The 51960-nt window shown below is 61.0% G+C and carries 57 protein-coding genes (2 of these 57 cut by a window edge); 36 read left to right on the top strand and 21 right to left on the bottom strand.

Translation table 11 applies throughout. The features are described from left to right. Both V9L13_RS21400 and V9L13_RS21395 read right to left on the bottom strand, forming a co-directional pair. On the bottom strand, window positions 1-814 hold the 5' portion of the coding sequence (locus tag V9L13_RS21400) for a CaiB/BaiF CoA-transferase family protein (protein ID WP_338800472.1). The gene continues 407 nt to the left of window position 1, outside the view; only the first 814 of its 1221 coding nucleotides appear in the window; its start codon is at window positions 812-814; its stop codon lies off the left edge, out of view. A gap of 13 nt (window positions 815-827) precedes the next feature. Next, window positions 828-2009: an acyl-CoA dehydrogenase gene (locus V9L13_RS21395; protein ID WP_338800471.1), complete on the bottom strand. Its 1182-nt coding sequence runs from the start codon at window positions 2007-2009 to the stop codon at window positions 828-830. Between the two features lie 157 nt (window positions 2010-2166). Between V9L13_RS21395 and V9L13_RS21390 the strand changes: the two genes are divergently transcribed. The 11 genes from V9L13_RS21390 to V9L13_RS21340 all read left to right on the top strand — a co-directional run bounded on the left by V9L13_RS21390 (window position 2167) and on the right by V9L13_RS21340 (window position 12289). After that, window positions 2167-3066 (top strand): LysR family transcriptional regulator, encoded by a 900-nt coding sequence (locus tag V9L13_RS21390; protein WP_045122242.1) that lies wholly within the window; start codon window positions 2167-2169, stop codon window positions 3064-3066. A gap of 434 nt (window positions 3067-3500) precedes the next feature. Next, the gene (locus tag V9L13_RS21385; RefSeq protein ID WP_003220418.1) at window positions 3501-4622 is read left to right on the top strand and encodes a Re/Si-specific NAD(P)(+) transhydrogenase subunit alpha; all 1122 of its coding nucleotides are present in this window, start codon (window positions 3501-3503) and stop codon (window positions 4620-4622) included. Window positions 4623-4637: 15 nt separating this feature from the next. After that, window positions 4638-4958 carry an NAD(P) transhydrogenase subunit alpha gene (locus V9L13_RS21380; protein WP_003220416.1) on the top strand — a complete coding sequence of 107 codons (321 nt, stop codon included), beginning with the start codon at window positions 4638-4640 and terminating at the stop codon, window positions 4956-4958. Then, window positions 4958-6391, top strand: a complete 1434-nt coding sequence (locus V9L13_RS21375; RefSeq protein ID WP_338800470.1) for an NAD(P)(+) transhydrogenase (Re/Si-specific) subunit beta — start codon at window positions 4958-4960, stop codon at window positions 6389-6391. Before V9L13_RS21380 ends, V9L13_RS21375 begins: the two co-directional genes overlap by 1 nt. Window positions 6392-6605: 214 nt before the next feature. Further along, entirely contained in the window at window positions 6606-8099 is a 1494-nt protein-coding gene (locus V9L13_RS21370) for an acetyl-CoA hydrolase/transferase family protein (protein ID WP_003220411.1), read from the top strand. A gap of 321 nt (window positions 8100-8420) precedes the next feature. Next, complete coding sequence (locus V9L13_RS21365; RefSeq protein ID WP_003220409.1) at window positions 8421-8636, top strand: DUF1127 domain-containing protein; 216 nt, start codon at window positions 8421-8423, stop codon at window positions 8634-8636. A 255-nt stretch (window positions 8637-8891) separates the two neighbouring features. Next, window positions 8892-9101, top strand: coding sequence for a DUF1127 domain-containing protein (locus V9L13_RS21360; protein ID WP_103483936.1), 210 nt, complete (start codon window positions 8892-8894; stop codon window positions 9099-9101). Window positions 9102-9235: 134 nt separating this feature from the next. Further along, on the top strand, window positions 9236-9553 hold the full coding sequence (locus tag V9L13_RS21355; protein ID WP_003220405.1) for a DUF2388 domain-containing protein: 318 nt from the start codon (window positions 9236-9238) through the stop codon (window positions 9551-9553). A gap of 108 nt (window positions 9554-9661) precedes the next feature. Further along, window positions 9662-9967 carry a DUF2388 domain-containing protein gene (locus V9L13_RS21350; protein WP_003220403.1) on the top strand — a complete coding sequence of 102 codons (306 nt, stop codon included), beginning with the start codon at window positions 9662-9664 and terminating at the stop codon, window positions 9965-9967. 43 nt (window positions 9968-10010) lie between these two features. Then, window positions 10011-10331, top strand: coding sequence for a DUF2388 domain-containing protein (locus tag V9L13_RS21345; protein WP_003220401.1), 321 nt, complete (start codon window positions 10011-10013; stop codon window positions 10329-10331). Beyond that, window positions 10328-12289, top strand: a complete 1962-nt coding sequence (locus V9L13_RS21340; RefSeq protein WP_338800469.1) for a DUF4105 domain-containing protein — start codon at window positions 10328-10330, stop codon at window positions 12287-12289. Before V9L13_RS21345 ends, V9L13_RS21340 begins: the two co-directional genes overlap by 4 nt. A gap of 46 nt (window positions 12290-12335) precedes the next feature. On the opposite strand, the gene V9L13_RS21335 is transcribed toward V9L13_RS21340, so the two are convergent. From V9L13_RS21335 to trpB, 3 genes are all read right to left on the bottom strand, one after another. Continuing rightward, window positions 12336-12761, bottom strand: a complete 426-nt coding sequence (locus tag V9L13_RS21335) for an anti-virulence regulator CigR family protein (RefSeq protein WP_338800468.1) — start codon at window positions 12759-12761, stop codon at window positions 12336-12338. Window positions 12762-12883: 122 nt separating this feature from the next. Beyond that, entirely contained in the window at window positions 12884-13696 is an 813-nt protein-coding gene (gene trpA, locus V9L13_RS21330) for a tryptophan synthase subunit alpha (RefSeq protein ID WP_338800467.1), read from the bottom strand. Continuing rightward, window positions 13696-14928, bottom strand: coding sequence for a tryptophan synthase subunit beta (gene trpB, locus V9L13_RS21325; RefSeq protein ID WP_338800466.1), 1233 nt, complete (start codon window positions 14926-14928; stop codon window positions 13696-13698). The genes trpA and trpB overlap by 1 nt, the downstream gene beginning before the upstream one ends. A gap of 114 nt (window positions 14929-15042) precedes the next feature. On the opposite strand from trpB, the gene V9L13_RS21320 reads away from it, so the two are divergent. Next, window positions 15043-15960: a LysR family transcriptional regulator gene (locus V9L13_RS21320; protein WP_338800465.1), complete on the top strand. Its 918-nt coding sequence runs from the start codon at window positions 15043-15045 to the stop codon at window positions 15958-15960. On the opposite strand, the gene V9L13_RS21315 is transcribed toward V9L13_RS21320, so the two are convergent. After that, window positions 15933-16259, bottom strand: coding sequence for a DUF883 family protein (locus V9L13_RS21315; RefSeq protein ID WP_003220391.1), 327 nt, complete (start codon window positions 16257-16259; stop codon window positions 15933-15935). The genes V9L13_RS21320 and V9L13_RS21315 overlap by 28 nt on opposite strands. A 157-nt stretch (window positions 16260-16416) precedes the next feature. On the opposite strand from V9L13_RS21315, the gene V9L13_RS21310 reads away from it, so the two are divergent. Both V9L13_RS21310 and V9L13_RS21305 read left to right on the top strand, forming a co-directional pair. Continuing rightward, complete coding sequence (locus tag V9L13_RS21310) at window positions 16417-16632, top strand: dodecin (RefSeq protein WP_003220389.1); 216 nt, start codon at window positions 16417-16419, stop codon at window positions 16630-16632. 124 nt (window positions 16633-16756) lie between these two features. Next, window positions 16757-16987, top strand: a complete 231-nt coding sequence (locus V9L13_RS21305; protein ID WP_226500676.1) for a DUF1161 domain-containing protein — start codon at window positions 16757-16759, stop codon at window positions 16985-16987. Between the two features lie 171 nt (window positions 16988-17158). Here the strand turns inward: V9L13_RS21305 and V9L13_RS21300 are convergent, their stop codons facing one another. Beyond that, window positions 17159-18160 (bottom strand): LLM class flavin-dependent oxidoreductase, encoded by a 1002-nt coding sequence (locus V9L13_RS21300; RefSeq protein WP_103483943.1) that lies wholly within the window; start codon window positions 18158-18160, stop codon window positions 17159-17161. Window positions 18161-18400: 240 nt separating this feature from the next. Between V9L13_RS21300 and V9L13_RS21295 the strand changes: the two genes are divergently transcribed. Both V9L13_RS21295 and V9L13_RS21290 read left to right on the top strand, forming a co-directional pair. Continuing rightward, on the top strand, window positions 18401-18832 hold the full coding sequence (locus tag V9L13_RS21295; protein ID WP_007962818.1) for an OsmC family protein: 432 nt from the start codon (window positions 18401-18403) through the stop codon (window positions 18830-18832). Window positions 18833-19045: 213 nt separating this feature from the next. Further along, a complete protein-coding gene (locus V9L13_RS21290; protein WP_338800464.1) occupies window positions 19046-19285 on the top strand; it encodes a DUF1161 domain-containing protein in 240 nt (79 codons plus the stop codon). A gap of 6 nt (window positions 19286-19291) precedes the next feature. Here V9L13_RS21290 and V9L13_RS21285 read toward each other — a convergent pair whose 3' ends face one another. Both V9L13_RS21285 and V9L13_RS21280 read right to left on the bottom strand, forming a co-directional pair. Further along, window positions 19292-19711, bottom strand: coding sequence for a hypothetical protein (locus V9L13_RS21285; RefSeq protein WP_338800463.1), 420 nt, complete (start codon window positions 19709-19711; stop codon window positions 19292-19294). Between the two features lie 40 nt (window positions 19712-19751). Continuing rightward, window positions 19752-20174: a hypothetical protein gene (locus V9L13_RS21280; protein WP_003220379.1), complete on the bottom strand. Its 423-nt coding sequence runs from the start codon at window positions 20172-20174 to the stop codon at window positions 19752-19754. A gap of 58 nt (window positions 20175-20232) precedes the next feature. On the opposite strand from V9L13_RS21280, the gene V9L13_RS21275 reads away from it, so the two are divergent. Continuing rightward, window positions 20233-21309 (top strand): aminopeptidase, encoded by a 1077-nt coding sequence (locus V9L13_RS21275; RefSeq protein ID WP_338800462.1) that lies wholly within the window; start codon window positions 20233-20235, stop codon window positions 21307-21309. A gap of 100 nt (window positions 21310-21409) precedes the next feature. On the opposite strand, the gene V9L13_RS21270 is transcribed toward V9L13_RS21275, so the two are convergent. Together V9L13_RS21270 and V9L13_RS21265 are read right to left on the bottom strand one after the other, a co-directional pair. Then, a complete protein-coding gene (locus V9L13_RS21270) occupies window positions 21410-22060 on the bottom strand; it encodes an HAD family hydrolase (protein ID WP_226500679.1) in 651 nt (216 codons plus the stop codon). A gap of 28 nt (window positions 22061-22088) precedes the next feature. Beyond that, window positions 22089-22634, bottom strand: a complete 546-nt coding sequence (locus V9L13_RS21265; protein WP_103519928.1) for a gamma carbonic anhydrase family protein — start codon at window positions 22632-22634, stop codon at window positions 22089-22091. 88 nt (window positions 22635-22722) lie between these two features. Here V9L13_RS21265 and prlC point away from each other — a divergent pair, with 88 nt between their 5' ends. Beyond that, complete coding sequence (gene prlC / locus V9L13_RS21260; RefSeq protein ID WP_338800461.1) at window positions 22723-24774, top strand: oligopeptidase A; 2052 nt, start codon at window positions 22723-22725, stop codon at window positions 24772-24774. After that, the gene (locus V9L13_RS21255) at window positions 24771-25055 is read left to right on the top strand and encodes a YheV family putative zinc ribbon protein (protein ID WP_003220371.1); all 285 of its coding nucleotides are present in this window, start codon (window positions 24771-24773) and stop codon (window positions 25053-25055) included. Before prlC ends, V9L13_RS21255 begins: the two co-directional genes overlap by 4 nt. Before the next feature lie 45 nt (window positions 25056-25100). Here the strand turns inward: V9L13_RS21255 and V9L13_RS21250 are convergent, their stop codons facing one another. Further along, the gene (locus V9L13_RS21250; RefSeq protein WP_045122239.1) at window positions 25101-25745 is read right to left on the bottom strand and encodes a dual specificity protein phosphatase family protein; all 645 of its coding nucleotides are present in this window, start codon (window positions 25743-25745) and stop codon (window positions 25101-25103) included. A gap of 306 nt (window positions 25746-26051) precedes the next feature. Between V9L13_RS21250 and V9L13_RS21245 the strand changes: the two genes are divergently transcribed. From V9L13_RS21245 to V9L13_RS21220, 6 genes are all read left to right on the top strand, one after another. Beyond that, window positions 26052-26798 carry a gluconate 2-dehydrogenase subunit 3 family protein gene (locus V9L13_RS21245; protein ID WP_338800460.1) on the top strand — a complete coding sequence of 249 codons (747 nt, stop codon included), beginning with the start codon at window positions 26052-26054 and terminating at the stop codon, window positions 26796-26798. Between the two features lie 2 nt (window positions 26799-26800). Next, a complete protein-coding gene (locus V9L13_RS21240) occupies window positions 26801-28585 on the top strand; it encodes a GMC family oxidoreductase (protein ID WP_003220366.1) in 1785 nt (594 codons plus the stop codon). Window positions 28586-28597: 12 nt separating this feature from the next. Further along, window positions 28598-29902: a cytochrome c gene (locus tag V9L13_RS21235; RefSeq protein ID WP_338800459.1), complete on the top strand. Its 1305-nt coding sequence runs from the start codon at window positions 28598-28600 to the stop codon at window positions 29900-29902. A 74-nt stretch (window positions 29903-29976) separates the two neighbouring features. Continuing rightward, entirely contained in the window at window positions 29977-31035 is a 1059-nt protein-coding gene (locus V9L13_RS21230; RefSeq protein WP_338800458.1) for a PA0069 family radical SAM protein, read from the top strand. A 238-nt stretch (window positions 31036-31273) separates the two neighbouring features. Next, window positions 31274-32005, top strand: coding sequence for a carbonic anhydrase (locus V9L13_RS21225; RefSeq protein ID WP_098966495.1), 732 nt, complete (start codon window positions 31274-31276; stop codon window positions 32003-32005). Window positions 32006-32095: 90 nt separating this feature from the next. Then, a complete protein-coding gene (locus tag V9L13_RS21220) occupies window positions 32096-33622 on the top strand; it encodes a SulP family inorganic anion transporter (protein WP_338800457.1) in 1527 nt (508 codons plus the stop codon). 124 nt (window positions 33623-33746) lie between these two features. Here V9L13_RS21220 and V9L13_RS21215 read toward each other — a convergent pair whose 3' ends face one another. Continuing rightward, window positions 33747-34379 (bottom strand): hypothetical protein, encoded by a 633-nt coding sequence (locus tag V9L13_RS21215; RefSeq protein WP_338800456.1) that lies wholly within the window; start codon window positions 34377-34379, stop codon window positions 33747-33749. Between the two features lie 369 nt (window positions 34380-34748). On the opposite strand from V9L13_RS21215, the gene coxB reads away from it, so the two are divergent. The 4 genes from coxB (at window position 34749) to V9L13_RS21195 (ending at window position 39139) form a co-directional block, all read left to right on the top strand. Next, the gene (gene coxB / locus V9L13_RS21210; RefSeq protein WP_338800455.1) at window positions 34749-35876 is read left to right on the top strand and encodes a cytochrome c oxidase subunit II; all 1128 of its coding nucleotides are present in this window, start codon (window positions 34749-34751) and stop codon (window positions 35874-35876) included. 82 nt (window positions 35877-35958) lie between these two features. Beyond that, window positions 35959-37545, top strand: coding sequence for a cytochrome c oxidase subunit I (ctaD, locus tag V9L13_RS21205; RefSeq protein WP_103483955.1), 1587 nt, complete (start codon window positions 35959-35961; stop codon window positions 37543-37545). A 129-nt stretch (window positions 37546-37674) separates the two neighbouring features. Beyond that, the gene (locus tag V9L13_RS21200) at window positions 37675-38226 is read left to right on the top strand and encodes a cytochrome c oxidase assembly protein (protein ID WP_003220348.1); all 552 of its coding nucleotides are present in this window, start codon (window positions 37675-37677) and stop codon (window positions 38224-38226) included. A 25-nt stretch (window positions 38227-38251) separates the two neighbouring features. Continuing rightward, window positions 38252-39139 carry a cytochrome c oxidase subunit 3 gene (locus V9L13_RS21195; protein ID WP_103483956.1) on the top strand — a complete coding sequence of 296 codons (888 nt, stop codon included), beginning with the start codon at window positions 38252-38254 and terminating at the stop codon, window positions 39137-39139. Window positions 39140-39146: 7 nt separating this feature from the next. Here the strand turns inward: V9L13_RS21195 and V9L13_RS21190 are convergent, their stop codons facing one another. Then, window positions 39147-39350, bottom strand: coding sequence for a twin transmembrane helix small protein (locus tag V9L13_RS21190; RefSeq protein ID WP_003220344.1), 204 nt, complete (start codon window positions 39348-39350; stop codon window positions 39147-39149). A 70-nt stretch (window positions 39351-39420) separates the two neighbouring features. Between V9L13_RS21190 and V9L13_RS21185 the strand changes: the two genes are divergently transcribed. From V9L13_RS21185 to V9L13_RS21165, 5 genes are read left to right on the top strand one after another with little or no spacing between them, the layout of a single operon-like run. Beyond that, complete coding sequence (locus V9L13_RS21185; RefSeq protein ID WP_103519935.1) at window positions 39421-40161, top strand: SURF1 family protein; 741 nt, start codon at window positions 39421-39423, stop codon at window positions 40159-40161. Next, on the top strand, window positions 40127-40720 hold the full coding sequence (locus V9L13_RS21180) for a hypothetical protein (RefSeq protein WP_103484038.1): 594 nt from the start codon (window positions 40127-40129) through the stop codon (window positions 40718-40720). Before V9L13_RS21185 ends, V9L13_RS21180 begins: the two co-directional genes overlap by 35 nt. Window positions 40721-40730: 10 nt before the next feature. Further along, complete coding sequence (locus V9L13_RS21175) at window positions 40731-41810, top strand: COX15/CtaA family protein (RefSeq protein ID WP_338800454.1); 1080 nt, start codon at window positions 40731-40733, stop codon at window positions 41808-41810. Next, window positions 41798-42697 carry a heme o synthase gene (gene cyoE, locus V9L13_RS21170; protein WP_338800453.1) on the top strand — a complete coding sequence of 300 codons (900 nt, stop codon included), beginning with the start codon at window positions 41798-41800 and terminating at the stop codon, window positions 42695-42697. Before V9L13_RS21175 ends, cyoE begins: the two co-directional genes overlap by 13 nt. Continuing rightward, window positions 42694-43329: an SCO family protein gene (locus tag V9L13_RS21165; RefSeq protein WP_338800452.1), complete on the top strand. Its 636-nt coding sequence runs from the start codon at window positions 42694-42696 to the stop codon at window positions 43327-43329. Before cyoE ends, V9L13_RS21165 begins: the two co-directional genes overlap by 4 nt. A gap of 283 nt (window positions 43330-43612) precedes the next feature. Here V9L13_RS21165 and V9L13_RS21160 read toward each other — a convergent pair whose 3' ends face one another. From V9L13_RS21160 to V9L13_RS21150, 3 genes are all read right to left on the bottom strand, one after another. Continuing rightward, a complete protein-coding gene (locus V9L13_RS21160; protein WP_338800451.1) occupies window positions 43613-44383 on the bottom strand; it encodes a MetQ/NlpA family ABC transporter substrate-binding protein in 771 nt (256 codons plus the stop codon). A 77-nt stretch (window positions 44384-44460) separates the two neighbouring features. Beyond that, window positions 44461-45135: a methionine ABC transporter permease gene (locus V9L13_RS21155; RefSeq protein ID WP_003220331.1), complete on the bottom strand. Its 675-nt coding sequence runs from the start codon at window positions 45133-45135 to the stop codon at window positions 44461-44463. Further along, window positions 45135-46142: a methionine ABC transporter ATP-binding protein gene (locus tag V9L13_RS21150; RefSeq protein WP_027610230.1), complete on the bottom strand. Its 1008-nt coding sequence runs from the start codon at window positions 46140-46142 to the stop codon at window positions 45135-45137. The genes V9L13_RS21155 and V9L13_RS21150 overlap by 1 nt, the downstream gene beginning before the upstream one ends. Before the next feature lie 260 nt (window positions 46143-46402). Between V9L13_RS21150 and katE the strand changes: the two genes are divergently transcribed. Beyond that, entirely contained in the window at window positions 46403-48544 is a 2142-nt protein-coding gene (katE, locus tag V9L13_RS21145; RefSeq protein ID WP_338800450.1) for a catalase HPII, read from the top strand. Window positions 48545-48639: 95 nt separating this feature from the next. Here katE and V9L13_RS21140 read toward each other — a convergent pair whose 3' ends face one another. The 4 genes from V9L13_RS21140 to V9L13_RS21125 are packed head-to-tail and all read right to left on the bottom strand — an operon-like array spanning window position 48640 to window position 51439. Then, entirely contained in the window at window positions 48640-49353 is a 714-nt protein-coding gene (locus V9L13_RS21140) for a PA5502 family lipoprotein (protein ID WP_338800449.1), read from the bottom strand. 37 nt (window positions 49354-49390) lie between these two features. Then, window positions 49391-50179 carry a zinc ABC transporter permease subunit ZnuB gene (znuB, locus tag V9L13_RS21135; RefSeq protein WP_003220321.1) on the bottom strand — a complete coding sequence of 263 codons (789 nt, stop codon included), beginning with the start codon at window positions 50177-50179 and terminating at the stop codon, window positions 49391-49393. Continuing rightward, window positions 50172-50957: a zinc ABC transporter ATP-binding protein ZnuC gene (gene znuC / locus V9L13_RS21130; RefSeq protein WP_338800448.1), complete on the bottom strand. Its 786-nt coding sequence runs from the start codon at window positions 50955-50957 to the stop codon at window positions 50172-50174. The genes znuB and znuC overlap by 8 nt, the downstream gene beginning before the upstream one ends. Continuing rightward, window positions 50957-51439 (bottom strand): Fur family transcriptional regulator, encoded by a 483-nt coding sequence (locus V9L13_RS21125; protein ID WP_003220319.1) that lies wholly within the window; start codon window positions 51437-51439, stop codon window positions 50957-50959. Before V9L13_RS21125 ends, znuC begins: the two co-directional genes overlap by 1 nt. Window positions 51440-51505: 66 nt before the next feature. On the opposite strand from V9L13_RS21125, the gene V9L13_RS21120 reads away from it, so the two are divergent. Beyond that, on the top strand, window positions 51506-51960 hold the beginning of the coding sequence (locus V9L13_RS21120; protein WP_338800447.1) for a zinc ABC transporter substrate-binding protein. Its footprint extends 466 nt past the window's final position; 455 of the gene's 921 nt are visible here — the first part of the coding sequence; its start codon is at window positions 51506-51508; its stop codon lies beyond the right edge, outside the window.

Genomic DNA, 51960 nt, shown 5'->3' with positions numbered 1-51960 from the left:
CCACCTCGGCAAACTTGCGGAACTGGCCGTCATTGCCAACGGTAAGAATGAAATCACCGTCGGCCGTCGGGAAGTCCTGATAAGGCACGATGTTCGGGTGTGCATTGCCCAGACGTTTCGGCGCATTGCCGGTAGTCAGGTAGTTCATTGCCTGGTTCGCCAGGCATGCGACCTGTACATCCAGCAAAGCCATATCGATGTGTTGCCCGCCACCGTCGTGATCACGATGCGCCAGCGCCGCCAGTATCGCCACGGTCGAATACAGCCCCGTAAGAATGTCCGTCAGCGCCACTCCCACCTTCACCGGCCCGGCGCCTTCATCACCTTCAGGGCGACCGGTCAGGCTCATCAGCCCGCCCAGCCCCTGAATCATGAAGTCATAACCCGCACGCTTGGCATACGGCCCGGTTTGACCGAAGCCAGTGATCGAGCAATAGATCAGATCCGGATTGATCGCCTTCAGCGACTCATAGTCCAGCCCATAGGCAGCCAGCCCACCGACCTTGAAGTTCTCGATCAGAATGTCCGACTTCGCCGCCAGCTCCCGTACCAGGTTCTGCCCTTCAGGCCGAGTGAAGTCGATCGTCACCGATTGCTTGTTGCGGTTGGCCGACAAGTAATAGGCCGCCTCGCTGGTGTTCTCCCCATAAGCGTCTTTAAGGAAGGGCGGCCCCCAGGCACGCGTGTCATCGCCATTGCCCGGGCGCTCGACCTTGATCACCTCGGCGCCAAGGTCGGCGAGAATCTGCCCGGCCCACGGCCCGGCCAGCACACGCGATAAATCCAGTACCCGCAGATGCGACAGCGCGCCCATGGTCGCTCTCCTGTTAATAGAACGCCTGCAGACCGGTTTGTGCGCGACCGAGGATCAGCGCGTGAACGTCGTGGGTCCCTTCATAGGTATTCACCACTTCCAGGTTGACCAGGTGACGGGCCACGCCGAACTCATCGGAGATGCCGTTGCCGCCCAACATGTCACGGGCCATGCGGGCGATATCCAGCGACTTGCCACAGGAGTTGCGCTTCATGATCGAGGTGATCTCGACCGCTGCGGTTCCTTCGTCCTTCATGCGCCCCAGACGCAGACAGCCTTGCAGGGCCAGAGTGATTTCGGTCTGCATGTCGGCCAGCTTCCTCTGGATCAGTTGAGTGGCAGCCAGTGGACGCCCGAACTGCTGACGATCGAGGGTGTACTGACGAGCGGTGTGCCAGCAGAACTCGGCAGCGCCCAAGGCACCCCAGGAAATACCATAGCGTGCGGAATTGAGGCAGGTGAACGGGCCTTTCAGACCGCGCACGTCCGGGAAGATGTTCTCTTCCGGCACAAATACGTTGTCCATGACGATTTCGCCGGTGATCGATGCGCGCAGACCGACCTTGCCGTGAATCGCTGGAGCGCTCAGGCCTTTCCAGCCTTTCTCCAGTACGAAGCCGCGGATGTCGCCGGCATCGTCCTTGGCCCAGACCACGAACACATCGGCGATCGGGCTGTTGGTGATCCACATCTTGGCGCCGGTCAGGCTGTAGCCGCCGTCGACCTTGCGCGCACGGGTGATCATCGCGCCCGGGTCGGAACCGTGGTTTGGCTCAGTCAGACCGAAGCAGCCGATCCATTCGCCAGACGCCAGTTTCGGCAGGTATTTCTGTTTCTGCGCTTCAGTGCCAAATTCGTTGATCGGCACCATCACCAGCGAGGACTGCACGCTCATCATCGAACGGTAGCCGGAATCGACGCGCTCCACTTCACGAGCGATCAGACCGTAGCTGACGTAGTTCAAGCCGCTACCACCGTACTGCTCAGGAATGGTCGCCCCCAACAGGCCGACTTCGCCCATTTCGCGGAAGATTGCCGGGTCGGTTTTCTCATGGCGGAAAGCTTCAAGCACGCGTGGCGCCAGGCTCTGCTGGGCGAATTGGGCGGCGGTGTCGCGGATCATGCGCTCCTCTTCGGTGAGCTGTTGATCCAGCAGCAGGGGATCGATCCAGTTGAAGCTAGCTTTACCGCCCATGAGTGCGTCCTCGCAAATCGGTGAATTAACGTGGCATTGATCCTAGGCCCGGTTCGCCAGCGCGGCAAACGAGGATTTCGCATCCTGTTGTGCTAATTTCTCACTCCGAAACGTCGCTGAATGCCTTTTATGCGGCGCATTAGTGAGGTTGCAGTACATGCGCAGGAAGATTCCCAGTACCACGGCCCTGATCAGTTTCGAAGCCGCCGCCCGGCACGAAAGCTTTACCAAGGCTGCCGAAGAACTTTCCCTCACCCAAGGCGCGATTTGCCGACAGATCGCCAGCCTTGAGGAGTTCCTCAGTGTGGAACTGTTCCGACGCTCGCGACGCGGAGTGAAGCTGACGGAAGCAGGCCTTTCCTACAGTCGTCGGGTGGCCATGCAACTCGACGCCGTCGAGCGCGACACACTTTCGGTGATGGGCCAGCAGGGCACAAATGTGATCGAACTGGCGGTGGTGCCCACCTTCGGCACGCAATGGCTGCTGCCACGGCTCAAGGACTTCCAGCTCAAACACCCGGAAGTAACGGTCAACCTGACCAACCGCACCCGCCCGTTCCTGTTTGCCGACACTGATTTCGATGCGGCGATCTATTTTGGCGACGCCGATTGGTCGGGTACCGAATCCCACAGGCTGATGGGCGAAAATCCGATGCCGGTGTGCAGCCCCGCTCTCCTCGGCAGCAAGAAACATCTGACACCCAACGAGATTGCCGAGCTGCCTCTGTTGCAGCAAACCACCCGTCCCTACGCCTGGCGGCAGTGGTTCAACTCCCTGAACCTGAACATCCCACGCGACATGACAGGCCCGCGCTACGAGCTATTCTCCATGCTGGCCCAAGCGGCCATGCACGACATGGGCATCGCGCTGATTCCACCGTTCCTGATTCAGCGCGAGCTGGCCGAGAAACGCTTGGTGATCGCCAACCCGAGTGCGCTCTCCAGCATCAAGGCGTATTACCTGATGATTCCGGAGCGAAAGGTCGAATCGGCGTCACTCAAGGCTTTTCGCGATTGGCTGGTCAACCAGGCAAACAGCTACAGCCTAGAAGGATAAGGCCTTACAGCGATTACTAACCCGGTAGTCAGGAAAATCAAAGCCCTACAGATATAAGTATTTGTCGCAAAATCGCAGACTGTATCCGAAAGTCGTACAGACGTCCCACAAGCGCCTGCGGACGTGGCTTTGAGCCTCTATTCACGACTCATTACGGCCTATTCACGCCGCCGATGAGAAATTTTTTCAAATTCAGCCAGAATCCTTACAAGGCACGGCCTGCAAGGGATTCAGCTGGCCATCTGCGACATTCGGTCACGGGATGACTTGTAGTTAATTTTCCGTCACCCGTCATAATCCCTTGAAGGGCATAAAGTTCGCCTGCAAAATGCCGCGCCCCGCCCTGATTTGGCGGGATCGTGCTGATCGGCCGCCCCAGTCGCACCATCCGCAGTGCCTGGGTTTACTCAATAAGATCACGCAGGAGATTTGACGTGCACATTGGTGTTCCTCTCGAAACCCAGACCGGTGAAACACGGGTTGCTGCAACCCCGGAAACCATTAAAAAGCTGATCAGCCAAGGTCATAAGGTCACTGTGCAAACCGGCGCTGGCGTCAAAGCCAGCGTTGTCGACAGTGCCTATGAAGCGGCGGGCGCAACCATTGGCAGTGCCAACGATGCGTTCGCTGCCGAGCTGATTCTCAAAGTGGTCGCCCCCAGCGACGCCGAACTGGCGCTGATCAAGCGCGGCACGGTGCTGGTGGGCATGCTCAACCCCTTCAATAACGACACCATCGCCAAAATGGCCGAGTGCGGGATTACTGCGTTCGCCCTGGAGGCGGCGCCGCGTACCTCTCGGGCGCAGAGTCTCGATGTGCTGTCGTCGCAGGCGAACATTGCCGGCTACAAGGCTGTGTTGTTGGCCGCGCACTACTATCCGCGCTTCATGCCGATGCTGATGACCGCTGCGGGCACCGTGAAAGCGGCGCGCGTGCTGATTCTCGGCGCGGGCGTGGCCGGGTTGCAGGCGATTGCCACGGCGAAACGTCTGGGTGCGGTGATCGAAGCGTCTGACGTGCGTCCGGCAGTGAAGGAACAGATCGAATCCCTCGGCGCGAAGTTCGTCGATGTGCCTTACGAGACTGACGAAGAGCGTGAATGCGCGGTCGGTGTCGGCGGTTACGCTCGCCCGATGCCAGCGAGCTGGATGCAACGTCAGGCCCAGGCTGTGCACGAACGCGCCAAGCAGGCCGACATCGTCATCACCACCGCACTGATCCCGGGCCGCAAGGCACCCGTATTGCTGAGCGCGGAAACCGTGGCGCAGATGAAGCCAGGCTCGGTGGTCATCGACCTCGCAGCAGCTCAGGGCGGCAACTGCCCGCTGACCGTGGCTGATCAGGTCGTGGTGGAGAACGGCGTGACCATCGTCGGCCCGACCAACCTGGCGGGTGAAGTCGCTGCAGACGCCTCGGCGCTGTACGCACGCAATCTGCTGGACTTCCTCAAGCTGGTGTTCACCAAAGAAGGCCAGTTCGACGTCAACCTCGAAGACGACATCGTCGCCGCGTGCCTGATGTGCCGCGACGGCCAAGTCATCCGCAAAAACGCCTAAGCAGGGATTCAGACGATGGAAGAGCTTATCTCCCCCGGTATCTACAACCTGATCATCTTCGTGCTGGCGATTTATGTCGGTTACCACGTGGTCTGGAACGTTACACCTGCGCTGCACACGCCGTTGATGGCAGTGACCAACGCCATTTCGGCGATCGTGATCGTCGGCGCCATGCTGGCCGCCGCGCTCACCGTTACGCCGCTGGGCAAGACCATGGGCACCCTCGCCGTAGCGCTGGCTGCGGTCAATGTGTTCGGTGGCTTCCTGGTCACCCGCCGCATGCTTGAGATGTTCAAGAAGAAAGCCCCGAAAGCAAAAGAAGAGGCGCCGAAGTAATGAGCATGAATCTCGTCACGACGCTCTACCTGATCGCGTCGATCTGTTTCATCCAGGCCCTCAAAGGCCTGTCGCACCCGACCACCTCGCGGCGCGGCAATCTGTTCGGCATGCTCGGCATGGCGCTGGCCATCCTCACCACCATCGGCCTCATCTATAAGCTCGGTGCTGAGCTTGCAACTGCCGGCATCGGTTACGTGATCGTCGGCCTGCTGACCGGCGGCACTGCCGGTTCGATCATGGCCAAGCGCGTTGAAATGACCAAGATGCCGGAACTGGTCGCGTTCATGCACAGCATGATCGGTCTGGCGGCGGTGTTCATCGCCATTGCCGCCGTCGTCGAGCCGCAATCGCTGGGCATCGTCAAGCAACTGGGCGACTCGATTCCGGCGGGCAACCGCCTGGAGCTGTTCCTCGGCGCGGCGATTGGTGCAATCACCTTCTCCGGTTCGGTGATCGCCTTCGGCAAGCTCTCGGGCAAGTACAAGTTCCGCCTGTTCCAAGGTGCGCCGGTACAGTTTGCCGGTCAGCACAAGCTGAACGCGGTACTCGGTCTGGCGACACTGGTGCTCGGCGTGACCTTCATGCTCACCGGCAACCTCGCAGCGTTCGCACTGATGCTGGCCCTGGCGTTCGTGATGGGCGTGCTGATCATCATCCCGATCGGTGGCGCCGACATGCCGGTGGTGGTGTCGATGCTCAACAGCTATTCGGGCTGGGCGGCGGCGGGTATCGGCTTTTCGCTGAACAACTCGATGCTGATCATTGCCGGTTCGCTGGTGGGTTCGAGCGGCGCGATCCTCTCGTACATCATGTGCAAGGCGATGAACCGTTCTTTCTTTAATGTACTGCTCGGCGGTTTCGGCAACACGGCTGACGCTGGCCCGGCCGGTGCGAAAGAAGCCCGTCCGGTGAAATCCGGCTCGGCCGACGACGCAACGTTCCTGCTGACCAACGCCGACACCGTGATCATCGTCCCGGGTTACGGCCTGGCGGTGGCCCGCGCGCAGCATGCCTTGAAAGAGCTGACCGAGAAGCTGACCCATCGCGGCGTGACCGTGAAGTATGCAATCCACCCGGTGGCCGGTCGTATGCCGGGGCACATGAACGTGCTGCTCGCCGAGGCCGAAGTGCCTTACGACCAGGTGTTCGAGATGGAAGACATCAACTCCGAGTTCGGCCAGGCCGACGTGGTGCTGGTGCTCGGTGCCAACGACGTGGTCAACCCGGCCGCGAAGAACGATCCGAAATCGCCGATTGCCGGCATGCCGATTCTCGAAGCGTTCAAGGCCAAGACCATCATCGTCAACAAGCGCTCGATGGCCAGCGGCTATGCCGGTCTGGACAACGAACTGTTCTACCTGGACAAGACCATGATGGTCTTCGGCGACGCGAAGAAAGTCATCGAAGACATGGTCAAAGCGGTCGAGTAATCCTCCGTGGCGGCACCCAACGCCCCGACTTGTCGGGGCGTTTTTGTTTGCGCAAAACGTCGGACAATTTGCCACGTTGTTGCAGATCCAGTAACGGTGTTTTACTTGAAACCCGCTAAATAGACGCCTCGTTTGCGACCTTGGTAGCGGGACAGGCGCCCGTGAAATTCACTAGACTGCGCATCCTGCTACTCGCTTCCCGAGAAAATAATCCATGTACCGTGACCGTATTCGCCTGCCTTCGTTGTTGGATAAAGTGATGAGCGCCGCCGACGCCGCCGCGCTGATTGAAGACGGCATGACCGTCGGCATGAGCGGCTTCACCCGCGCTGGCGAAGCCAAAGCCGTCCCTCACGCACTGGCCGAGCGAGCCAAGGTCACGCCGCTGAAGATCAGCCTGATGACTGGCGCCAGCCTGGGCAACGACCTCGACAAGCAACTGACCGAGGCTGGCGTACTGTCGCGCCGCATGCCGTTCCAGGTCGACAGCACCTTGCGCAAGGCGATCAACGCCGGCGAAGTGATGTTCATCGACCAGCACCTGTCGGAAACCGTCGAGCAACTGCGCAACCAGCAACTGAAGCTGCCGGACATCGCGGTGATCGAAGCCGTGGCCATCACCGAGCAAGGCCACATCGTGCCGACCACCTCGGTGGGCAACTCGGCGAGCTTCGCGATTTTCGCCAAGCAGGTGATTGTCGAGATCAACCTGGCGCACAACGCCAACCTCGAAGGCCTGCATGACATCTATATCCCCACCTATCGCCCGACGCGCACGCCGATTCCGCTGGTGAAAGTCGACGATCGCATCGGCAGCACCGCGATCCCAATCCCGCCGGAGAAAATTGTCGCCATCGTCATCACCCAACAGGCGGACTCGCCGTCCACGGTGTCGACACCGGATGTCGACACCAACGCCATCGCCGAGCACCTGATCACCTTCTTCAAGCAGGAAGTCGACGCCGGGCGCATGACCAACAAGCTCGGCCCGTTGCAGGCCGGGATCGGCAACATCGCCAACGCGGTGATGTGCGGCCTGATCGACTCGCCGTTCGAAGACCTGACCATGTACTCCGAAGTGCTGCAGGACTCGACCTTCGACCTGATCGACGCCGGCAAGCTAAGCTTTGCGTCGGGCAGCTCGATCACATTGTCGGAGCGGCGCAACAGCGACGTGTTCGGCAACCTGGAGAAGTACAAGGACAAACTGGTGCTGCGTCCGCAGGAGATCTCCAACCACCCGGAAGTGGTGCGCCGCCTGGGTATCATCGGCATCAACACCGCGCTGGAGTTCGACATCTACGGCAACGTCAACTCCACCCACGTCTGCGGCACGCGGATGATGAACGGTATCGGCGGTTCGGGGGACTTTGCGCGCAACGCGCACCTGGCGGTGTTCGTGACCAAATCGATCGCCAAGGGCGGCGCGATTTCCAGCGTGGTGCCGATGGTCAGCCACGTTGACCACACGGAGCATGACGTCGACATTCTGGTGACCGAAGTCGGTCTGGCTGACCTGCGCGGCCTGGCCCCACGCGAACGCGCCCGAGTGATCATCGACAACTGTGTGCACCCGGACTATCGCCAGGCGCTGAACGACTACTTCACTGCAGCGTGCGCCATCGGTGGCCACACCCCGCACATTCTGCGTGACGCCTTGAGCTGGCACATAAACCTGGAAGAAACCGGGCACATGCTGGCGGTGTAATTCATACAGTCAAAACCGCCGATGCAAACACAGTTTGTTTCGGCGGTTTTTTCATCAGCCTCTTCTGGAAAAAACTGTACTACTGTACCGGTGTTTTCCTACAGCTTTTTCCTACCAACTCCCCCGAATCGAGCAAAAATGCACCAGTTAAGTGCAGACAGGTACAGTTTGCTCAATTTTGACCCGTACACCCCCTATAAACAGTTAACTGGTCACTCACAATACAGTTGAACTGTATCTAGAGAGACTAGGCAAACGAGAGGATCATGGGCACCAGTCAAACCACTACCTGATCCCGCCACAAGCGGAAGGATGTCAACCATGGAACGTACACTCAGTTCCGAACTGTTCTTCGAAGACAAAGCTGCAAAAACCCAGGCTTCCCTGCCTCTGCGCGTTATCGCCAACCTGATGTTGTGGCAGCGCCGCATCTCCAGCCGCCACCAACTGGCTCGTCTGGATTCGCGTCTGCTGGCTGACGCCGGTATCAGCGAAGCACAACGCTACGAAGAGCTGAGCAAGCCGTTCTGGCGCTAAGTAGCGTCGCTGGCTCTGGTCGTTAGACCCACCGCCAGCAACCCGAATCGAACAAACAAGACCCGTCGCGGGAAACCGCGACGGGTCTTGTCGTTTCAGGGTTCGAAAACGCCCGTACAGCTTGGTTTTGGAAGTACAAGTACAGTTTCTAGCAATCAATATCTGAACCAGTACAATTTTCCATTGGTGTATCTGCCGACCAAACTGCATCGGGCGCAGCATGTCCTTAACCCATCTCGGCTTAAGGGAAACGCCATGAAAGACTTACAGGATGTTTCGGAAATTTCGGCTCAACCTCTCATTCACTCACACCCGCTGCGGCGCCTTTTTCGAAGCCTGTGGCAAGGGCTGGAGCGCGCCAGAACGCGGCGCTTGCTGGCTCAACTGGATAACCGCGATCTGGCGGATCTGGGCTTAAGCCACGCCGATCGACTGAATGAACTGGAGAAACCCTTCTGGCGCTAGCATTTTGCCCACTGTGCGAACCCGGCGCGCAGGCCTAATATCGCCGCCAGAACGTGGCGAATCTTCTGTAACCCGCGTCTGACTCATCAGACACAAGCCACCTCTCTATACGGTTTACTTTCAGGAGATCCACCATGTCCCGTCTTCGCCTGCTCAGCGCTGCCGCCTTGCTGGCCGTGGCTGCCAATGCCAGCGCATCCAGCTTCATCGTGACCACCGACGCAGTGGTTGGCGCATTGAAGTCCTCTTCCGACGCCACCTCCGATGCCACCTCGTCCCTGCGCGACAACAAGGTTGTAATCGCCGCTCGGGACGACGCTGCCAGCTTCGTCGCCAGCGAAGGCCAGATCCGCGGCGTGAAATTGGAAAGCGCTCTGGACCTTATTCGCCACCAGGCACCGCAATTGAACGCGACTGACGCTCAACTGGCGCAAGCCATCCTGGCGATCTGATCCTGCATTGCTTGAAGGGACACGCAAGACGTGTCCCGATGTTTCGCCGCTGGCTCTGGCCCGGGCGTTTGCGCTAGCCTTGGGGCTCGTTAACAGCTATCGAGCCCCATGCGTTTACTCAAACTGCTTTTCCCTTCTGTCCTGATCAGCGCCTGCTGGGCGACGTCGGTCGATGCCTTTGATGTCTCCACGCAAAACACCGTGGTCAGCCTTTGGGCGACCGGCATGGTGTCTTCCGCACCGTTCGACCGTAAACTGATCATCGCTGCTCACGATGATGCGGCTGCGTTTGTTGCCAGTGACGGTGAATTGCGAGGCGCGCAGCTCGAATCCGCACTGCATTACCTACGCAAGAGCCGACCAAAACTTCATGCTGGCGACCTTGAACTGGCGCAGGCAATTCTCGTCCAATAGCTATCCTGATCCCTCGTTAACATTGCCCCTCCGGAGTCGTTCCATGCGTAGCCCGCTGATTGCTGCCGCCCTTGGCCTGTTGTTGTTGGCCGATGTGGCCCAGGCGCACACCCTGGTAGCCACCAGTAACATCATCGTTCGCGCCTCCCAGCGCACCGTTGATTTCACCTCAGACACCACCACCTCGATTCGCGACTCGAAAATCATCCGTGAAGCCCACGACGATGCCGCCAGCTTCGTCGCCAGCAATGGCGACATTCGTGGCGCCAACCTCGAAGCGGCCTTCAATACCTTGCGCAGCCGCGTGCCGGAAGCCCGCGACGCTAGCGACCAGGTATTGGCCGAAGCCATTCTCGCCCTGTGAAGTCACTCAGCGCCTGGCTGCTGGCCAGCGCGTTGTTGCTCCTGGGCAACAGCGCCCACGCCAGCCTGCAATTGCGGCTCAAGACCGACGGTCTGAGCCCTGCCGAACAACAGGCCAGCCAGGCGCTGCTCGATGAAGCGATGCAGAAATTGCCGCCGCGCTTCATCGAGCAACTGGACCGGCGCATTGATGTCGGCTGGACCGACGAAATGCCCGACAACGCCTATGGCGAAGCGGCGCTGGTCTCCGAACTCGATCTGAACCGCAAACTGCTCGCCGGCCTCACCGACGGTAGCGCGGCCAAAGAGAAAACCAACCGCCCCCACGGCACCGTGCGCCAGGAACTGCTGGCAACCGTGCTGCACGAACTCACCCACATTTATGACCGCGCCCGCCTGTGGCCCGCCGCCGAACGCACGCTGATCCAGCGCTGCACTCGGCGCAGCAACAGCGCGGGCCTGATCGGCATTCCCGATGAATGTCGCGGCCAGAACGGTCGCCGCTTCACCCTCAGCGATGACCCACGCCTGCTCGACCTCGCCGGCTGGCAGCAATACGTCGGGCGCCGCGGCGAGCGCGAACAGCACAACCGGCAGATCGCCCGCAGCCCGGACCTTTACGAGATCTCCAGCCCCAAGGAGTTCGTCGCGGTCAACATGGAGTATTTCCTCCTCGACCCGAGCTACGCCTGTCGGCGTCCGGCGCTCTATCGCTACTACCAGGAACGCTTTGGCTGGACCCCGCCCGCCAAGGACACCTGCAGCAAGACCTTTGCGTTTCTCAACGCCGGTAACGACTTTGCCAAACAGCCGCTGGGCCAGGTCGATCCGGAACGGGTTTACGCCGTCGACTACCTGCTGGCGGAGGCCAACCAGAACTGGGTCAGCCGCTGGGGCCACAGCATGTTGCGCCTGGTGATCTGTGCACCCGGCCGACCACGGGGTCCGGATTGCCGGCTCGATCTGGATCAACATCTGGTGCTGTCCTACCGCGCTTTCGTCGGTGATGTGCAGCTGTCTAGCTGGGATGGACTGGTCGGCAAGTACCCGTCGCGGCTGTTCGTACTGCCACTGGCGCAAGTGATCGACGAGTACACCAAAACCGAAATGCGCAGCCTCGCTTCGGTACCCCTGAACCTGTCGCGTACCGAGATTGAAGAGGTGGTCGAACACGCCGCCGAGATGCATTGGAGCTACGACGGCAACTACTTCTTCCTGTCCAACAACTGCGCCGTGGAAAGCCTGAAACTGCTGCGCAGCGGCAGCAACAACAAGCAACTCGTCGGTCTGGACAGCATCATGCCCAACGGTTTGCTCGAAGTGCTCAAAGGCCGTGGCCTGGCCGACACCAGCGTGCTGGAAGATCCGAAAGAGGCCTTGCGGCTGGGCTACCGATTCGACTCGTTCCGTGATCGCTATCAGGCGATGTTCGATGTGTTGAAGAAGCAGTTGCCGATCAAACAGACCAGTGTCGAAGAGTGGCTCTCACTTTCCGCCGAAGAACGTCGTCAGTGGTTCGAGCGTGCAGACCTGCGCACCAGTGCCGCGTTGTTGCTGCTGGAACAGGCGAGCTACCGTCGCCAGTTATTGCTGGCCCAGGATGAGGTCAAGCAGCGCTACCTCGGCGCTCGGGAGCTGGAAAACGGTGGCATGGACAAAGCCAACGCGACCTTGCAGGAGATTCTTGCCAACAGCGGCTTCCTCAGCCGTCCGGCGGAGTTGCTCGACTCCCATGGCTACGGCCTGCCGCAGCCAAGCGAATTCGGTCGTCTGGAAGCTGAAAGCAGCCAGCGCCAGAAACAACTGCTGGCGCTGAGCGGCGACCTGGACAAAGAAGTACGGGCACTGCTGGAGCCCAAGCGCGCTGCGGAAATTGCTGCCTGCGAGGCCAACGTGAAGCAGGTTGGCGAGCATTTGCGCAAATTGCACAAGGCATCCGGCGGACTTGAGCTGCCCTGAAAAAAAATCGCAGCCGTAGGGCTGCGATCTTTTTAGGGTCTGTCGATCAGTTCAAAACACCGTCCAGAATTTCGTAGACGATCCCGGTACCTACCGCGATCAGCACAATGTCACCGCCGGCACGGCGCCATTCATACCCCGGGTACACCGGCAAGCGACTCAAAGCCCGACCGTCCAGCCGTTCCCCATAGTAGCCATGAGGAAGCGGCCGGCCTCGTTCCAGGCGGATGCCTGGAGGTGGTGGGGCACCGCGAACGAAGTAGCCGTGATTGTCGCGAATGGTCTGACGGATCGGCCCGAAGTCGCGCGGTGGGCCGCCGCGGTGGTCGTTCTGCGGGCCGCGATTATCGTAATGGCCCTGTGGCGGGCCGCCGTGGCCATAATCGTCACGCTGATCGGCGCTGGCGAGCAGCGGTGTCGCGCTGATCATCAGCACGCCCAGACTGGCAATCAGACGTTTCGGCATTTTCATGGGGGTTTTTCCTCACTGCACTAACAGCAAAAAGGGATTCAGAACGTGGTTCTGAATCCCTCGGTCTTGCTCATTAGGTTGCGCAGCGAGACGCTAATTCCTCTGTATCAGGAACTTTACTTTCAGCTGACGCGGGCCTGACGCACGCCTTCGGACAGCGCTTTGCACAGACCCAGCACACCATCGACAGCCTGGGCCGGCGTGGTCGCATTGGCGATATGATCGATCAGTGCCGAACCCACCACCACACCGTCGGCCAAACGAGCGATGGACGCCGCCTGCTCCGGAGTCCGGATACCGAAACCGATGCTGATCGGCAGGTCAGTGTGTCGACGCAGACGAGTCACCGCTTCCTCGACGTGTTCCAGGGTTGCCGCACCGGCACCGGTCACACCGGCCACCGACACGTAGTAAACAAACCCGGAACTGCCGTTGAGCACCTTCGGCAGACGCGCATCGTCGGTGGTCGGGGTGGTCAGGCGGATGAAGTCCAGGCCCGCAGCCTGCGCCGGATCGCACAGTTCATTGTTGTGCTCCGGCGGCATGTCGACCACGATCAGACCGTCGACGCCCGCTTCCTTGGCGTCAGCGATGAAACGTTCAACGCCATACATGTGGATCGGGTTGAAGTAGCCCATCAGCACCAGCGGCGTGTCGCTGTTGCCTTCGCGAAACTCGCGAACCATTTGCAGGGTTTTCGCCAGATTCTGCTTGGCGCCCAATGCACGGATGTTCGCCAGTTGAATCGCCGGGCCGTCGGCCATCGGGTCAGTGAACGGCATGCCCAGCTCGATCACGTCGGCGCCAGCACCCGGCAAACCTTTGAGGATCGCCAGCGAGGTGTCGTAGTCCGGATCACCGGCGGTGACGAAGGTCACCAGCGCGGCGCGATTCTGTTCTTTGAGGTCGGCAAAACGGGTTTGCAGGCGGCTCATCAGTGTTTCTCCTGCTTCGACTGTTCCATATGGTGCATGACGGTCTGCATATCTTTGTCGCCACGGCCGGACAGGTTGACCACCATCAGGTGATCCTTCGGCAGTTTTGGCGCGCGTTTGAATACTTCAGCCAACGCATGAGCGCTTTCCAGCGCCGGGATGATGCCTTCGAGGCGGCAGCACTGGTGGAACGCGGCGAGGGCTTCGTCGTCGGTCACCGAGGTGTACTGGACGCGGCCGATATCATGCAACCAGGCGTGCTCGGGGCCGATGCCTGGGTAGTCGAGGCCGGCGGAAATCGAGTGGGCGTCGATGATCTGGCCATCGTCGTCTTGCAGCAGGAACGTGCGGTTGCCGTGCAGCACACCCGGTACGCCGCCGTTGAGGCTGGCCGCATGTTTGCCGGTTTCGATGCCGTAACCGGCCGCTTCGACGCCGATGATTTCGACGCTCTGGTCGTCAAGGAACGGGTGGAACAGGCCCATGGCGTTGGAACCGCCGCCGATGCACGCCACCAGGCTGTCCGGCAGACGACCTTCCTGAGCTTGCAGCTGCTCGCGGGTTTCCTTGCCGATCACCGCCTGGAAGTCGCGCACCATGGCTGGATACGGGTGCGGGCCGGCCACGGTGCCAATCAGGTAGAAGGTGCTGTCGACGTTGGTCACCCAGTCACGCAGCGCTTCGTTCATCGCGTCTTTCAGGGTGCCGGTGCCGGCCACTACCGGGATCACTTCGGCGCCCAGCAGCTTCATGCGGAACACGTTGGCCTGCTGACGCTCGATGTCAGTGGTGCCCATGTAGATCACGCAGTCCAGACCGAAACGTGCGGCCACGGTGGCCGTCGCCACGCCGTGCATGCCAGCGCCGGTCTCGGCGATGATGCGTTTCTTGCCCATGCGCCGCGCCAGCAGGATCTGGCCGATGCAGTTGTTGATCTTGTGCGCGCCGGTGTGGTTCAGCTCTTCGCGCTTGAGGTAGATCTTCGAGCCGCCGCAGAACTCGGTCAGACGCTCGGCGAAGTACAGCGGGCTCGGACGTCCGACGTAATCACGCTGGAAATAGGCCAGTTCTTCTTTGAATGCCGGATCTTCCTTGGCCGTTTCGTATTCACGGGCCAGATCGAGGATCAACGGCATCAGGGTTTCCGCCACGTAGCGGCCGCCGAACGCGCCAAACAGGCCGTTATCGTCCGGGCCGCTACGCAGGTTGGAGGTGTTCGAAGTCTGGGTCATGATGTGCTCCAGGTGAATTCGGGTAAGAAGACAATGGCGTCCACTCTACCCCTGACCTTCCAGGCTGAAAACCGATAAGATCGCCGCAACCTGTCAGGAAAACTCACAGATACCATGAGCCACGACCTTCCACCGTTGAATGCCTTGCGCGCGTTCGAAGCCACCGCCCGACTGAACAGCGTCAGTCAGGCGGCCGAACAGCTGCACGTCACCCACGGCGCGGTTAGCCGTCAGCTCAAGGTGCTGGAAGAGCACCTCGGCGTCAGCTTGTTCGTCAAGGACGGCCGCGGCTTGAAACTCACAGATGCCGGAGTGCGTCTGCGGGACGCCAGCGGTGAGGCCTTTGATCGCTTGCGCAGCGTCTGCGCCGAGCTGACGCAGAGCACCGCTGATGCGCCGTTTGTACTCGGCTGCTCCGGCAGTCTGTTGGCGCGCTGGTTTATTCCACGCCTGGGACGACTCAACGCGGACTTGCCGGACTTGCGTCTGCATCTGTCGGCTGGTGAAGGCGATCTCGACCCGCGGCGCCCCGGACTCGATGCCTTGCTGCTGTTCGCCGAGCCGCCATGGCCGGCCGACATGCAGGTGTACGAGTTGGCGGCGGAACGCATCGGGCCGGTGATGAGCCCGCTGTTCAGCGGTTATCAGCGCCTGCAAACCGCGCCGGCGTCCGCCTTGCTCAGCGAACCGCTGCTGCACACCACATCGCGCCCGCAAGCCTGGCCGAGCTGGGCACAGCAAAATCACCTCGACGCCAAGGCGTTGAAGTCGGGGCAAGGTTTTGAGCATTTGTATTATCTGCTGGAAGCCGCAGTGGCCGGACTCGGCGTGGCGATCGCGCCAGAGCCGCTGGTGGCCGAGGACTTGAAGGCCGGTCGCCTGGTTGCGCCGTGGGGCTTTTGCGAAACCCCGGCGCAACTGGCGTTGTGGCTACCCAAGCGCGCCGCAGACGGGCGCGCCCGGCAACTGGCGCAGTGGCTCAAGAATGAGCTGCGCCAGTCGGATCACTCGCCGCGCTTGAACAGCAAGTAAGCGGCCAGCAGACCGATTGCACCGACTGCCACACCGGCGGTGGTCCAAGGATGTTCCTGAGCGTAATCGCGGGTGGCGATGCCGGTCTCGCGGGTTTTCACTTTGACTTCTTCATAGGCATCGCTGAGCAGGCTGCGCGAATGTTTCAGCGCGCTTTCAGCGTTGCTCTTGAGCGCCTTGAGGGTCTTGCGCGACTCGTCCGAAGCGTCGTCTTTCAAGCTTTCCAACGATTTGAGCAGACTCTCGATCTCGGCTTCCATGCTTTGCAACGAGGCTTTACGTAAAGAGGTGTTGGCCATGGTGGCTCTCCTGCATTGGTGATGAGTGGCGTGTGTTGTTTGGGACTTCAGCGGTTTGAGAAAGTGCAGAAAATCTGAACTTCACTTGCATCGAGCCGCCGAAATCATCAGTGCAGATTCACTGCTAGTCTCAAATCCACACATCCAGGAGATCGCCATGAGTGACCATCACACGTACAAGAAAGTCGAGCTGGTCGGCTCGTCCACCAGCAGCATCGAAGACGCCATCAACAACGCGCTGGCCGAAGCCAACAAGAGCATCAAGCATCTGGAATGGTTTGAAGTGGTCGATACCCGTGGCCACATCAAGGACGGCAAGGCGGCGCATTTCCAGGTAACACTCAAAGTCGGCTTCCGCATTGCCAGCAGCTGAGTTTGGGCTACGCTTCTGAACTTGCGCGCTGGCCGAGTGCCATAGGAATGGCAAAGCGCTACAAGGTGAGCGCATCGGCACCGCCGGTGCCCGCCTCTTTTAATCCGACCAGGGAGTGCGACCGATGAAGAAGTTCATATTGGCAGTAGGTTTGTTGAGCCTTGCGGGTGGCGCGTTTGCTGCTGGCAAGCCGTGTGATCAGTTGGAGAAGGAAATCAAGGACAAGCTGGAAGCCAAAGGCGTACATGGTTACGCGCTGCAGATTGTCGACAAGGCCGGCAATACCGGTGCCAATGGCCAAACCGTCGGCACCTGCGAAGGTGGCAGTAAATTAATCGTCTACAAACGCGGTTGATCGCACTTGAAATGCAAAAGCCGACGCGAAGGCGTCGGCTTTTTTGTGGGCAACACATTCCCAATGTGGGAGCGGGCTTGCTCGCGAAAGCGTTATGTCAGCCGACATCCAAGGTGTCTGACACTCCGTCTTCGCGAGCAAGCCCGCTCCCACAAGGGCCGTATTCCAGAGTCAACCCTTCATGACTTGAGCCAGCAGTTCGTAGGAGTGCAAGCGATCGGCATGCTCATACAGGTCGCACGTGAAGATCAGCTCATCAGCCTGCGTCTGCTCGACCAGTACCTCCAGCTTCGCGCGGATTTTCTGCGGGCTGCCGACCATCGCCAGGCCAAGGAAATCACCCACCGCTTCTCGCTCATGGGGCAGCCATAGGCCATCCATGCTCTTCACCGGCGGGCGCTGCACCAGACTTTGCCCACGCATCAACGCGAGAATGCGCTGGTACACCGAGGTCGCCAGGTAGTCGGCCTGCTCATCGGTATCGGCCGCCACCAGCGGCACACCGAGCATCACATAAGGCTTGTCGAGTACGGCCGACGGCTTGAAGTGGTTGCGATAGACGCGAATCGCCTCGTGCATGAAACGCGGGGCGAAATGCGAGGCGAAGGCGTAAGGCAAACCGCGCTCACCGGCCAGTTGCGCGCTGAACAGGCTGGAACCGAGCAACCAGATCGGCACGTTGGTGCCGGTGCCGGGCATGGCGATCACCCGTTGATCCGGGGTGCGCGGGCCGAGGAAGCGCGCCAGCTCGGCGACGTCTTCCGGGAAATCATCGGCACTGCCGGAGCGTTCGCGGCGCAGGGCGCGGGCAGTCATCTGGTCGGAGCCGGGCGCGCGGCCCAGACCCAGATCGATGCGTCCCGGATACAGGCTTTCGAGAGTGCCGAACTGCTCGGCGATCACCAGCGGCGCGTGGTTGGGCAGCATCACCCCGCCGGAGCCGACACGAATTGTCGAGGTGCCGCCGGCCAGATACCCCAGCAGCACCGAGGTGGCGGAGCTGGCGATGCCATCCATGTTGTGGTGTTCGGCGACCCAGAAGCGCGTATAGCCGAATTTCTCGACATGCTGCGCCAGATCCAGCGAATTGCGCAGCGATTGCGCCGGGCTGCCGTTCTCGCGCACGGGCACCAGATCGAGGGTGGAAAACTTTACATCGGACAGTTGCTTCATAAACCTGCGTCTCCGAGTGGTCTGCAGGTTTTTTCTTGCGAACGAAAACCTGCCGAATTCATAAGCGTGTTCTGTGCAATGAGGGCATATACCCGAGTTTCAATACCTGAGGGAAAAATCCTACTAAAAAAGTCAACGATTCACTCGGGCTGAACTTTGTCCCGGCGTCTATCCTCAGAAGCCTTGCAAGCAAAAACCACGACGGCGCGGCGTTCCGCGCCAGATCTTGAGGAGGCAGACATGGCTATCGTGAAGAAAGCATCCGCGCATTGGGCAGGCGATCTGAAAACCGGCATCGGCTCGATCTCTACCGAGACTGGCGTGCTCAGAGAAGCGCCGTACGGCTTCAAGGCCCGCTTCGAAGGCGGCAAGGGCACCAACCCGGAAGAACTGATCGGCGCGGCGCATGCCGGCTGTTTTTCCATGGCGTTCTCGATGATTCTCGGTGATGCGGGCCTGAAGGCCGAGAGCATCGACACCCAGGCTGAAGTCACCTTGGATCAGGTCGAAGGTGGCTTTGCCATCACCGCGATCAAGTTGATCCTCAAGGCGAAAATCCCGGGCGCTACTCAGGCGCAGTTTGAAGAGCTGAGCAACAAGGCCAAGGAAGGATGCCCGGTGTCCAAGGTGTTGAATGCGAAGATTACCCTTGAGGCTTCGCTGGTCAGCTGAGTCAGCGCTGACTGACCTATTCGCGAGCAAGCCCGCTCCCACCTTTGAAATGCATTCCAATGTGGGAGCGGGCTTGCTCGCGAAGGCGATCTGAATAGCACCACCGTCTCTGAAGATGTGAGCGAAGTCAGAACCCGCGCTGCAAAAATATGGTCGAATAAGTGACAGCAGGTTCAGTGCACGCCCGTGCGCGCTGCCCCACGGAGCTTCAAAATGAAACGTATTGGCTTGGCGATCCTCTGCAGTGCACTGGCCACCTCGGTTCTCGCCGCACCCAAAGACTGCGAAGAACTCAAGAAAGAAATCGAAATCAAGATCCAGGCGAATGCCGTGCCCTCCTACACACTGGAAATCGTCAGCAAGGAAGAGGCCGACAAACACGACGCGGCGATGGTCGTCGGTACCTGCGAGTACGGCACCAAAGCGGTCATCTATCAGAAAAACGGCATCTGATCCGTCTCAGCTGAGGCAGTCGATGTCGCGATCCTCGGCGACGATTTCGTGCCTGGCGTTGTATAACCGGGCGCTTGGTGTGAAGCCGAGTGAACGGCCCTCCAGCATGTAACGTTGCCCGGCCTCGAAATGGTCGTAGCGGATGTACAGATAGCACAGTCGCTCGACAGGACCGGTCATCAGACTGCCGCCGCCGCCAAACACTTCGAAGTCGTAACGCACCCGCAGCTCATGGCTGCCGGGGGTGACCTGGAAGAAACGCCCGTCGCTCAGGCGTTGATTGTCCAGGCGCTCGGCCATGAGCAATTTGCCGCCCGGGGTCGGCGTCGAGAAATCGACCCAGGCCATTTGTGGATCGACCGGTGGCAATGGGGTCTGGCAGCCGGCGATGACGCCAAACGCGAGCAACAGCATCAACTTGCGCATGATGGATGTCTCAGGATTCAGACCTTAAGCATAACCCCGATCAAGTGCGCTGACAGCCTGCCGGTGTGCCCTGGCCGACCACATTGTGTTGCTCGTCATAGAGCTTGGCCCATGGCCGGAAACCGATGCTGCCAGCTTGCAGCTGATAACGCTGACCGGCGTTGAAGTCCTTGAATTTCACATTCAACTGGCAGTCGCGCCACAGCGGTTCGGCATCGGGGCCGATGTTGGTGGCTTCGACCGGGAATTGATAGCGCACCTGCAATTGGTGGCTGCCGGGCTCAACTTCAAAATAACGTTTGTCGACGGTCACCTTGTCATCGACTTTCAGCGCTTGCAGCGCGGTGTCCTGTTGCCGGGCATCGAGATCGATCCAGGCTTGCGAGGGGTCAGGATCGGGCATTCCGAATCCGGCACAACCGGCCAGCGTCAGCAGGCCTCCTGTCAGCATCAACATGCGCATAGCGAAGCTCCAAATGGCGGGATAGTCTTGCGGGCAGACTTTCCAAAGGATTTTTATTTTGAGCAGGCCGCTTCCAAGCCATGGGTTACTTGATCGCGTTTTTCGGATTTTGTTTCCGGGTGTGATGCTTTTGTTGCTCAACGGTTGTTCCAGCGTCAGCTATTACAGCCAGTTGGCTGGCGGCCAGTTGCAGTTGCTGCGGGCGCGTGAGCCGGTGGCGGAGGTGATTGCCGACCCGAGCCGCGACGCAACATTGCGCGCGCACCTGGTCCAGTCGCAAAAGGCCCGAGTCTTCGCCAGCGAGCACTTGCACCTGCCGGACAACCAGAGCTATCGGCTGTACGCTGACATCGGCCGGCCCTATGTGGTGTGGAACGTGTTCGCCACTCCGGAGTTTTCCCTGACGCCCCAGAGCCATTGCTTCCCGATTGCCGGGTGCGTGGCCTACCGCGGCTATTACAGTCAGAGCGCGGCCCGTGGCGAGGCGGCGCTCCAGCGCCTGCAGGGCATGGACGTGTCGATTGGCGGCGTCGAGGCCTACTCGACGCTCGGCTGGTTCAATGACCCGATTCTCAATTCGATGATGGGCTGGGGCGACGAACGCGTGGCCACGCTGATCTTTCACGAACTGGCGCACCAGCGCTTCTACGTGAAAGACGACACCGAGTTCAACGAGTCTTACGCCACCTTCGTCGAACAGGAAGGCACCCGCCAGTGGCGCGCGTTTCGCGGCTTGCCGCCGGAGAACAGCTCGTTGATCACCCAGCGCGACCAGTTCACCGTACTGGTGCTCGAGACCCGTTCACGTCTGGAGAAGCTCTATACGCAGCCGCTGCCAGCCGAACAGATGCGCGCGCGCAAAGCGGCGGAGTTCGAGCGGTTTCGCCAGAATTACCGGGTGATGCGCGACAGCCAGTGGGGCGGCGACAAGCGTTATGACACTTGGGTCAATGCGCCGTTGAATAATGCGCGGTTGTTGCCGTTCGGGCTGTATGACCAGTGGGTGCCGGCGTTTGCAGCGTTGTTCAGGCAGGTCGGGGGGGATTGGCCGCGGTTTTATGCTGAGGTCGAGAGGCTGGGTGAGCTGCCGGTGGCTGAGCGTAAGGCGGCACTTAGAGCGCTGGCCGAATCCTGATTGCGCATTGGCTGAACCGGCCCCTTCGCGAGCAAGCCCGCTCCCACAGTTGAAATGCATTCACTCTGTGGGAGCGGGCTTGCTCGCGAAGACTGACTGATCAGCGCCGCAAAAACGCCTGGTGCAACTCCGCCAGCGTTTCAAAGTGATAAGCCGGCGCCTCGGCACTCAACTCTTCAAAACTGCCAAACCCATACCCCACCGCCGCCGCATCCACGCCGTTGCTGCGCGCACCGATCAGGTCATGCTTGCGGTCACCGATCATCAGCGTATTGGCCGGATCCAGCCCTTCTTCGGCGATCAGGTGCGCAATCAGCTCGACCTTGTTGGTCCGCGTGCCATCCAGCTCACTGCCGTAGATCACCTTGAAGTGTTTAGCGAAGTCGAAGTGCCGGGCGATTTCCCGGGCGAACTCCCAAGGTTTGGAGGTCGCGATATACAGCTGTCGCCCTTGCCCGCTCAGGGTTTCCAGCAGCGGCGTGACGCCCTCGAACACACGGTTTTCGTACAGGCCGGTGACCTTGAAGCGCTCGCGGTAGAAATTCACCGCTTGCCAGGCCTTGGCCTCGTCGAAGCCATAGAACTGCATGAACGCCTGCAACAGCGGCGGGCCGATGAAGTGTTCGAGCCTGGTCAGGTCCGGCTCGTCGATGCCGAGTTTGCTTAAGGCAAACTGGATGGAACGGGTGATGCCTTCACGCGGGTCGGTCAGGGTGCCATCGAGGTCGAACAGTACGGTCTGGTAATGCATGAGAAATCCTGAGCAGGTGTAAGTCGTTTCAGAGCTGGTCGTAGCCTTCGGCCAGATGCAGGTCCTTGAGCTTCACGTAGTTCGCCGCGCTGTAGGTGAAGAAGGCTTGCTCCTTGTCGGTCAGCGGGCGGATCTGCTTCACCGGGCTGCCCACGTAGAGAAAGCCACTTTGCAGGCGCTTGCCCGGCGGCACCAGGCTGCCGGCGCCGATGATCACATCATCCTCGACCACCGCGCCGTCCATGACGATGCTGCCCATGCCGATCAACACGCGACTGCCGACGCTGCAGCCATGCAGCATGACCTTGTGGGCGATGGTCACGTCATCGCCGATCAGCAGCGGGAAGCCGTCCGGGTTGAACGGTCCGGCGTGGGTGATGTGCAGCACGCAGCCGTCCTGCACGCTGGTGCGCGCACCGATGCGGATGCGGTGCATGTCGCCACGGATCACGGTCAGCGGCCAGACGGAGCTGTCTTCGCCGATTTCGACGTCGCCGATCACCACCGCCGAGGCGTCGACAAACGCGCCTTTGCCGAGTTGCGGGGTGTGATTCTGGTACTTGCGAACGGGCACGATAAGTTCTCTCTCTGTCGCCGATAGCTGCGGTGAGTGTCGATTGTAATTAAGATGGGGCAATGTTTCCCCAGCCAAGGTGCCAACCGTGAGCGTGAACAACCCTCTTCTGCAGTCCTACGACCTGCCGCCGTTCTCCACGATCCGTGCCGAACACGTGCTGCCAGCCATCGAAACGATCCTGGCCGACAACCGCGCCGCCATCGCCGAAATTCTCAAGACCCAGGGCCAGAATCCGACGTGGGCCGGCCTGGTGCTGGCGATGGACGAACTCAACGATCGCCTCGGCGCTGCCTGGAGTCCGGTCAGCCACCTCAACGCCGTGTGCAACAGCGCAGAACTGCGCGAAGCCTACGAGTCGTGCCTGCCGGCCCTGAGCGCCTATTCCACCGAGATGGGCCAGAACCGCGAATTGTTCCAGGCTTATGAAGCGTTGGCCAACAGCCCGGAAGCCGCCGGTTTCGATGTGGCGCAAAAAACCATTCTGGAACACGCCCTGCGCGATTTCCGTCTGTCGGGTATCGACCTGCCGGAAGCCGAACAGAAGCGTTACGCCGAAGTGCAGAGCAAACTGTCCGAGCTGGGCAGCCGCTTCTCCAACCAGTTGCTCGACGCCACGCAAGCCTGGACCAAGCACGTCACCGACGAAGCCGCCCTCGCCGGCCTGACCGATTCGGCCAAGGCGCAAATGGCCGCCGCCGCGCAGGCCAAAGGCCTCGACGGCTGGCTGATCACACTGGAATTCCCGAGCTACTACGCGGTGATGACCTACGCGCAGGACCGTGCGCTGCGTGAAGAAGTCTACGCCGCCTACTGCACCCGTGCGTCGGATCAAGGCCCGAACGCCGGTCAGAACGACAACGGCCCGGTGATGGAAGAGATCCTCGACCTGCGTCAGGAGCTGGCCAAGCTGCTGGGCTTCGCCAGTTTCGCCGAGCTGAGCCTGGCGACCAAAATGGCCGAGTCCAGCGATCAGGTGCTGAGCTTCCTGCGCGACCTGGCCAAGCGCAGCAAGCCGTTCGCCGCGCAGGATCTGCAGCAGCTGCGCGCCTACGCCGCCGAGCAGGGCTGCGCTGATCTGCAAAGCTGGGACAGCGGTTTCTACGGGGAAAAACTCCGCGAGCAACGCTACAGCGTCGCTCAGGAAACGCTGCGCGCCTACTTCCCGATCGATAAAGTCCTCGGCGGTCTGTTCGCCATCGTCCAGCGCCTGTACGGCATCGAAATCGCTGAACTGAAAGGCTTCGATACCTGGCACCCGGACGTGCGCCTGTTCGAAATCAAGGAAAACGGCCAGCATGTCGGCCGCTTCTTCTTCGACCTGTATGCACGCGCCAACAAGCGCGGCGGTGCGTGGATGGACGGCGCCCGCGACCGTCGCCGCACCGTCGACGGCGTGCTGCAAAGCCCGGTGGCGAACCTGGTGTGTAACTTCACCCCGGCCGACAGCGGCAAGCCTGCGCTGCTGACCCACGATGAAGTGACCACCCTGTTCCATGAATTCGGCCATGGCCTGCATCACCTGCTGACCCGCGTTGATCACGCCGGTGTCTCCGGGATCAACGGCGTGGCGTGGGATGCGGTCGAGCTGCCAAGCCAGTTCATGGAAAACTGGTGCTGGGAGCCGGAAGGCCTGGCGCTGATCTCCGGTCACTACGAAACCGGCGAACCACTGCCGCAAGACCTGCTGGAAAAAATGCTCGCAGCGAAGAACTTCCAGTCTGGGCTGATGATGGTGCGGCAGCTGGAATTCTCGCTGTTCGACTTCGAACTGCACGCCACCCACGGTGACGGTCGCAGCGTGGCCCAGGTGCTGGAGGGCGTGCGCGATGAGGTGTCGGTGATGCGTCCACCGGCGTACAACCGCTTCCCCAACAGCTTCGCGCACATCTTCGCCGGCGGTTACGCGGCGGGTTACTACAGCTACAAGTGGGCGGAAGTGCTGTCAGCCGATGCCTTCTCCAAGTTCGAAGAAGACGGCGTGCTCAACGCCGAGACCGGGCGCGCCTTCCGCGAAGCGATTCTGGCGCGTGGCGGTTCGCAGGCGCCGATGGTGCTGTTCGTCGACTTCCGTGGCCGTGAGCCATCGATTGACGCACTCTTGCGCCATAGCGGCCTGAGTGAGGACGCAGCAGCATGAGTGAGGCACCTGTGATTACCAAGAAGCGCTTTATCGCCGGGGCTGTCTGCCCGGCGTGCAGCGAGCCGGACAAACTGATGATGTGGAACGAGGACAGCGTGCCGCACCGCGAGTGCGTGGCCTGCGGTTACTCGGATACGCTGAACGAGCAGGGGTTGTCGGTTCCCAAGGAACTGGGCACGCGGGTCAATACCAGCGCGCTCAAGCCGGCGGCGGACAAGACGGTCCAGGCCGTGCAGTTTTTCCCGAATCCGAAACTGAAGAAAAAGTCCGAAGACTGAGCCGGCGACTGACCCTCCACGGTGCAATGCCGTGGAGGGTGCGGCTTACTTGAGGTTGACCGACTGGAACCAGCTCTTCATCGAGCAGGTGGCAAAGGCACTGGTGCTGCAATCGCCGTTGGCCAGCGCGGTGCGCAGTTTGTCGACATCAGCCTGCATCACGTAGCGCACGCTATCTTTGAAGTGACCGCTTTCGCCAAAACCACCTTCGGTCATTTCACGCAACGCGTCTTCCTTGCTCCAGCCCTGCACCACAATCCGGTACATCGCCGCCATCAGGCCGGTGCGGTCGGAACCATGCTTGCAATGCATCAGCACCGGGCCATTGGTTTCGGCAGCCTGAATCGCGCGCAGGGTCTTGAGCACATCGCTGTCATCAACGTGGTTGGTGCGATATGGCAACTGCACCTGATTGATACCCGGCTCGGACAACCAATTGCTGTCAGCTTCCGGCAGGAAGTTGATCACCGTCACCACTTTCAGATTTTTCAACAACGGCACCACGCCGCCATCCGGCAAGGCACTGCGGTAGAGCGTGGGCGACATCTGGAACAGGTTGTATTGCACTTCCACCGGCTGCGCCCACTCCGGCGGGCGCGACGGCGCAGAGGCGTCAGCCTGGGCCGGCATCAAATGCAGCAGGGCAACAAGCGACAAACACAAAGCAGGAAAAAGGCGCACTCGAGACATGCTGGGCTGACCGTATCGGGATTCATCAATGAAAGGTCCCGTAGTTTCCAGGGGAGAGGGTCAAAGCCCTGTGAGGCACTTGTCAAAGAATCGTGAATCCATGCGATTTCATTGAGCGCCAGATAAAAAATGGCGGGTTTTTCCGCTGAATCGGTTCATCCCGATGTGTAGCCTGCTACCATTTGTCACACGATGTTGCAGGCGTCCCCCTTTTCCCGGTCAAGCACCGGGCCACGCCGCGACGAAAAAATGCTCAAGCCGTTCGCAGAAACGGACAACCATCAATGCCTGATGAGGTGCACCCCCATGTCTGATGCAGATCGAGACAACCCCCGGCGTGAGTTCCTGCGCAAATCCCTGACCCTGATTCCCGTGGTCACCCTCGCCGGTACCGGTCTGGGCAGCAGCGTGTTGCAAGCTGCGCCTGAGGCTACCCCGGCGGCGCCAGCAGCCACACCGGCCAAGGCGGACGCCAGTGCTTATCAGCCGAGCTATTTCACCGCCGAGGAATGGGCCTTCATCAACGCCGCCGTGGCGCAATTGATCCCCAACGACGAGCAAGGCCCGGGCGCCCTGGAAGCCGGCGTGCCGGAATACATCGACCGCCAGATGAACACCCCGTACGCCGCCGGTGCCCTGTGGTACATGCAAGGCCCGTTCAACGCCGACGCCGCGCCGGAGATGGGCTGGCAGAGCAAACTGGTGCCCAAAGAGATCTATCGCCTGGGCATCGCCGCGACGGATCAGTGGGCAAAGTCGCTCAACGGTAAAACATTTGCCGAGCAAGACAGCGCTACCCGAGACGATCTGCTCAAGAAACTTGAAGCCGGAAAACCGCAGTTCGATGCGGTTCCCGCGAAGATTTTCTTCAGCCTGCTGCTGCAAAACACCAAGGAAGGGTTCTTCTGCGACCCGATCCACGGTGGCAATAAAGGCATGGTCGGCTGGACCATGATCGGCTTCCCCGGCGCCCGCGCCGATTTCATGGATTGGGTGGAACGCAACGAGCAATACCCCTTCCCGGCAGTTTCGATTCGCGGCGAGAGGGCGTGAGCATGGCAACGGTAATGAAGAAGGTCGACGCGGTGATCGTCGGTTTTGGCTGGACTGGCGCGATCATGGCCAAGGAGCTGACCGAAGCCGGGCTCAACGTGCTGGCGCTGGAGCGCGGGCCGATGCAGGACACTTACCCCGACGGCAACTATCCGCAGGTGATCGACGAACTCACCTACAGCGTGCGCAAAAAACTCTTTCAGGACATCTCGAAAGAAACCGTCACCATCCGCCACAGCGTCAACGACATCGCCCTGCCGAACCGCCAGTTGGGTGCGTTCCTGCCGGGCAATGGCGTCGGCGGCGCCGGTCTGCACTGGTCGGGCGTGCACTTTCGAGTCGATCCGATCGAGCTGCGCATGCGCAGCCATTACGAAGAACGCTACGGCAAGAGTTTCATCCCCAAGGACATGACCATCCAGGACTTCGGCGTCAGCTATGAAGAGCTGGAACCGTTTTTCGATTTCGCCGAAAAAGTCTTCGGCACCTCCGGCCAGGCCTGGACCGTAAAAGGCCAACTGGTCGGTCAGGGCAAGGGCGGTAACCCTTACGCACCGGATCGCTCCAATCCGTTCCCGCTGGAAGCGCAGAAGAATACCGTTTCCGCACAGCTGTTCGGCAAAGCGGCGACAGAGGTCGGTTACAAACCCTACAACCTGCCTTCGGCGAATACTTCAGGCCCTTACACCAATCCCTACGGCGCGCAGATGGGCCCGTGCAACTTCTGCGGATTCTGCAGCGGTTACGTTTGCTACATGTATTCCAAGGCTTCGCCGAACGTGAACATTCTGCCGGCGCTGCGTCCGCTGCCGAATTTCGAGCTGCGCGCCAACGCCCATGTGCTGCGGGTCAATCTTGACAGCACCAAGTCCAAAGCCACCGGCGTGACCTACATCGACGGCCAGGGCCGCGAGATCGAGCAACCGGCGGATCTGGTGATCCTCGGCGCTTTCCAGCTGCACAACGTGCGCCTGATGCTGCTCTCGGGCATTGGCAAACCGTACGACCCGATCAGCGGCGAAGGCGTGGTCGGGCGTAACTTCGCCTACCAGAACATGGCGACCATCAAGGCGTTCTTCGACAAGGATACCCACACCAACAACTTCATCGGCGCCGGCGGCAACGGCGTGGCGCTGGACGATTTCAACGCCGACAACTTCGACCACGGCCCGCACGGCTTCGTCGGCGGCTCGCCAATGTGGGTCAACCAGGCGGGCAGCCGTCCGATTGCCGGCACCTCGAACCCGCCCGGCACCCCGGCCTGGGGCAGCCAGTGGAAGCGCGCGACCGCCGATTACTACACCCACCAGGTGTCGATGGACGCCCACGGCGCGCATCAGTCCTACCGTGGCAACTACCTCGATCTGGATCCGGTGTACCGCGATGCCTACGGCTTGCCGCTGCTGCGCATGACCTTCGACTGGCAGGAAAACGACATCAAGATGAACCGCTTCATGGTCGAGAAAATGGGCAAGGTCGCCCAAGCCATGGGCCCGAAAGCCATTGCGGTGATCGGCAAGCAGGTCGGTGATCACTTCAACACCGCGGCCTACCAGACCACCCACCTCAACGGTGGCGCGATCATGGGCACCGATCCGAAGAAGAGTGCTCTGAACCGTTACTTGCAGAGCTGGGACGTGCACAACGTGTTCGTGCCGGGTGCTTCGGCATTCCCGCAGGGCCTGGGTTACAACCCGACCGGGCTGGTGGCGGCGTTGACCTACTGGTCGGCCAAGGCGATTCGCGAGCAATACCTGAAAAACCCCGGCCCGCTGGTTCAGGCTTAAGGAGCGATGACCATGAAAAATCTCGTTATCGCCACCCTGGCCCTGCTCGGCAGTGCTGCCGTGCACGCCGCCGACGTCGATCAAGCGCTGATCAAACAAGGCGAATACCTCGCCCGCGCGGGTGACTGCGTGGCCTGCCACACCGCCAAGGGCGGCAAACCGTTCGCCGGCGGCCTGCCGATGGAAACGCCGATCGGCACGATCTATTCGACCAACATCACCCCGGACAAAACCGGTCTGGGTGACTACAGCTTCGAGGACTTCGACAAAGCGGTGCGTCACGGCGTCGCCAAAAACGGCAGCACGTTGTACCCGGCAATGCCCTATCCGTCCTACGCCCGGGTCAGCGAGGGCGACATGAAAGCGCTGTACGCCTACTTCATGCACGGCGTCGAACCGGTGGCCCAGGAGAACAAGGCCAGCGACATTCCATGGCCGCTGAGCATGCGCTGGCCGCTGATGGGCTGGCGCTGGCTGTTCGCGCCGAAGGTCGAGGACTACAAGGCCACCTCGGATGATCCGGTGATCGATCGCGGCGCCTATCTGGTCGAAGGCCTCGGCCATTGCGGCGCCTGCCATACGCCACGGGCGCTGACCATGCAGGAAAAATCCCTGAGCGCCACCGACGGCAAAAACTTCCTCGCCGGCAGTGCGCCTCTGGAAGGCTGGATCGCCAAGAGTTTGCGCGGTGATCACAAGGATGGCCTGGGCAGCTGGAGCGAAGCGCAACTGGTGCAGTTCCTCAAGACCGGGCGCAGCGACCGCAGCGCAGTGTTCGGCGGCATGAGCGATGTGGTCACCCACAGCATGCAGTACATGACCGATGCCGACCTCACTGCGATCGCCCGCTACCTTAAGTCGCTGCCGGCCAATGATCCGGCGGACCAGCCGCACCAGTACGACGAGAAAGCGGCCAAAGCCCTGTGGAACGGCGACGACAGCCAGCGTGGCGCGGCGGTGTACATCGACAACTGCGCGGCCTGCCATCGTACCGACGGCCATGGCTATACCCGGGTGTTCCCGGCGCTCGCGGGCAATCCGGTGCTGCAATCGGAGGATCCGACTTCGCTGATCCACATTGTGCTCAAGGGCGGCACCCTGCCAGCCACACACACCGCGCCATCGACCTTCACCATGCCGGCGTACGCCTGGCGGTTGTCGGATCAGGAAGTGGCGGATGTGGTGAGTTTCATTCGTGGCAGCTGGGGCAACAAAGGGGCACCGGTCAAGGCCAGTGATGTGGCCGCGCTGCGCAAGGATGATATGCAGACCACGTCCGGTGATGACCTCGGTCAGGTGACGCAACACAACAACTGAGCAATCGCCCGACGGCACTAGTCAGATGTGCTACGCCCCGATACTGTGTGCATATACAGTATCGGGGCGTTTTCATGTCTACTCCATTGCCACCTCGCGGTCGCGGCACCGCGACCAACCCGCACAACCGCTTTGCGCCGAATCGCTCGGTGGTCGAGGACGACGGCTGGTACCAGGAAGTGCCCGAGACGCAGAACACCGAGGTGATGATCGAGACCGCGAAAACCATCATCACCCGCAACACCTCGCCTGACCTGCCGTTCGACCGCTCGATCAATCCCTACCGCGGCTGCGAGCACGGTTGCATCTATTGCTATGCGCGACCGAGCCACGCCTATTGGGACATGTCGCCGGGGCTGGATTTCGAAACCCGGCTGATCGCCAAGACCAACGCCGCCCAGGTGCTTGAGGAACAGTTGAGCAAACGCGGTTACCAATGCGCGCCGATCAATCTTGGCTCCAACACCGATCCGTATCAGCCCATCGAACGCGAGCACAAGATCACCCGCCAGACCCTCGAAGTGCTGCTGCGCTACCGGCATCCGGTGACCATTGTCACCAAGGGTTCGCTGATCCTGCGCGACCTCGACCTGCTCACCGAACTGGCGCAGCAACGACTGGTGGCGGTGATGATCAGCCTGACCACGCTGGACGACGAACTCAAACGCATCCTCGAACCCCGTGCCGCCGCGCCCAAAGCCCGGTTACGAGCGATCCGGGTGATGCGCGAAGCAGGCATTCCCGTGGGGGTGCTGTGTTCGCCAATGATTCCGATGATCAACGACAGCGAAATCGAAAGCCTGCTGGCCGAAGCCCACGCCGCTGGCGCGCAAAGCGCCGCCTACATGATGTTGCGCCTGCCGCTGGAGGTGGCGCCGCTGTTCGAGGAATGGCTGCAGGCGCACTATCCGCAGCGCGCCGCCCATGTGCTGAGCCTGATCCGCCAGAGCCGTGGCGGCGAGCTCTACGACAGCCGTTTCGGCGCGAGGATGCGCGGCGAGGGGCCGTTTGCCGACCTGCTTGCGCAGCGTTTTGCCAAAGCCATTAAACGTCTCGGTTTGAACCACCGTGAAGGCTACAACCTCGATTGCACTGCCTTCTGTCCGCCGGGTCGCCAGATGTCATTGATTTAGCGACAATTAGCCTACGGTTGATGGGTTGGAATCCTTCCGTCGAAACACGCCAGTCACGTTTTTTGTGATCTGGAACACACGTTCTAGAGCGCTTGATTCAGTTTGAGTTAAGTTTCGGCGGCTACCTTGTTCATCGAGTGACTGACGGGTCGGGATGGCCCGGATGTTTTAAACAGCCACTGGCTTCATACCGGAATACACGGGAACGACTCCCCGAATCCGCCAAAGAGGATGAATCATGAGTGATAAGGATAAACAGCCGTTGGCTGCGTCGGCGCAAGCCGTCCCTGGGGCGGAATCCGCCGATGCAGCGCTGCGAACGATCGTTGACGGCTTTTTGCATTTTCATCATGAGGTCTTCCCCCAACAGGAAGAACTCTTCAAGAAACTCGCCACGGCGCAATCGCCACGGGCAATGTTCATCACCTGTGCCGACTCGCGCATCGTGCCCGAGCTGATCACCCAGAGCTCCCCCGGGGATCTGTTCGTGACCCGTAACGTCGGCAACGTCGTGCCGCCTTACGGCCAGATGAACGGTGGCGTTTCCACCGCCATCGAATACGCGGTGCTGGCACTGGGCGTGCAGCACATCATCATCTGCGGCCATTCCGATTGCGGCGCCATGCGTGCGGTACTCAACCCGGACAGCCTGGAAAAAATGCCGACGGTCAAAGCCTGGTTGCGCCACGCCGAAGTGGCAAAAACCATGGTGCACGAAAACTGTAACTGCACCGACGAAAAAGAAAGCATGCCGATCCTCACCGAGGAGAACGTCATCGCCCAACTGCAGCACTTGCGTACCCATCCTTCGGTAGCCTCACGCATGGCGAACGGTCAACTGTTCATCCATGGCTGGGTCTACAACATCGAAACCAGCGAAATCAAAGCTTACGACGCGGATCAGGGACGCTTCCTGCCGCTCGACGGCAGCCATCCGATTCCGGTGGCGACGCCCAAAGCGCGCTTCTAAATCTTCCTAAAAATCTGTGTGGTTTGACGCCGGCCGCTGTTTCAGCGGCCCGGCCTCGCCATGCCTGAAGAAAACTTCGGGAGAGTCACCATGCGTGCTGCTCAATTGAAAGCGGTTCTGCCACGGGAGCTGCTGGCTTCGGTGGTGGTGTTTCTGGTCGCGCTGCCGCTGTGCATGGGCATTGCGATTGCGTCAGGGTTGCCGCCAGCCAAAGGCCTGATCACCGGGATCATCGGTGGCCTGGTGGTAGGTTGGCTGGCGGGTTCGCCGTTACAGGTCAGCGGGCCGGCGGCGGGTCTGGCGGTGTTGGTATTCGAGCTGGTGCGCCAGCACGGCATCGAGATGCTCGGGCCGATTCTGTTGCTCGCCGGTTTCCTGCAACTGGTGGCCGGGCGTTTGAAGCTCGGGTGCTGGTTTCGGGTGACGGCGCCAGCGGTGGTCTACGGCATGCTCGCCGGGATCGGCGTGCTGATCGTTCTGTCGCAAGTGCATGTGATGCTTGATGCCAAGCCACAACCCTCCGGCCTGGATAACCTCACGGCCTTCCCCGGCGCGGTGGCGCAGGCCTTGCCGTCGTTCGGCTGGCAGGCCGGGTTGCTCGGGCTGGCGACCATTGCGGTGATGTGGCTGTGGGAGAAGTTTCGCCCGCATTCGCTGCGCTTCATTCCCGGCGCGCTGCTCGGTGTCGGTCTGGCCACGGGTGCCAGCCTGTTGCTGGCGCTGCAGGTCAAACGCGTCGAGGTGCCGGAGAATCTGGCCGAAGCCATCGACTGGCTGAAACCCGCCGACCTGCTCAGCCTTGCCGACCCGACCCTGCTGATCGCTGCGTTTGCCGTGGCGTTTATCGCCAGCGCCGAAACGCTGTTGTCCGCCGCCGCGGTGGATCGCATGCACAACGGCGTGCGCTCGGACTTCGACCGTGAACTATCAGCGCAAGGTGTCGGCAACATGCTCTGCGGTCTGGTCGGTGCGCTGCCGATGACCGGGGTGATCGTGCGCAGTTCGGCCAACGTCCAGGCCGGCGCGACCACCCGTTACTCGACGATCTTCCATGGCCTGTGGCTGCTGGCGTTCGTGCTGTTGCTGTCGAGCGTGCTGCAGAGCATTCCGGTGGCGAGTCTGGCGGGGGTGCTGGTGTACACCGGTTTCAAACTGGTGGACTTGAAAGCGTTTCGCGGCCTGGGCCGTTACGGGCGGATGCCGATGTTCACCTACGCCGCCACGGCGCTGGCGATCATCTTCACCGACCTGCTGACCGGTGTGTTGATCGGTTTCGGTTTGACGGTGCTGAAACTGGCCTTCAAGGCTTCACGCCTGAAGATCAGCCTGATCGACCTGCCGCAGGATGGTGAGATGGAACTGCGTCTGGTCGGCGCGGCGACCTTTCTCAAGGTGCCGGCGCTGACCCAGGTGCTGGGCAGCATTCCGGCGGGGACGACGGTGCATGTGCCGCTCAATAACTTGAGCTACATCGACCATTCGTGTCTGGAGTTGCTGGAGGAGTGGGGCCGGGCGAATGCCGCGAAAGGGTCGAAGTTGTTGATTGAGTCGCGTGGGTTGAAGCGACGGCTTGAGGGGCGGGTTCGCACAACAACAGGCATCGGCGCTGCCGGTTAAATCTCCGGGTTGAACTCAACCCCTGTAGGAGCTGCCGCAGGCTGCGATCTTTTGCTCTTGATTGTTAAAAACAACATCAAAAGATCGCAGCCTGCTGCAGCTCCTACATTGGATTGTGTGTAACTCAGGCAGCGGGCTGGTCGAGCTCCAGGCCCACGCCGAGGCGACGGCCCATGCACGGCCAGCGCTTCCACGCCGCACCGGTATCCGGGCTGCTGAGTTTGTCGCGGTAGGCCTCTACCGATTCCAGCGCAAAACTCTCGTCGTCGAGCATCTCGTCGATGGCGTGATGCACCACTTCGTCCAGTTGATTGGCAAATTCCTCACCGAGCAATTGGTGAGCAATCAGATTGGCGACCGTCATGTCCAAGGGGATCAGTGGCTGGCCGAGGTGCTTGATGTACAGGTCGTTGACCTCTTCGACAAAGCGGTGCGCCAGATAGGCTTCGTCCAGCAGGCTGTCCAGACCGACCGGCGGCTGAAGGAAGTACTGCTCGGCGATTTTCAGCACCGGTTTGATCTGCGACTCGATTCCCGCTTCCCTGGCAACTTCATTGGCTGCGTCCAGCATGTCTGGTACTTCATCGATATAGGCGGTGACAAAGCTCGTCAACGCTTCTTCGCGGTTAGCGTCCGGCAACTGGATAGCCGAATGCAGATGAGGCAACTTGGCTTCCAGCTGACGCTTGAGGCGTCCGGTTTCATTTTCGGTTTGTCGGGCTTTTTGGATCTGCTCGCGCAATGCGGCGGTGTTCATGAAAACTCCAGGAAACAAGGCAATGAAATAGGGAAGACATAACTTAGCTGGCTTACGAAAAATGCTAAGACGCATTTGTCATAATTATTTCATCCTTGATACACCTGCGTTATATCGGTTTGCCACCACTCGTCTGCATCCTTCTCCATTCGTGCCCTTGAGCGCAAGTCCCGGCTGTTTCAGATCATTTACGCGATCGCGTTGCAATTCTCCGCCGCTGTCTATACTCGCCATTGAATGGAGTTAGCTGATGACGCCCGACTGCACCCGCAGCAAGGCCCGGCGATTCAAGTTCGTAGTCTGATGCAGCCGCTCCCTTGCCGCGGGCCGAAGCCGGCGGGATAACAAGAACGATAAGGGGAACCCGCAATGATGCGACATCCACACGTCTGGATGGGCCTCCTGTTGTGGTCGATTTTCAGCCCGGCCAATGCGGCCTGGACTGTGAATATGGCGCCTGGAGCGACTGAAATCAGTCACGCAGTATTCGACCTGCACATGACCATTTTCTGGATCTGTGTGGTGATCGGGATCATCGTCTTCGGCGCCATGTTCTGGTCGATGATCGTGCATCGCCGCTCGACCGGGCAGGTCGCCGCAAAATTCCACGAAAGTACCACCGTCGAGATTCTCTGGACCGTCGTGCCGTTCCTGATCCTGGTGGCGATGGCCGTGCCGGCGACCGCCACCCTGATCCGCATGTACGACACCAGTGAACCGGATATCGATATCCAGATCACCGGTTACCAGTGGAAGTGGCACTACAAATACCTCGGTCAGGATGTCGAGTTCTTCAGCAACCTGGCCACCCCCGCCGAACAGATCCACAACAAGGAAGCCAAGGGCGAGCACTACCTGCTCGAAGTCGACAAGCCGCTGGTGCTGCCGGTCGGCGCCAAGGTGCGCTTCCTCGTGACTTCCGCCGACGTGATCCACTCGTGGTGGGTGCCGGCCTTCGCGGTCAAGCGCGATGCGATCCCCGGGTTCGTCAACGAAGCCTGGACCCGCATCGACAAGCCCGGAATCTATCGCGGGCAGTGCGCCGAATTGTGCGGCAAGGATCACGGCTTCATGCCGATCGTGGTCGACGTCAAAGAGAAGCCCGATTACGACAAATGGCTGGCCGACCGCAAGGCCGAAGCCGCTCAGCTCAAAGAGCTGACCAGCAAGGAATGGACCCTCGACGAACTCAAAGAGCGCGGCGACAAGATCTATCACACCACCTGCGTGGCCTGTCACCAGGCCGAGGGCCAGGGTCTGCCGCCGATGTTCCCGGCGCTCAAGGGCTCGCCGATTGCCACCGGGCCGAAAGCCGACCACCTGCACCGCGTGTACTTTGGCAAGCCCGGCACCGCCATGGCCGCGTTCGGCAAGCAATTGTCGGAAGTCGATATCGCAGCGGTCGTGACCTACGAACGTAACGCCTGGGGCAACAACAAGGGCGATATGGTCACGCCAAAAGAAGTGCTGGAGCTCAAACAGGCGGAAACCAAATGAGCCGGTCTATCGCGTACTTCGTGAACCGGCCGGGGCAACGCGCCCCGGCCAGCCCCGTCCACTCACGTAAAGGAGACCGGCCATGAGCGCTGTAATCGATGACCACGGTCATGCCGACCACGCTCACGGCCCCGCCAAAGGCCTGATGCGCTGGGTGCTGACCACCAACCACAAGGATATCGGCACGCTGTACCTGTGGTTTGCGTTCTGCATGTTCCTGCTCGGCGGCTCGTTCGCCATGGTGATCCGCGCCGAACTGTTCCAGCCCGGACTGCAGATCGTCGAGCCGGCGTTCTTCAACCAGATGACCACCATGCACGGCCTGGTGATGGTGTTCGGGGCGGTGATGCCGGCGTTCGTCGGCCTTGCCAACTGGATGATCCCGTTGATGATCGGCGCGCCGGACATGGCCCTGCCTCGGATGAACAACTTCAGCTTCTGGCTGCTGCCGGCGGCGTTTCTGCTGCTGGTCTCGACCCTGTTCATGCCCGGTGGCGGGCCGAACTTCGGCTGGACGTTCTACGCGCCGCTGTCCACCACCTACGCGCCGGAAAGCGTCACCTACTTCATCTTCGCCATCCACCTGATGGGGATCAGTTCGATCATGGGCGCGATCAACGTGATCGCCACCATCCTCAACCTGCGCGCCCCCGGCATGACCCTGATGAAAATGCCGCTGTTCGTCTGGACCTGGCTGATCACCGCGTTCCTGCTGATAGCGGTGATGCCAGTGCTGGCCGGTTGCGTGACGATGATGCTGATGGACATCCACTTCGGCACCAGTTTCTTCAGCGCCGCCGGTGGCGGTGACCCGGTGCTGTTCCAGCACGTGTTCTGGTTCTTCGGCCATCCCGAGGTGTACATCATGATCCTGCCGGCCTTCGGCGCCGTCAGCCAGATCATCCCGACCTTCTCGCGCAAGCCGCTGTTCGGCTACACCTCGATGGTCTACGCCACGGCGAGCATCGCGTTCCTGTCGTTCATCGTCTGGGCGCACCACATGTTCGTGGTCGGCATCCCGCTGGTGGGCGAGTTGTTCTTCATGTACGCGACCATGCTCATCGCCGTGCCGACCGGGGTGAAAGTGTTCAACTGGGCCAGCACCATGTGGCAAGGCTCGCTGACCTTCGAAACGCCGATGCTGTTCGCCGTGGCGTTCGTGATCCTGTTCTCGATCGGCGGTTTCTCCGGGCTGATGCTGGCCATTGCTCCGGCGGACTTCCAGTACCAGGACACCTACTTCGTGGTCGCGCACTTCCACTACGTGCTGGTGCCGGGTGCGATCTTCGGGATCTTTGCCTCAGCCTATTACTGGCTGCCGAAGTGGACCGGGCACATGTACGACGAAACCCTCGGCAAGCTGCACTTCTGGCTGTCGTTCGTCGGCATGAACCTGACTTTCTTCCCGATGCACTTCGTCGGGCTGGCGGGGATGCCGCGACGGATTCCGGACTACAACCTGCAGTTCGCCGACTTCAACATGGTCTCGTCGATCGGCGCATTCATGTTCGGAACCACGCAGATCTTCTTCCTGTTCATCGTGATCAAGACCATCCGTGGCGGCGAACCGGCACCGGCCAAACCGTGGGATGGCGCCGAAGGCCTGGAGTGGAGCGTGCCGTCACCGGCGCCGTATCACACCTTTACTACGCCGCCGGAAGTGAAATGAAACGCCTTGCCTTTGTGGGAGGGGGCTTGCTCCCGAATGCGTCAGATCATTCCACTCATGTGTTGAATGATGAACTGCATTCGCGAGCAAGCCCGCTCCCACAGGGGATCTCGGCTGAGGCTGAAAATCATGGCTGACTCGATCTCGCTGAAAAAACTGGTCACCCGCCTGCTCGGCGTGGTGGTGGCAATGTTTGTCTTCGGTTTTGCCCTGGTACCGATCTACGACGTGATGTGCAAGGCCTTCGGCATCAACGGCAAGACCGCCGGGCAGTACGAGGGTGAGCAGGTGGTGGATAACTCGCGGCAGGTGCGCGTGCAGTTTCTGTCGATGAACAACGCCGACATGCCGTGGGAGTTCTACCCCAAGGGTGAGGAACTGGTGACCCATCCCGGCGGCGTAAACGAGATGATCTTCGTCGCCCGCAACCCCACCGACAAACCGATGAGCGCCCAGGCCGTGCCGAGTATCGCACCCAGCGAAGCGGCGGCGTATTTCCACAAGACCGAATGCTTTTGCTTTACCCAGCAGGTGCTGCAGCCCGGTCAGCAGATCGAGATGCCGATGCGTTTCATCATTGACCGCGACATGCCCAAGGACGTGAAGCACCTGACGCTGTCCTACACGCTGTTCGATATCACCGCCCGTCATCCACCGGTGGCTGCAAACACTGGCGGTTAAGCGTGCCCGATAAGGAGAACAATAAATGGCAACTCATGAGCACTATTACGTTCCGGCCCAGAGCAAATGGCCGATCGTCGCCACCATCGGCATGGTCACCACCGTGTACGGCCTGGCGACCTGGTTCAACGATCTGAAGGCTGCGCGCCCGGAATCCCACGGCCCGTACATCTTTTTCGTCGGCGGGCTGCTGCTGGCGTACATGCTGTTCGGCTGGTTCGGGGCGGTGATCAAGGAAAGTCGCGCCGGGCTGTACAGCCCGCAGCTCGACCGCTCGTTCCGCTGGGGCATGAGTTGGTTCATCTTCTCCGAGGTGATGTTCTTCGTCGCCTTCTTCGGCGCACTGTTCTACGTGCGGCACATTTCCGGCCCGGCGCTGGGTGGCGAAGGCCCGAAAGGCATCGCGCACATGCTCTGGCCGAACTTCCAGTTCACCTGGCCGCTGCTGCACACCCCGGACCCGAAACTGTTCCCGCCGCCCAAGGAAGTCATCAGCCCGTGGGGCCTGCCGCTGATCAATACGATCCTGCTGGTCAGCTCCAGCGTGACCATCACCATCGCCCACCACGCCTTGAAAAAAGGCCATCGCGGTGCGCTGAAAATCTGGCTGGCGATCACCGTGCTGCTGGGCTGCGGCTTCCTCGCATTGCAGGCCGAGGAGTACATGCACGCTTATCACGAACTGGGTTTGACGCTGGGTTCGGGCATTTACGGCGCGACGTTCTTCATGCTCACCGGTTTCCACGGCGCCCACGTGACCATCGGCACGATCATTCTGTTCGTGATGCTGATGCGCATCATGAAGGGCCATTTCGATGCCGAGCATCAGTTCGGCTTCGAGGCGGCGAGCTGGTACTGGCACTTCGTCGATGTGGTGTGGATCGGCTTGTTCGTCTTCGTTTACGTACTCTGAGCGCTGATCACCAAGGCGCGTGCGACACCAGTTGGCCGCTGTAGAAGCCCCAGGCGATCAGGCCGACGGTGGCCGCGGCCAATGCCACCCGAACACTCAAGGCGATCACCAGGCGATTGGAACTGCTGTCGTCCTTGACCAGGAAAAACAGGCCGCTGAACAGGCTGATCACCGTGGCAATCAGCAGCAGGACGATGGCTGCTTTGAGCATGGGAAGACTCCGGGGGACAGGCGATGCAGTTGAGTATAGCGATCGCGACGACTGACTTTTTGGCACGGCCATGAAGCGCTTCCGGCCGGGCGTGATACCGACCGTGGTAGTGGCGTTGCTGTTGCCGCTGCTGGTGTCGCTGGGTTTCTGGCAACTGGGCCGGGGGGCGGAGAAAACCGCCCTGCTCGCCACTTACGCCGAGCGCCGCGCGGCTGATCCGATGGCCAGCAGCGAATTGCTGCACAGCGCCGACCCGGCCTTTCGCCGCGTGCATCTGTACGGCCAGTTCGATGGCGCCCACAGCCTGCTGCTCGACAACCGCCAGCGCAACGGCAAGGTCGGTATCGAGCTGCTGCAACCGTTTCAGGATCGGGCCACCGGCCAGTGGCTGCTGGTCAATCGCGGCTGGCTGCCATGGCCGGATCGCCGGGTGACGCCGCAATTCGCAACCCCCACCGACGCGGTCAACCTGGATGCCTGGGTCTACGTCGCCCCCGGCGCGACCTTCCAGTTGCACGCCGACCCGGCCAGCAGCACCTGGCCGCAAACGATCACCGCCGTCGAGCCTGCGAAGCTGTGGAAAACCCTCGAACGCGACGGCTTCGCCTACGAACTTCGTGCCGAACCCGGCCCCGCCAGCTATGAGGCCGACTGGCCGGTCGTCGCCATGGGCCCGGAAAAACACCTTGGATACGCCGTGCAGTGGTTCGCCATGGCCACCGCCCTGCTCGGCCTCTACCTCTACCTTGGATTGCACAACGCAAAGGAGAAACACCATGGGAACGGCCATGAATCCACCCAGCATGTCTGAGGCGAAAACCCCGGCCACCCGCCGCCGCGGGCGGATTCAGCTGCTGCTGATTCTGCTCGGCGTGGTCGGCCCGATGGTGCTGGCGACCGGCATGTACAAACTGCAGTTCTGGGTACCGGAAGGTCGCAGCTACCACGGCGAACTGATCGGCAACGGCCAGACCCGTGCCGACCTCGGCGTACAAGCCGATGAACAGCGCTGGCAGATGCTGGTGACCGCGCCGAAGGATTGCGCGGTGGACTGCCAGCAACTGGTGTACCTCGCCCGGCAGATCCAGATCGGCCTCGGTCGCGACGCCGGTCGCGCCAGCCACGCCCTCGCCGCCGCGCAACCGTTGAGCGCCGACTACGAGGCCAAACTGACCCGCGAATATCCGCAGTTGCAACGCTATCCGCTGGACAGCGCTGCGTTCAGCAAGGCCACCGGCGACAAGGCCACGCCGCAACTGTGGATCATCGACCCCCACGGCAACCTGGTGCTGCGCTACGACCCGAGTGTCAAAGGCAAGGATCTGCTCAACGACCTGCGCCACCTGCTGAAACTGTCGAACATCGGATAAGGGCATCGTCATGGCCAAACCTGGATTTCGCCTCGCGTTGTTTGCCACCCTGCTGGCACTGATCGTCGTGCTGCTCGGCGCCTACACCCGCCTGACCCACGCAGGCTTGGGCTGTCCGGACTGGCCGGGCTGTTACGGTTTTATCAGCGTGCCGAAAAGCGAAGCCCAACTGGCCCATGCCGAGCTGCATTACCCCGACTCGCCGGTGGTGGCGCACAAGGGCTGGAACGAGATGATCCACCGCTACTTCGCCGGCACTCTCGGCCTGCTGATTTCGCTTCTGGCCGGGCGCGCCTGGGTCAATCGTCGTCATCCGGGGCAGCCGCTGAAGCTGCCACTGTTTCTGCTGGCGGTGGTGTTCGCCCAAGCGGCGTTCGGCATGTGGACGGTGACGCTCAAGCTCTGGCCGCAAGTGGTCACCGGGCATCTGCTCGGCGGCTTTGCGACATTGAGTCTGTTGTTCCTGCTGACCTTGCGCCTGTCCGGCGTGCTGCCGGCGCTGACCGTGCCCAAGCGCTTGCAGTACTGGGCGACGGCGGGGCTGTTGCTGGTGATCGGCCAGATTGCCCTCGGCGGCTGGGTCAGCTCCAACTACGCGGCGGTGGCCTGCATCGACTTCCCGACCTGCCACGGCCAGTGGCTGCCGCCGGCAGACTTTGCCAACGGCTTTCATCTGACCCAACACATCGGCCCCAATTATCTCGGCGGCCAACTCGATAGCGATGCGCGCACGGCGATTCACCTGACACACCGCATCGGCGCGCTGCTGGTGACGATCGTCCTGCTCGGTCTGGCCTGGCAACTGAAAGCCGTCGGCATGACCCGACTCGCCGGGCTGGTGCTGGTCGCCCTCGGCGCACAGATCACCCTCGGTATCAGCAACGTATTGTTCCATCTGCCGCTGCCGGTGGCCGTGGCCCACAACGCCGGTGGCGCAGCGCTGCTGCTGACCATGGTGCTGGTCAATTATCACGCGCGCACCAGTCTGGTTCGGGTCAAACAGCCGGTGCTCGCCCGCTGGCGCCTCAGCCCGCGTAAACACGTGGCGGCGCCCATCACCATTAAAGGAGAAACGCCATGGCGCTTCTGATCGGCGAACGTCCCGCGCAAGCGCTGTGGCGTGACTATCTGGAGCTGACCAAGCCGAAAGTGGTGGTGCTGATGCTGATCACCTCGCTGGTCGGCATGTTCCTCGCGACCCGCGCCGGGGTGCCGTGGACGGTGCTGGTGTTCGGCAATCTGGGGATTGCGTTGTGTGCCGGCGGCGCGGCGGCGGTCAATCATGTGGTGGATCGGCGTATCGACGCGGTAATGGCGCGCACCCACAAACGGCCATTGGCCGAGGGCCGGGTTTCACCCGGAGCGGCGCTGACCTTTGCGCTGGTGCTGGCGCTGCTCGGGCAGGCGATGCTGCTGACCTTCACCAATGCGCTGACCGCGTGGCTGACCCTCGCTTCGTTACTCGGCTACGCGGTGATCTACACCGGCTTCCTCAAACGCGCGACGCCACAGAACATCGTCATCGGCGGTCTTGCCGGCGCCGCTCCTCCGCTGCTCGGCTGGACCGCCGCTACCGGCCATGTCAGCGCCGAACCGTTGCTGCTGGTGCTGATCATCTTCGCCTGGACCCCGCCGCACTTCTGGGCGCTGGCGATTCATCGTAAAGAGGAATACGCCAAGGCCGACATCCCGATGCTGCCGGTGACCCACGGCGAGCACTACACCAAGGTGCATATTCTGCTGTACACCTTCGCGCTGCTCGCGGTGAGCCTGCTGCCGTACGTGATTCACATGAGCGGCGTGCTCTACCTGATCTGCGCCCTCGCGCTGGGCGCAAGGTTTCTGCAATGGGCCGTGGTGCTGTACCGTGGCACTCGGCCGCACGCGGCGATCAACACCTTCAAGTACTCTATTTATTACTTGTTCCTGTTGTTCATCGCCCTGCTCGTAGACCACTACTTACTGTTGAACCTATGACTCGAACCCAGAAAACCGTCTTCATCCTCGTCGCCGTGATCGCGCTGATCCTGGGACTTACCGTCAACAAAGTGCTGAGTGGCAAGGGCCAGGGCGACCCCACCGCGCTGATCGACGCCGGCATCATCCTGCTGCCGCAGAGCCGCACCCTGCCTAGCGTGACCATGACCAACCAGGACGGCCAGCCGGTCGCCATCGACGAGTTGAAAGGCAAGTGGAGCCTGCTGTTTTTCGGCTACACCTTCTGCCCGGACATCTGCCCGACCACCCTCGCCCAACTGCGCCAGATCAAGAGCGAGTTGCCCAAGGATGCTGTGGATAAACTGCAGATCGTGCTGGTCAGCGTCGACCCGAACCGCGACACCCCGCAGCAGTTGAAGCAGTACCTGGGTTACTTCGATCCACAGTTCGTCGGCCTGACGCCGAAGTCGATCGAGGAGCTGCAGAAGGTCGCCAATGCGGTGAGTATTCCGTTCATTCCGGCCGATACCAGCAAACCGAATTACACCGTCGACCATAGCGGCAATCTGGCGGTGATCGGGCCGGATGGGACGCAGCGCGGGTTTATTCGTGCGCCGTTGAACAACGCCAAACTGGTTGCGCAGCTGCCAGTAATGCTCAACCGTAAATAGCCAAGATCAAAAGCCACCCCTCACCCTAACCCTCTCCCGTAGGGAGAGGGGACTGACCGAGGGATGCTGACGAAATACGCCGACCTGTAAGTCCTTTGCCGAATCCATAATCGACCCAATCTTTCAGGTCGATGTACAACGCAAGACACCTCGGTCGGCTCCCTCTCCCTCCGGGAGAGGGCTGGGGTGAGGGGCGAATACACAGCAGGTCCAAAACCGAACACTCGGCCACACAAAAAAAGGGGACGCCATTGGCGTCCCCTTTTCATTGCAGCTATCTGTATCAGAACGCCGGCAATACCGCGCCTTTGTACTTCTCGGTAATGAACTGCTTCACTTCCGGGCTGTGCAGCGCAGCAGCCAGTTTCTGCATCGCGTCGCTGTCCTTGTTGTCGGCACGGGACACCAGGATGTTGACGTACGGCGAGTCGTTGCCTTCGATCACCAGCGCGTCCTTGGACGGATCGAGCTTGGCTTCCAGCGCGTAGTTGGTGTTGATCAGCGCCAGGTCGACCTGGGTCAGCACGCGCGGGATGGTCGCGGCTTCCAGTTCACGGATTTTCAGGTCTTTCGGGTTTTCGGCGATGTCTTTGACGGTCGACAGGATGTTCTTCGGATCCTTCAGAGTGATCAGGCCAGCCTTGGCCAGCAGCAGCAGCGCACGGCCGCCGTTGGTGGCGTCGTTCGGGATCACCACGTTGGCGCCGCTTGGCAGGTCTTTCAGATCCTTGATCTTGCTCGAGTAGGCGCCCAGCGGCTCCAGGTGCACGCCGGTCACAGCCACCAGGTTGGTGCCCTTGGCCTTGTTGAACTCATCGAGGTACGGCTGGTGCTGGAAGAAGTTGGCGTCCAGGCGCTTCTCGGCAACCTGTACGTTCGGCTGGATGTAGTCGGTGAAGACCTTGACCTTCAGATCCACGCCTTCTTTGGCCAGGGCCGGCTTCACGAATTCGAGGATTTCCGCGTGCGGCACCGGAGTGGCGGCAACGGTCAGGGTTTCAGCGTGGGCCGAAAAAGCGGCTACGGCAGCGAAAGCAGCGATCAGTTTTTTCATTCAGCTAACTCCTTATAAGGCGCCCGTGTGGCGCCTGCCAGCGAATGGCCGGCTCATCTCTTGATTACAAAAACCGGTTATTTGCGCGAGAAATGCACGACCAGTCGGTCGCCGACCATTTGCAGCACTTGTACCAGAATCAACAGCAACACCACGGTAACGATCATCACGTCAGTCTGGAAACGCTGGTAACCGAAACGGATCGCCAGGTCACCCAGACCACCGGCGCCGACCACACCGGCCATCGCCGTGTAGGACACCAGAGTAATCGCGGTCACCGTAATCGCTGCGAAGATGCCTGGACGGGCTTCCGGCAGCAAGGCGTTCATGATGATTTGACGGGTAGTCGCGCCCATCGACTGGGTGGCTTCGATGATGCCGCGATCGACTTCACGCAGCGCGGTTTCCACCAGACGCGCGAAGAACGGCGTCGCACCCACCACCAGCGGTGGAATCGCACCGGCCACGCCCAGCGAAGTGCCGGTGATCAGCACGGTGAACGGGATCATCACGATCAGCAGAATGATGAACGGCAGCGAGCGCAGAATGTTCACCGCCAGCGACATGAAGGCGTAGAGGCCACGACTTTCCAGCAACTGACGCGGACTGCAGAGGAACAGCAACACGCCCAACGGCAAGCCGAGCAACACGGTGAACAGCAGCGATCCGCCAAGCATCAGCATGGTGTCGCCGGTGGCCAGCCAGATTTCGTACCAGTCGATATTGGTGAAGAAACTCATCAGGGCTTCCATTAACGCAGCACCTCCATATGAACGTCAGCGGCGGTGAAGCGGGCGAATGCCGCTTCCATGTCGCCACCGGTGACGGCGAGGGTCAATTGCCCGTAAGGAATGTCTTTGATGCGGTCGATGCGACCGGCGAGGATGCTGTAGTCGACCCCGGTTTCCCGGGCAACGGTACCGAGCAACGGCGCGTAGGTTGCTTCGCCCTGGAAGGTCAGACGCACGATGCGACCCGGCACGTGAGCGAAGTCATCGCGCTGTTCACTTTCGTCGATCTGCTCGCTTTCCTGGACGAAACGCTTGGTGGTCGGGTGCTGCGGATGCAGGAACACATCGGCCACCGAGCCTTGCTCGACGATCACCCCGGCGTCCATCACTGCCACCTGATCGCAGACGCGACGGATCACGTCCATCTCGTGGGTGATCAGGACGATGGTCAGCTTCAGTTCGCGGTTGATCTCGGCCAGCAGTTGCAGGACCGACGCGGTGGTCTGCGGATCTAGGGCACTGGTGGCCTCGTCGCACAGCAGGATCTTCGGCTTGGTCGCCAGGGCGCGGGCGATGCCGACGCGCTGCTTCTGGCCGCCGGACAATTGTGCCGGGTACTTCTTGGCGTGATCGGACAGACCGACCCGTGCCAGCAACTCGGCGACACGCTGATTGATTTCGCTGCTCGACAACTCGCCCGCCAGGGTCAGGGGCAGCGCGACGTTGTCGGCCACGGTCTTGGAGGCGAGCAGGTTGAAGTGCTGGAAGATCATCCCGACTTGCTGACGGAAGCGGCGCAGGCCGTTGGCGTCCAGCGCGGTGACTTCTTCGCCGTCGACGATGATCTTGCCGCCGCTGGAGTCTTCCAGGCGATTGATCAGACGCAGCAGGGTACTTTTTCCCGCACCGGAATGGCCAATCAGGCCGAAGACCTGACCGTTTTCAATCGAAAGACTGGTCGGGTGCAGGGCGGGGATGTCCTTACCGGCGACGCGGTAAGTTTTGTGGACGTTTTGAAACTCGATCACGTAGCGAACCTTGTGGGGCGCGTTAGAAAAGGATCAGCGGTTAGCCGGGCGCGCATTTTAGCCTGTCCGTATAGAGGTTCTTAGCATTTATTTCGCAATTAACCTTCGATTTGGCAATAACAAGATCAAAGGTCATAAAAAAGGAACGCCCATTCCTGCTCATTGGTCACTAGTTAAGCGACTTGAAACCCTGGGTAACCGTGCCCGGAAACGCTCAAGAGTCCCCGTTGAAACGGGGTCAACCGAGGAGTTTACGTCTGATGAGCAGCAAGAAACCTACGACCGACAAAAGCCAACTGGCCGGAACCGATACCAAGGATCGCGCCAACACCAACGCCAAACTCGACAGTCTGGAGAAGTTTCGCTCCGACGCGACCGGCCAGGCCCTGCGCACCAATCAGGGAGTGAAGGTCGCCGATAACCAGAACACCCTCAAGGCCGGCCCGCGCGGGCCGTCGTTGCTGGAAGACTTCATCATGCGTGAAAAGATCACGCACTTTGACCACGAACGCATTCCGGAGCGCATCGTCCATGCGCGCGGTACTGGCGCGCATGGTTTCTTTCAGGCCTACGAGAACCATTCGACGCTGACCAAGGCCGGCTTCCTGCAGGATCCGGGGAAAAAGACCCCGGTGTTCGTGCGTTTTTCCACGGTGCAGGGGCCGCGCGGTTCCGGCGATACCGTGCGTGACGTGCGCGGTTTCGCCGTGAAGTTCTTCACCGACGAGGGCAACTTCGATCTGGTCGGCAACAACATGCCGGTGTTTTTCATTCAGGACGCGATCAAGTTTCCCGACTTCGTCCACGCGGTAAAACCCGAACCGCACAATGAGATCCCGACCGGCGGCTCGGCCCACGATACGTTCTGGGACTTCGTTTCGCTGGTGCCGGAATCGGCGCACATGGTGATCTGGGCGATGTCCGACCGGGCGATCCCGAAAAGCCTGCGCAGCATGCAGGGCTTTGGCGTGCACACCTTCCGCCTGGTCAACGCCGAGGGCAAATCGCGCTTCGTCAAATTCCACTGGCGCCCGACCGCCGGCACCTGCTCGCTGGTGTGGGACGAGGCGCAGAAGCTCGCCGGTAAAGACACCGACTACCACCGTCGCGATCTCTGGGAAGCCATCGAGATGGGCGACTACCCGGAATGGGAGCTGGGCGTACAGATCATCGAGGAGGAAAACGAGCACGACTTCGATTTCGACATCCTCGACCCGACCAAGCTGATCCCCGAAGAAATTGTGCCGATCACCCCGCTGGGCAAGATGACCCTGAACCGTAACCCGGACAACTTCTTTGCCGAGACCGAACAGGTCGCGTTCTGCCCGGGCCACATCGTGCCGGGGATCGACTTCTCCAACGATCCGCTACTGCAAGGCCGGCTGTTTTCCTACACCGACACGCAAATCAGCCGACTCGGTGGGCCGAACTTTCATGAGCTGCCGATCAACCGCCCGGTCGCGCCGTTCCACAACGGTCAGCGCGACGCGCAGCACCGCACAGTGATCGACAAGGGGCGCGCGTCCTACGAGCCGAACTCGATCGATGGCGGCTGGCCGAAAGAGACCCCGCCAGCCGCGCAGGACGGTGGTTTCGAGACTTATCCGGAACGCATCGACGCCGCCAAGATCCGCCAGCGCAGCGAATCGTTCAGCGATCACTTCTCGCAGGCGCGACTGTTCTTCAACAGCATGAGTGACCATGAGAAGGAACACATCATTGCCGCCTACAGCTTCGAGCTGGGCAAGGTTGAGCGCGAGTTCATCCGTGCGCGGCAGGTGAATGAGATTCTCGCCAATATCGACCTGGAACTGGCCAAACGTGTCGCGGCCAACCTCGGGCTGCCGGCGCCAAGCAAAGGCACGGTCGAGGTGCGTAAGACTTCGTTCGATCATTCGCCAGCGCTGAGTCAGGCCAATCTGCTGCCAGAGAACATCAAAACCCGAAAAGTGGCGATTCTTGCGGCGAACGGTGTCGATGGTGCGGCAATTGATGCGATGAAGAAGGCATTGGCAGCGGAAGGTGCCCACGCCAAGCTGCTCGGCCCGACTTCGGCACCGGTGAAGACGGCCGACGGCAAAGCCCTGCCGGTGGACGCCTCCATGGAAGGCATGCCTTCAGTGATCTTCGATGCGGTGTTCGTGCCGGGTGGCGCGGCGTCGATCAAGGCGTTGAGCGGCGACGGCGTGGCGCTGCATTACCTTCTGGAAGCCTACAAGCACCTGAAGGCGATTGCGCTGCACGGCGATGCCAAGCAGTTGCAGGATCTGCTCAAGCTCGAGGCGGATGACGGGTTGCTGCAGGGCAAGGATGTGCCGGGGTTGACCAAGCCGTTCTTCGCGGCGATCGGGCAGCATCGGGTTTGGGATCGCGAGCCTAAGGCCAAAGCCATTCCAGCTTAAGGAAACTGGCTGCCTGAGAGGACGCCTTCGCGAGCAAGCCCGCTCCCACAGGGTTCACGCTGGACCTGTGGGAGCGGGCTTGCTCGCGAAGCTTTTCAGGGTTTAGCTGGAATCAGAACCATCTGCGCCGGCACCGCGCGCAGAATCTGCTTCTCGATGCGCAACTCGAAATCCGGATTCAGTTTCTTCACCCGCTTGCTCAGCAGAGTCGCCAGCCAAGGGTAATCCTGAGTGCGCGGTGCCTGAATGCTCACGGCACATTCGTAATTCACCACATCGGCGGCGATCGCGTCGAGTTGCCGGCGAAGTTTGCGGCTATCGTTGATGTTCAGCGCCACCGTGGTGCTTTCGGCGGTCGGATCGATGACCTTGGCTTTCGGTTTGGCTTCGGCCGCCAGCAGCGCCGCTTCGGCTTTCTCCAGCTCGGCTTTACGGGCTTCGGTGATCGCCCCATTGACGCCACCGGTCAGCGCCGGGGCCTTGGGCATCAGCGCGCGGGCACGGCTCAGTGCGGTCGCTGCCGCGTTCACATCACCTTTCTGCAACACGATCTGACTGCGGCGCAGGTAGGCTTCGGCCAACTGGCGCTGGTATTGCTCGAGCGACTGATCGTTGGGGTTCTGTGCCTGCAAGGCGGCCAATTGGTCTTCGGCGGTGGCCAGTTCGCTGCTGGCCAGGCTTTGCTCCAGCTGTGCGATGGCCGTGGCCCGCGCGTCGGGGGCTTCGGCCACCGGCGGCGTGCTTTGGCAGGCGCCCAGCAGCACGGAAAATGCGACAAGGAGCAGATAACGGGAGGCGAACGGCTTCATTCCTGCGACTCTCTATTTGCGCAAAAAGCGAGCAAGTCTACACCCCTCGACGGGGCAGAACAAAACTCAGCAGAAACAGTGCGGCTGCCGTCACAACGATTGACGGCCCCGCCGGGGTGTCCTTGAACCATGACAGCGCCAGCCCGCCACACACGGCGAGCATGCCCAGCAGGCTCGCGCCCAGCGCCATCTGCTCCGGCGAACGGGCGTGACGTTGTGCCGCAGCCGCCGGGATGATCAACAGCGAAGTAATCAGCAACACACCGACGATTTTCATCGCCACCGCGATCACCACCGCGATCAACAGCATCAGCGCCATGCGCAGACCCGCCACCGGCAGGCCTTCGACCCTGGCCAATTCCTCATGCACGGTAATCGCCAGCAGCGGCCGCCACAGCGTCACCAGCAACACCAGCACTGCCGCGCTGCCACCGAGGATCCACGCCAGATCGGTCGGACTGATCGCCAGCAAGTCGCCGAACAGATAGGCCATCAGGTCGATCCGCACTTCATGCATGAAGCTTAGTACCACCAGGCCAAGAGAGAGCGTACTCGGCGCGAGAATCCCCAACAGCGTGTCCGACGCCAGCGGCTGACGCTGCTGCAACGTCACCAGCAGCACCGCCAGCAGCAGGCAGCCGACGGTCACCGCCACCGTCGGACTGACATCCAGCAGAAAGCCCAGGGCCACGCCAAGCAGCGCGGCGTGGGACAGGGTGTCGCCGAAATAGGCCATGCGCCGCCAGACCACGAACGAACCCAACGGCCCGGCAACCAGCGCCAGCGCCAGACCTGCAAGCAGGGCATACAACAGAAAATCAGCCATGCTTGCAGTGGTCTCCGTGAACGTGGGTGTGGCCCGCAGCGGGCGCCTTGACCACCGAACCGTGCAGGTCGTGGGCGTGGTCGTGATGGTGGTGATAGATCGCCAGGCTCGGCGCGTTCTTGCCGAACAGCTCGACGAACGCCGGATCGCCGCTGACCTGCTCGGGGTGCCCGGAACAGCAGACGTGTTGGTTGAGGCAGACCACCTGATCGGTGGTGCTCATCACCAGATGCAAATCGTGCGAGACCATCAGCACCCCGCAACCATGCCGGTCGCGCAGGCGAGTGATCAGGCTGTACAGCTCGGCCTGGCCGGCGACATCCACGCCCTGCACCGGCTCGTCGAGCACCAACAACTCCGGCTCGCGCAACAGCGCCCGGGCCAGCAGCACGCGCTGCATTTCGCCGCCGGAAACGGTCTGCACCGGGCTGTCGATAACGTGCTCGGCGCCGACTTCCCTCAGCGCAGCCAGCGCACGCGGGCGATCAACACCCGGCACCAGACGCAGGAAACGCAGCACCGACAGCGGCAAGGTCGGGTCGACGTGAAGCTTTTGCGGCATGTAGCCGACGCGCAGTTTCGGCTTGCGCCAGACACTGCCGCTGTCAGGCTTCAGCAGGCCAAGCACGGCGCGCACCAGTGTGGTCTTGCCGGCGCCGTTGGGGCCGATCAGGGTGACGATCTGCCCCGGTTCGACGCTCAGCTCGATGTTGTCCAGCACGGTCTGCCCGGCAAACGTGACGGCGACGTGCTCCAGACGGATCAACGGGTTGCTCATCAGGCCCCCTGGCAACCGGAGCACAGGCCGACCACTTCGACGGTCTGTGCTTCGACGATGAAGCCGACATCCTTGGCGCTATTGATGATCGCGTCGCTGATAGCTTTCTGTTCCAGCTCAATGGCGGCGTGGCAGTCGCGGCAGATCAGGAACTGGCCCTGATGCGCATGTTCCGGATGCACGCAACCGACAAAGGCGTTGAGCGAAGAAATGCGGTGCACCAGGCCATTTTCCAGGAGGAAATCCAGCGCGCGGTACACGGTCGGCGGCGCGGCGCGGCGGCCGTCCTGCTCGCTGAGCACCGCCAGAATGTCGTAGGCGCCCAGCGGCTTGTGGCTCTGCCACACCAGCTCCAGCACCCGCCGGCGCAACGCAGTCAGGCGCAGGCCTTTCTGGGCGCACAAGGTATCGGCCTCGGTCAGTGCGCTGTGCACGCAATGAGAGTGGTCGTGTGGACGGCTGGCAATCGGTGTAATAGGCATGGGCGGCGACGAGTTTTGATAGAGACGTTATTATGTTACCCGTTCTCGCCTCCTTGAGTGGTCATCGTGTCCCGACTTTTTTCTGTTTTTGTGGCGTTTATCGCCAGTTTTCTGCTGATCGGTTCGGCTCAGGCCGAGGTCAAGGTCCTCACCAGCATCAAACCGTTGCAGCTGATTGCCGCGGCCGTGCAGGACGGTGTGGCCATCCCGGAAGTGCTGCTGCCGCCGGGCGCGTCGCCGCATAACTACGCGCTGCGCCCGTCCGACGTGCGCAAGGTGCAATCGGTGGATCTGCTGTACTGGATCGGCCCGGACATGGAAGGTTTCCTGCCACGGGTGCTCAACGGTCGTACGCTGCCAAGCGTGGCCGTGCAGGATCTGCCGGGCATGAAGCTGCGCCGCTTCGCCGAAGACAGCCACTCCCACGCCGAAGACGCCGACGAGCATGATCACGATCATCGCCCGGGCACGCTGGACGCGCATTTGTGGCTATCGCCGGTCAACGCGCGGGTCATTGCCGA

Source organism: Pseudomonas sp. RSB 5.4, from assembly GCF_037126175.1.
Taxonomy (GTDB): domain Bacteria; phylum Pseudomonadota; class Gammaproteobacteria; order Pseudomonadales; family Pseudomonadaceae; genus Aquipseudomonas; species Aquipseudomonas fluorescens_H.
This window is presented reverse-complemented; position numbering and strand designations above follow the sequence as displayed.

What these genes read in the sequence shown, in the direction of transcription:
- V9L13_RS21270 (WP_226500679.1), bottom strand. Translation starts at nt 22,060, where the DNA reads ATGCATTACCAGACCGTACTGTTCGACCTCGATGGCACCCTGACCGAC.
- V9L13_RS21345 (WP_003220401.1), top strand. Translation starts at nt 10,011, where the DNA reads ATGCGTAGCCCGCTGATTGCTGCCGCCCTTGGCCTGTTGTTGTTGGCC.
- znuC (WP_338800448.1), bottom strand. Translation starts at nt 50,957, where the DNA reads ATGAGCAACCCGTTGATCCGTCTGGAGCACGTCGCCGTCACGTTTGCC.
- V9L13_RS21370 (WP_003220411.1), top strand. Translation starts at nt 6,606, where the DNA reads ATGTACCGTGACCGTATTCGCCTGCCTTCGTTGTTGGATAAAGTGATG.
- V9L13_RS21355 (WP_003220405.1), top strand. Translation starts at nt 9,236, where the DNA reads ATGTCCCGTCTTCGCCTGCTCAGCGCTGCCGCCTTGCTGGCCGTGGCT.
- V9L13_RS21240 (WP_003220366.1), top strand. Translation starts at nt 26,801, where the DNA reads ATGGCAACGGTAATGAAGAAGGTCGACGCGGTGATCGTCGGTTTTGGC.
- V9L13_RS21200 (WP_003220348.1), top strand. Translation starts at nt 37,675, where the DNA reads ATGGCTGACTCGATCTCGCTGAAAAAACTGGTCACCCGCCTGCTCGGC.
- V9L13_RS21315 (WP_003220391.1), bottom strand. Translation starts at nt 16,259, where the DNA reads ATGGCCAACACCTCTTTACGTAAAGCCTCGTTGCAAAGCATGGAAGCC.
- coxB (WP_338800455.1), top strand. Translation starts at nt 34,749, where the DNA reads ATGATGCGACATCCACACGTCTGGATGGGCCTCCTGTTGTGGTCGATT.
- V9L13_RS21310 (WP_003220389.1), top strand. Translation starts at nt 16,417, where the DNA reads ATGAGTGACCATCACACGTACAAGAAAGTCGAGCTGGTCGGCTCGTCC.
- V9L13_RS21225 (WP_098966495.1), top strand. Translation starts at nt 31,274, where the DNA reads ATGAGTGATAAGGATAAACAGCCGTTGGCTGCGTCGGCGCAAGCCGTC.
- V9L13_RS21390 (WP_045122242.1), top strand. Translation starts at nt 2,167, where the DNA reads ATGCGCAGGAAGATTCCCAGTACCACGGCCCTGATCAGTTTCGAAGCC.
- V9L13_RS21190 (WP_003220344.1), bottom strand. Translation starts at nt 39,350, where the DNA reads ATGCTCAAAGCAGCCATCGTCCTGCTGCTGATTGCCACGGTGATCAGC.
- V9L13_RS21255 (WP_003220371.1), top strand. Translation starts at nt 24,771, where the DNA reads ATGAGTGAGGCACCTGTGATTACCAAGAAGCGCTTTATCGCCGGGGCT.
- V9L13_RS21235 (WP_338800459.1), top strand. Translation starts at nt 28,598, where the DNA reads ATGAAAAATCTCGTTATCGCCACCCTGGCCCTGCTCGGCAGTGCTGCC.
- V9L13_RS21160 (WP_338800451.1), bottom strand. Translation starts at nt 44,383, where the DNA reads ATGAAAAAACTGATCGCTGCTTTCGCTGCCGTAGCCGCTTTTTCGGCC.
- ctaD (WP_103483955.1), top strand. Translation starts at nt 35,959, where the DNA reads ATGAGCGCTGTAATCGATGACCACGGTCATGCCGACCACGCTCACGGC.
- V9L13_RS21365 (WP_003220409.1), top strand. Translation starts at nt 8,421, where the DNA reads ATGGAACGTACACTCAGTTCCGAACTGTTCTTCGAAGACAAAGCTGCA.
- V9L13_RS21300 (WP_103483943.1), bottom strand. Translation starts at nt 18,160, where the DNA reads ATGAAGCAACTGTCCGATGTAAAGTTTTCCACCCTCGATCTGGTGCCC.
- znuB (WP_003220321.1), bottom strand. Translation starts at nt 50,179, where the DNA reads ATGGCTGATTTTCTGTTGTATGCCCTGCTTGCAGGTCTGGCGCTGGCG.
- V9L13_RS21375 (WP_338800470.1), top strand. Translation starts at nt 4,958, where the DNA reads ATGAGCATGAATCTCGTCACGACGCTCTACCTGATCGCGTCGATCTGT.
- cyoE (WP_338800453.1), top strand. Translation starts at nt 41,798, where the DNA reads ATGGCGCTTCTGATCGGCGAACGTCCCGCGCAAGCGCTGTGGCGTGAC.
- V9L13_RS21380 (WP_003220416.1), top strand. Translation starts at nt 4,638, where the DNA reads ATGGAAGAGCTTATCTCCCCCGGTATCTACAACCTGATCATCTTCGTG.
- V9L13_RS21250 (WP_045122239.1), bottom strand. Translation starts at nt 25,745, where the DNA reads ATGTCTCGAGTGCGCCTTTTTCCTGCTTTGTGTTTGTCGCTTGTTGCC.
- V9L13_RS21320 (WP_338800465.1), top strand. Translation starts at nt 15,043, where the DNA reads ATGAGCCACGACCTTCCACCGTTGAATGCCTTGCGCGCGTTCGAAGCC.
- V9L13_RS21155 (WP_003220331.1), bottom strand. Translation starts at nt 45,135, where the DNA reads ATGGAAGCCCTGATGAGTTTCTTCACCAATATCGACTGGTACGAAATC.
- trpA (WP_338800467.1), bottom strand. Translation starts at nt 13,696, where the DNA reads ATGAGCCGCCTGCAAACCCGTTTTGCCGACCTCAAAGAACAGAATCGC.
- V9L13_RS21285 (WP_338800463.1), bottom strand. Translation starts at nt 19,711, where the DNA reads ATGCGCAAGTTGATGCTGTTGCTCGCGTTTGGCGTCATCGCCGGCTGC.
- V9L13_RS21350 (WP_003220403.1), top strand. Translation starts at nt 9,662, where the DNA reads ATGCGTTTACTCAAACTGCTTTTCCCTTCTGTCCTGATCAGCGCCTGC.
- V9L13_RS21185 (WP_103519935.1), top strand. Translation starts at nt 39,421, where the DNA reads ATGAAGCGCTTCCGGCCGGGCGTGATACCGACCGTGGTAGTGGCGTTG.
- V9L13_RS21195 (WP_103483956.1), top strand. Translation starts at nt 38,252, where the DNA reads ATGGCAACTCATGAGCACTATTACGTTCCGGCCCAGAGCAAATGGCCG.
- V9L13_RS21290 (WP_338800464.1), top strand. Translation starts at nt 19,046, where the DNA reads ATGAAACGTATTGGCTTGGCGATCCTCTGCAGTGCACTGGCCACCTCG.
- V9L13_RS21305 (WP_226500676.1), top strand. Translation starts at nt 16,757, where the DNA reads ATGAAGAAGTTCATATTGGCAGTAGGTTTGTTGAGCCTTGCGGGTGGC.
- V9L13_RS21280 (WP_003220379.1), bottom strand. Translation starts at nt 20,174, where the DNA reads ATGCGCATGTTGATGCTGACAGGAGGCCTGCTGACGCTGGCCGGTTGT.
- V9L13_RS21140 (WP_338800449.1), bottom strand. Translation starts at nt 49,353, where the DNA reads ATGAAGCCGTTCGCCTCCCGTTATCTGCTCCTTGTCGCATTTTCCGTG.
- V9L13_RS21180 (WP_103484038.1), top strand. Translation starts at nt 40,127, where the DNA reads ATGGGAACGGCCATGAATCCACCCAGCATGTCTGAGGCGAAAACCCCG.
- V9L13_RS21230 (WP_338800458.1), top strand. Translation starts at nt 29,977, where the DNA reads ATGTCTACTCCATTGCCACCTCGCGGTCGCGGCACCGCGACCAACCCG.
- V9L13_RS21245 (WP_338800460.1), top strand. Translation starts at nt 26,052, where the DNA reads ATGTCTGATGCAGATCGAGACAACCCCCGGCGTGAGTTCCTGCGCAAA.
- V9L13_RS21220 (WP_338800457.1), top strand. Translation starts at nt 32,096, where the DNA reads ATGCGTGCTGCTCAATTGAAAGCGGTTCTGCCACGGGAGCTGCTGGCT.
- katE (WP_338800450.1), top strand. Translation starts at nt 46,403, where the DNA reads ATGAGCAGCAAGAAACCTACGACCGACAAAAGCCAACTGGCCGGAACC.
- V9L13_RS21125 (WP_003220319.1), bottom strand. Translation starts at nt 51,439, where the DNA reads ATGCCTATTACACCGATTGCCAGCCGTCCACACGACCACTCTCATTGC.
- trpB (WP_338800466.1), bottom strand. Translation starts at nt 14,928, where the DNA reads ATGACCCAGACTTCGAACACCTCCAACCTGCGTAGCGGCCCGGACGAT.
- V9L13_RS21165 (WP_338800452.1), top strand. Translation starts at nt 42,694, where the DNA reads ATGACTCGAACCCAGAAAACCGTCTTCATCCTCGTCGCCGTGATCGCG.
- V9L13_RS21215 (WP_338800456.1), bottom strand. Translation starts at nt 34,379, where the DNA reads ATGAACACCGCCGCATTGCGCGAGCAGATCCAAAAAGCCCGACAAACC.
- V9L13_RS21335 (WP_338800468.1), bottom strand. Translation starts at nt 12,761, where the DNA reads ATGAAAATGCCGAAACGTCTGATTGCCAGTCTGGGCGTGCTGATGATC.
- V9L13_RS21360 (WP_103483936.1), top strand. Translation starts at nt 8,892, where the DNA reads ATGAAAGACTTACAGGATGTTTCGGAAATTTCGGCTCAACCTCTCATT.
- V9L13_RS21295 (WP_007962818.1), top strand. Translation starts at nt 18,401, where the DNA reads ATGGCTATCGTGAAGAAAGCATCCGCGCATTGGGCAGGCGATCTGAAA.
- V9L13_RS21175 (WP_338800454.1), top strand. Translation starts at nt 40,731, where the DNA reads ATGGCCAAACCTGGATTTCGCCTCGCGTTGTTTGCCACCCTGCTGGCA.
- V9L13_RS21395 (WP_338800471.1), bottom strand. Translation starts at nt 2,009, where the DNA reads ATGGGCGGTAAAGCTAGCTTCAACTGGATCGATCCCCTGCTGCTGGAT.